52 protein-coding genes (1 of these 52 cut by a window edge) are annotated in these 57,097 nt (G+C 70.0%); 28 read left to right on the top strand and 24 right to left on the bottom strand.

Translation table 11 applies throughout. The annotated features are described in order from the left end of the window. From AMK22_RS31305 to AMK22_RS31285, 5 genes are all read left to right on the top strand, one after another. A protein-coding gene (locus AMK22_RS31305) for a 3-keto-5-aminohexanoate cleavage protein (protein WP_073790575.1) crosses the window boundary here: on the top strand, positions 1 to 40 show its final stretch. Its footprint begins 1,019 nt before the window's first position; the window shows 40 of its 1,059 coding nt (coding positions 1,020-1,059); the start codon falls outside the window, past its left edge; the stop codon is at positions 38 to 40. Positions 41 to 146: 106 nt separating this feature from the next. After that, complete coding sequence (locus AMK22_RS31300; RefSeq protein WP_073790573.1) at positions 147 to 1,118, top strand: quinone oxidoreductase family protein; 972 nt, start codon at positions 147 to 149, stop codon at positions 1,116 to 1,118. A gap of 36 nt (positions 1,119 to 1,154) precedes the next feature. Then, on the top strand, positions 1,155 to 2,072 hold the full coding sequence (locus AMK22_RS31295; protein WP_079186505.1) for a TauD/TfdA dioxygenase family protein: 918 nt from the start codon (positions 1,155 to 1,157) through the stop codon (positions 2,070 to 2,072). Between the two features lie 30 nt (positions 2,073 to 2,102). Then, entirely contained in the window at positions 2,103 to 3,434 is a 1,332-nt protein-coding gene (locus AMK22_RS31290) for an MFS transporter (protein ID WP_073790571.1), read from the top strand. Next, positions 3,431 to 4,015 (top strand): RBBP9/YdeN family alpha/beta hydrolase, encoded by a 585-nt coding sequence (locus AMK22_RS31285; RefSeq protein ID WP_073790570.1) that lies wholly within the window; start codon positions 3,431 to 3,433, stop codon positions 4,013 to 4,015. Before AMK22_RS31290 ends, AMK22_RS31285 begins: the two co-directional genes overlap by 4 nt. A gap of 342 nt (positions 4,016 to 4,357) precedes the next feature. On the opposite strand, the gene AMK22_RS31280 is transcribed toward AMK22_RS31285, so the two are convergent. Further along, positions 4,358 to 5,650 carry an erythromycin esterase family protein gene (locus AMK22_RS31280; protein WP_079186504.1) on the bottom strand — a complete coding sequence of 431 codons (1,293 nt, stop codon included), beginning with the start codon at positions 5,648 to 5,650 and terminating at the stop codon, positions 4,358 to 4,360. Positions 5,651 to 6,579: 929 nt separating this feature from the next. On the opposite strand from AMK22_RS31280, the gene AMK22_RS39705 reads away from it, so the two are divergent. From AMK22_RS39705 to AMK22_RS41340, 7 genes are all read left to right on the top strand, one after another. Then, a complete protein-coding gene (locus AMK22_RS39705; RefSeq protein WP_158072099.1) occupies positions 6,580 to 6,981 on the top strand; it encodes a hypothetical protein in 402 nt (133 codons plus the stop codon). Next, the gene (locus AMK22_RS31265) at positions 6,978 to 7,553 is read left to right on the top strand and encodes a TetR/AcrR family transcriptional regulator (RefSeq protein ID WP_158072098.1); all 576 of its coding nucleotides are present in this window, start codon (positions 6,978 to 6,980) and stop codon (positions 7,551 to 7,553) included. Before AMK22_RS39705 ends, AMK22_RS31265 begins: the two co-directional genes overlap by 4 nt. 586 nt (positions 7,554 to 8,139) lie before the next feature. Beyond that, positions 8,140 to 8,763, top strand: coding sequence for a hypothetical protein (locus AMK22_RS31260; protein ID WP_242434220.1), 624 nt, complete (start codon positions 8,140 to 8,142; stop codon positions 8,761 to 8,763). Between the two features lie 313 nt (positions 8,764 to 9,076). After that, complete coding sequence (locus tag AMK22_RS31255; protein ID WP_107430684.1) at positions 9,077 to 10,531, top strand: hypothetical protein; 1,455 nt, start codon at positions 9,077 to 9,079, stop codon at positions 10,529 to 10,531. Between the two features lie 224 nt (positions 10,532 to 10,755). After that, positions 10,756 to 10,959, top strand: a complete 204-nt coding sequence (locus AMK22_RS40260; protein ID WP_073790565.1) for a hypothetical protein — start codon at positions 10,756 to 10,758, stop codon at positions 10,957 to 10,959. A 316-nt stretch (positions 10,960 to 11,275) separates the two neighbouring features. Then, positions 11,276 to 11,812: a relaxase domain-containing protein gene (locus AMK22_RS41345; protein WP_338014201.1), complete on the top strand. Its 537-nt coding sequence runs from the start codon at positions 11,276 to 11,278 to the stop codon at positions 11,810 to 11,812. Between the two features lie 21 nt (positions 11,813 to 11,833). Then, entirely contained in the window at positions 11,834 to 12,070 is a 237-nt protein-coding gene (locus AMK22_RS41340; RefSeq protein ID WP_073790559.1) for a relaxase domain-containing protein, read from the top strand. 490 nt (positions 12,071 to 12,560) lie between these two features. On the opposite strand, the gene AMK22_RS31230 is transcribed toward AMK22_RS41340, so the two are convergent. Continuing rightward, entirely contained in the window at positions 12,561 to 13,418 is an 858-nt protein-coding gene (locus tag AMK22_RS31230) for an alpha/beta fold hydrolase (protein ID WP_073790557.1), read from the bottom strand. Between the two features lie 334 nt (positions 13,419 to 13,752). Here AMK22_RS31230 and AMK22_RS39255 point away from each other — a divergent pair, with 334 nt between their 5' ends. From AMK22_RS39255 to AMK22_RS31215, 3 genes are all read left to right on the top strand, one after another. Next, entirely contained in the window at positions 13,753 to 13,938 is a 186-nt protein-coding gene (locus tag AMK22_RS39255) for a hypothetical protein (protein ID WP_073790555.1), read from the top strand. Positions 13,939 to 14,836: 898 nt separating this feature from the next. Then, positions 14,837 to 16,063, top strand: coding sequence for a radical SAM protein (locus tag AMK22_RS31220; protein ID WP_079186501.1), 1,227 nt, complete (start codon positions 14,837 to 14,839; stop codon positions 16,061 to 16,063). Between the two features lie 176 nt (positions 16,064 to 16,239). Next, entirely contained in the window at positions 16,240 to 17,211 is a 972-nt protein-coding gene (locus tag AMK22_RS31215; RefSeq protein WP_107430683.1) for an alpha/beta hydrolase, read from the top strand. A 629-nt stretch (positions 17,212 to 17,840) separates the two neighbouring features. On the opposite strand, the gene AMK22_RS31210 is transcribed toward AMK22_RS31215, so the two are convergent. Next, complete coding sequence (locus AMK22_RS31210) at positions 17,841 to 18,824, bottom strand: GlxA family transcriptional regulator (RefSeq protein ID WP_073790551.1); 984 nt, start codon at positions 18,822 to 18,824, stop codon at positions 17,841 to 17,843. A gap of 101 nt (positions 18,825 to 18,925) precedes the next feature. On the opposite strand from AMK22_RS31210, the gene AMK22_RS31205 reads away from it, so the two are divergent. Next, positions 18,926 to 19,750 carry a dienelactone hydrolase family protein gene (locus AMK22_RS31205; RefSeq protein ID WP_073790549.1) on the top strand — a complete coding sequence of 275 codons (825 nt, stop codon included), beginning with the start codon at positions 18,926 to 18,928 and terminating at the stop codon, positions 19,748 to 19,750. A 411-nt stretch (positions 19,751 to 20,161) separates the two neighbouring features. On the opposite strand, the gene AMK22_RS31200 is transcribed toward AMK22_RS31205, so the two are convergent. Beyond that, positions 20,162 to 20,455, bottom strand: a complete 294-nt coding sequence (locus AMK22_RS31200; RefSeq protein WP_073790547.1) for a hypothetical protein — start codon at positions 20,453 to 20,455, stop codon at positions 20,162 to 20,164. Positions 20,456 to 20,974: 519 nt separating this feature from the next. On the opposite strand from AMK22_RS31200, the gene AMK22_RS31195 reads away from it, so the two are divergent. Then, positions 20,975 to 22,789, top strand: coding sequence for an enoyl-CoA hydratase-related protein (locus AMK22_RS31195; protein WP_079186500.1), 1,815 nt, complete (start codon positions 20,975 to 20,977; stop codon positions 22,787 to 22,789). Between the two features lie 87 nt (positions 22,790 to 22,876). On the opposite strand, the gene AMK22_RS31190 is transcribed toward AMK22_RS31195, so the two are convergent. Both AMK22_RS31190 and AMK22_RS31185 read right to left on the bottom strand, forming a co-directional pair. Beyond that, the gene (locus tag AMK22_RS31190; RefSeq protein WP_073790545.1) at positions 22,877 to 23,563 is read right to left on the bottom strand and encodes an NUDIX domain-containing protein; all 687 of its coding nucleotides are present in this window, start codon (positions 23,561 to 23,563) and stop codon (positions 22,877 to 22,879) included. Continuing rightward, on the bottom strand, positions 23,560 to 23,943 hold the full coding sequence (locus tag AMK22_RS31185) for a DUF4406 domain-containing protein (protein ID WP_073790543.1): 384 nt from the start codon (positions 23,941 to 23,943) through the stop codon (positions 23,560 to 23,562). The genes AMK22_RS31190 and AMK22_RS31185 overlap by 4 nt, the downstream gene beginning before the upstream one ends. 49 nt (positions 23,944 to 23,992) lie before the next feature. Here AMK22_RS31185 and AMK22_RS31180 point away from each other — a divergent pair, with 49 nt between their 5' ends. Further along, complete coding sequence (locus AMK22_RS31180) at positions 23,993 to 24,751, top strand: DeoR/GlpR family DNA-binding transcription regulator (protein WP_073790541.1); 759 nt, start codon at positions 23,993 to 23,995, stop codon at positions 24,749 to 24,751. 198 nt (positions 24,752 to 24,949) lie between these two features. Here the strand turns inward: AMK22_RS31180 and AMK22_RS31175 are convergent, their stop codons facing one another. Beyond that, entirely contained in the window at positions 24,950 to 25,372 is a 423-nt protein-coding gene (locus AMK22_RS31175) for a DUF6223 family protein (RefSeq protein ID WP_073790539.1), read from the bottom strand. Between the two features lie 220 nt (positions 25,373 to 25,592). On the opposite strand from AMK22_RS31175, the gene AMK22_RS31170 reads away from it, so the two are divergent. Both AMK22_RS31170 and AMK22_RS31165 read left to right on the top strand, forming a co-directional pair. Next, positions 25,593 to 26,720 (top strand): sensor histidine kinase, encoded by a 1,128-nt coding sequence (locus AMK22_RS31170; RefSeq protein WP_073790537.1) that lies wholly within the window; start codon positions 25,593 to 25,595, stop codon positions 26,718 to 26,720. Continuing rightward, positions 26,717 to 27,379, top strand: a complete 663-nt coding sequence (locus AMK22_RS31165; RefSeq protein ID WP_073790535.1) for a response regulator — start codon at positions 26,717 to 26,719, stop codon at positions 27,377 to 27,379. Before AMK22_RS31170 ends, AMK22_RS31165 begins: the two co-directional genes overlap by 4 nt. Before the next feature lie 408 nt (positions 27,380 to 27,787). On the opposite strand, the gene AMK22_RS31160 is transcribed toward AMK22_RS31165, so the two are convergent. Next, positions 27,788 to 28,933 (bottom strand): alanine racemase, encoded by a 1,146-nt coding sequence (locus AMK22_RS31160; protein ID WP_073790605.1) that lies wholly within the window; start codon positions 28,931 to 28,933, stop codon positions 27,788 to 27,790. 145 nt (positions 28,934 to 29,078) lie between these two features. Here AMK22_RS31160 and AMK22_RS31155 point away from each other — a divergent pair, with 145 nt between their 5' ends. Continuing rightward, positions 29,079 to 29,672 carry a helix-turn-helix domain-containing protein gene (locus AMK22_RS31155; protein WP_158072097.1) on the top strand — a complete coding sequence of 198 codons (594 nt, stop codon included), beginning with the start codon at positions 29,079 to 29,081 and terminating at the stop codon, positions 29,670 to 29,672. A 14-nt stretch (positions 29,673 to 29,686) separates the two neighbouring features. Here AMK22_RS31155 and AMK22_RS41890 read toward each other — a convergent pair whose 3' ends face one another. Beyond that, complete coding sequence (locus AMK22_RS41890) at positions 29,687 to 29,821, bottom strand: hypothetical protein (protein WP_274535454.1); 135 nt, start codon at positions 29,819 to 29,821, stop codon at positions 29,687 to 29,689. Positions 29,822 to 30,031: 210 nt separating this feature from the next. Between AMK22_RS41890 and AMK22_RS31150 the strand changes: the two genes are divergently transcribed. After that, positions 30,032 to 30,355 (top strand): serine hydrolase, encoded by a 324-nt coding sequence (locus tag AMK22_RS31150; protein WP_242434229.1) that lies wholly within the window; start codon positions 30,032 to 30,034, stop codon positions 30,353 to 30,355. Here AMK22_RS31150 and AMK22_RS31145 read toward each other — a convergent pair. Beyond that, entirely contained in the window at positions 30,336 to 31,874 is a 1,539-nt protein-coding gene (locus AMK22_RS31145) for an alpha/beta fold hydrolase (RefSeq protein ID WP_242434219.1), read from the bottom strand. The genes AMK22_RS31150 and AMK22_RS31145 overlap by 20 nt on opposite strands. Before the next feature lie 127 nt (positions 31,875 to 32,001). Further along, complete coding sequence (locus AMK22_RS31140) at positions 32,002 to 32,232, bottom strand: hypothetical protein (RefSeq protein WP_338014200.1); 231 nt, start codon at positions 32,230 to 32,232, stop codon at positions 32,002 to 32,004. A 58-nt stretch (positions 32,233 to 32,290) separates the two neighbouring features. On the opposite strand from AMK22_RS31140, the gene AMK22_RS31135 reads away from it, so the two are divergent. After that, positions 32,291 to 33,055 carry a GNAT family N-acetyltransferase gene (locus tag AMK22_RS31135; protein WP_073790527.1) on the top strand — a complete coding sequence of 255 codons (765 nt, stop codon included), beginning with the start codon at positions 32,291 to 32,293 and terminating at the stop codon, positions 33,053 to 33,055. Here the strand turns inward: AMK22_RS31135 and AMK22_RS42455 are convergent. Both AMK22_RS42455 and AMK22_RS31125 read right to left on the bottom strand, forming a co-directional pair. Continuing rightward, on the bottom strand, positions 33,045 to 33,752 hold the full coding sequence (locus tag AMK22_RS42455) for a GNAT family N-acetyltransferase (RefSeq protein WP_199883360.1): 708 nt from the start codon (positions 33,750 to 33,752) through the stop codon (positions 33,045 to 33,047). The two genes, AMK22_RS31135 and AMK22_RS42455, sit on opposite strands and share 11 nt — an antisense overlap. 18 nt (positions 33,753 to 33,770) lie before the next feature. Further along, entirely contained in the window at positions 33,771 to 34,322 is a 552-nt protein-coding gene (locus tag AMK22_RS31125) for a GNAT family N-acetyltransferase (protein WP_073790525.1), read from the bottom strand. A 48-nt stretch (positions 34,323 to 34,370) separates the two neighbouring features. On the opposite strand from AMK22_RS31125, the gene AMK22_RS31120 reads away from it, so the two are divergent. Then, positions 34,371 to 34,991, top strand: a complete 621-nt coding sequence (locus AMK22_RS31120; RefSeq protein ID WP_199883359.1) for a TetR/AcrR family transcriptional regulator — start codon at positions 34,371 to 34,373, stop codon at positions 34,989 to 34,991. Between the two features lie 491 nt (positions 34,992 to 35,482). Here the strand turns inward: AMK22_RS31120 and AMK22_RS31115 are convergent, their stop codons facing one another. After that, the gene (locus AMK22_RS31115; RefSeq protein WP_073790521.1) at positions 35,483 to 36,166 is read right to left on the bottom strand and encodes an ABC transporter ATP-binding protein; all 684 of its coding nucleotides are present in this window, start codon (positions 36,164 to 36,166) and stop codon (positions 35,483 to 35,485) included. Continuing rightward, positions 36,163 to 37,251: an ABC transporter permease gene (locus AMK22_RS31110; RefSeq protein WP_073790519.1), complete on the bottom strand. Its 1,089-nt coding sequence runs from the start codon at positions 37,249 to 37,251 to the stop codon at positions 36,163 to 36,165. The genes AMK22_RS31115 and AMK22_RS31110 overlap by 4 nt, the downstream gene beginning before the upstream one ends. A gap of 169 nt (positions 37,252 to 37,420) precedes the next feature. Between AMK22_RS31110 and AMK22_RS31105 the strand changes: the two genes are divergently transcribed. Together AMK22_RS31105 and AMK22_RS31100 are read left to right on the top strand one after the other, a co-directional pair. Next, the gene (locus AMK22_RS31105) at positions 37,421 to 38,659 is read left to right on the top strand and encodes a sensor histidine kinase (RefSeq protein WP_073790517.1); all 1,239 of its coding nucleotides are present in this window, start codon (positions 37,421 to 37,423) and stop codon (positions 38,657 to 38,659) included. Beyond that, complete coding sequence (locus AMK22_RS31100) at positions 38,656 to 39,291, top strand: response regulator (protein ID WP_073790515.1); 636 nt, start codon at positions 38,656 to 38,658, stop codon at positions 39,289 to 39,291. The genes AMK22_RS31105 and AMK22_RS31100 overlap by 4 nt, the downstream gene beginning before the upstream one ends. Before the next feature lie 62 nt (positions 39,292 to 39,353). On the opposite strand, the gene AMK22_RS31095 is transcribed toward AMK22_RS31100, so the two are convergent. The 8 genes from AMK22_RS31095 to AMK22_RS31060 form a co-directional block, all read right to left on the bottom strand. Beyond that, positions 39,354 to 40,013, bottom strand: a complete 660-nt coding sequence (locus AMK22_RS31095; protein ID WP_242434217.1) for an HAD family hydrolase — start codon at positions 40,011 to 40,013, stop codon at positions 39,354 to 39,356. A gap of 53 nt (positions 40,014 to 40,066) precedes the next feature. Next, a complete protein-coding gene (locus AMK22_RS31090) occupies positions 40,067 to 43,120 on the bottom strand; it encodes an alpha-mannosidase (protein ID WP_073790513.1) in 3,054 nt (1,017 codons plus the stop codon). A 25-nt stretch (positions 43,121 to 43,145) separates the two neighbouring features. Next, a complete protein-coding gene (locus AMK22_RS31085) occupies positions 43,146 to 44,900 on the bottom strand; it encodes a glycoside hydrolase family 35 protein (protein ID WP_073790511.1) in 1,755 nt (584 codons plus the stop codon). Positions 44,901 to 44,937: 37 nt separating this feature from the next. Continuing rightward, complete coding sequence (locus AMK22_RS31080; RefSeq protein WP_073790509.1) at positions 44,938 to 46,878, bottom strand: glycoside hydrolase family 5 protein; 1,941 nt, start codon at positions 46,876 to 46,878, stop codon at positions 44,938 to 44,940. Positions 46,879 to 46,948: 70 nt separating this feature from the next. After that, positions 46,949 to 47,794 (bottom strand): carbohydrate ABC transporter permease, encoded by an 846-nt coding sequence (locus AMK22_RS31075; RefSeq protein WP_073790507.1) that lies wholly within the window; start codon positions 47,792 to 47,794, stop codon positions 46,949 to 46,951. 7 nt (positions 47,795 to 47,801) lie between these two features. Next, positions 47,802 to 48,806, bottom strand: a complete 1,005-nt coding sequence (locus AMK22_RS31070; RefSeq protein ID WP_073790505.1) for a carbohydrate ABC transporter permease — start codon at positions 48,804 to 48,806, stop codon at positions 47,802 to 47,804. 5 nt (positions 48,807 to 48,811) lie between these two features. Further along, positions 48,812 to 50,095 carry an ABC transporter substrate-binding protein gene (locus AMK22_RS31065; protein ID WP_073790503.1) on the bottom strand — a complete coding sequence of 428 codons (1,284 nt, stop codon included), beginning with the start codon at positions 50,093 to 50,095 and terminating at the stop codon, positions 48,812 to 48,814. Positions 50,096 to 50,234: 139 nt separating this feature from the next. Then, positions 50,235 to 51,425 carry an ROK family transcriptional regulator gene (locus AMK22_RS31060; RefSeq protein WP_199883358.1) on the bottom strand — a complete coding sequence of 397 codons (1,191 nt, stop codon included), beginning with the start codon at positions 51,423 to 51,425 and terminating at the stop codon, positions 50,235 to 50,237. 180 nt (positions 51,426 to 51,605) lie between these two features. On the opposite strand from AMK22_RS31060, the gene AMK22_RS31055 reads away from it, so the two are divergent. Together AMK22_RS31055 and AMK22_RS31050 are read left to right on the top strand one after the other, a co-directional pair. After that, positions 51,606 to 53,732, top strand: coding sequence for an alpha-galactosidase (locus AMK22_RS31055; protein WP_079186498.1), 2,127 nt, complete (start codon positions 51,606 to 51,608; stop codon positions 53,730 to 53,732). Between the two features lie 67 nt (positions 53,733 to 53,799). After that, positions 53,800 to 54,666 (top strand): alkaline phosphatase family protein, encoded by an 867-nt coding sequence (locus tag AMK22_RS31050; RefSeq protein WP_073790501.1) that lies wholly within the window; start codon positions 53,800 to 53,802, stop codon positions 54,664 to 54,666. Positions 54,667 to 55,254: 588 nt separating this feature from the next. On the opposite strand, the gene AMK22_RS31040 is transcribed toward AMK22_RS31050, so the two are convergent. Continuing rightward, complete coding sequence (locus tag AMK22_RS31040) at positions 55,255 to 56,622, bottom strand: N,N-dimethylformamidase beta subunit family domain-containing protein (RefSeq protein WP_443333331.1); 1,368 nt, start codon at positions 56,620 to 56,622, stop codon at positions 55,255 to 55,257. Between the last annotated feature and the right edge of the window lie 475 nt (positions 56,623 to 57,097).

The raw sequence follows: 57,097 nt of genomic DNA, 5'->3' as shown, positions 1-57,097 counted from the left end.
CGGCCGGCGCGGCCCCATGCTGCGCGACGTCAAGAGCTGACCCGGTCCACGAGCAGCGGTCGCGGGGCGACAAGGCATCCACCTCAGCCGGCCCAAGGCGGCCCGCAACCGCCCATGCCCACACACGAGCAAACGGAGCAACTCTCATGGCACACGCCATTCGCTTCCACGAAACCGGCGGCCCTGACGTCCTGCGGTGGGAGGAGTCCACCGTCGGCGACCCGGGCCCGGGCGAGGTACGGATCCGGCACGTCGCCGTCGGACTCAACTTCGCCGACGCCTACTTCCGCACCGGCCTGTACCCGGCCCCGCTGCCCGCAGGCCTCGGCGTCGAGGCTTCCGGTGTCATCGAGGCCGTGGGAGAGGGCGTGCGTCACGTCGCCGAGGGCGACCGGGTGACCTACACCGGCAGCCCACTGGGCGCTTACAGCACGGAGCGGGTCATGCCCGCGGACTCGCTGATGAAGCTGCCGGAGGAGATCAGCTGCGAGACCGCCGCTGCGATGACCATGCGAGGACTCACCTCGGCCTACCTTTTGCGTCAAATCCACCCACTGAAGTCCGGCGACACTGTGCTGCTTCACGCAGCGGCCGGCGGCGTCGGCCTCATCTTCTCCCAATGGGCGAAGCTGCTCGGCCTCACCGTGATCGGCACGGTCTCCAGCGAGGAGAAGGCACACATCGCCCGGGCCCATGGCTGCGATCACATCATCTACTACCGGCGCCAGAACGTGGCCGAGCGGGTGCGCGAGCTGACCGACGGCAAGGGCGTTCCGGTCGTCTTCGACAGCATCGGAAGGGACACCGTCGCCGAATCCATGGCCTCGCTGCAGCGCCGCGGCCTGCTGGTGTGCTTCGGAACCGCCTCCGGTGTCCCACCGCTCGACGCCATGCAACTGGCCATCCATGGCTCGCTGTTCGTCACCCGGCCCGCGCTGGCCGACTACATCGCCGAACCCGCCGAACGGGATGCCCTGGCGGGCGAACTGTTCGGACACGTCTCGTCCGGCCGCATCACGATCGAGATCAACCAGCGCTACGCCCTCCAGGACGCAGTACAGGCACACCGCGATCTGGAAGCCGGACGGACCACGGGATCTTCCGTCTTCGTCCTCTGAACGCCGTGCCCCGCACGTCAACCCAGGAGTGAGCACATGTCCCAGACCGTCCGCCCGAGGGAACACACGCCTGCCCTGGTGCGCCCGGGTGTCCTTCGCACCTCGATCAGGGTTGAGCCGCTGACCTGCACCATCGGCGCCGAGCTCGTCGGCGTGAACCTCGGCGACGCCGGCCGTGACGACGACCTGTTCGCCGAGATCAAGAATCTGCTCCTGCAGTACAAGGTCCTTTTCCTGCGCGACCAGGACATCACCCGCGCCGAGCACGTCGCCTTCGCCTCCCGCCTCGGCCCGTTGGAGAACCACCCGGTGCTCGGCAGCGACCCGGACCACCCGGGGCTGGTGCGCATCTACAAGGATCTGAACAGCAAACCCGAGCACTACGAGAACGCGCTCCACTGCGACGCGACCTGGCGTGAATGCCCTCCCATGGGAGCGGTGCTGCGCTGCGTGGAGACGCCCGAGGTGGGCGGTGACACGATCTGGGTCAACATGGCCGAGGCCTTCCGCAGGCTGCCCGAGCACATCAAGACGCAGATCGCCGGCCTGCGCGCACGGCACAGCATCGAGGCGACCTTCGGCGCCTGCATGCCGATGGAGCGGCGCCACCAGTTGAAGGCCCAGTTCCCCGATCCGGAACACCCGGTGGTCCGTACCCACCCGGCGACCGCCGAGAAGATCCTCTTCGTCAACGCCTTCACCACGCACTTCGTCAACTACCACACGCCCGAGAACGTCCGCTTCGGCCAGGACTACGCCCCCGGGGCGGGCAACCTGCTGACCTACCTGATCAGCCAGGCGGCCGTCCCCGAGTACCAGGTGCGCTGGCGCTGGCAGAAGAACAGCGTCGCCATCTGGGACAACCGCTCCACACAGCACTACGCCGTCCAGGACTACTGGCCCGCCGTCCGCAAGATGGAGCGTGCCGGAATCGTCGGCGACACACCCTTCTGAGCCCTGAGCAGCGACGGAAAGGTAACGCCCATGGGACTGCACACGACCGGCACGACAGTGCCGGACACGTGTCCCGCCGAACCAGCCGTAGCCCGCGGCTACGCCTGGCTGGTGTTCGCCCTGAGTTTCGGGCTCCTGCTGTCCGACTACATGTCGCGGCAGGTCCTCAACGTGGTCTTTCCCCTGCTGAAGGCGCAATGGCTGCTCTCCGACGCCCAGTTGGGGTCGCTCAGTGGCATCGTGGCCCTGATGGTCGGTGTGCTCGCCTTTCCTCTGTCGCTGCTGGCGGACCGCTGGGGCAGGGTCAAGAGCCTGGTCATCGCCGCACTGGTGTGGAGCCTGGCGACGCTGGGCTGTGCCGTTTCCGCCGGCTACGGCCAGATGTTCCTGGGCCGGTTCATCGTGGGCGTCGGAGAGGCGGCCTACGGCAGCGTCGGTATCGCGGTGGTCCTCAGCGTCTTCCCCATCCGTCTGCGGGCCACACTCGCCGGCGCGTTCATGGCGGGAGGGTCGTTCGGTTCTGTGCTGGCTGTGTCGGCCGGCGGTGCCCTGGCGCAGGCATACGGCTGGCGCTGGGCGTTCGGCGTCATGGGAATCTTCGGCCTGGTCCTGACCGTCCTCTACGGCCTCGTGGTCACCGAGAAGAGGCTCGGGCCGGCCTCCGGCAAGCACGGCAGCACGTCCGGGCAACACGCCTCCGTCCGGACCCTGCTCCCGCGGCTGTTCTCCTCGGTCTCCGTCATCTGCGCCTACATCGGCAGCGGAATGCAGTTGTTCATCGCGATGGCCCTGCTGGCCTGGATGCCCAGCTTCCTCAACCGCTACTACTCCATGGCCTCCGCGAAGGCCGGCCTGGTTGCCGGTGTCTTTGCGCTGATCAGCGGCACCGGCATGGTCCTGTGCGGGGTCGTCGCGGACCGCCTCAGCCGACGGACCGGGAGCCGGAAGTGGACCGTCGCGATCGCCTGCAGTCTCGGGTCGCTCGTGCTGCTGATGACCGGATTCCACCTGCCGACCGGCTCGCTGCAACTCGTGCTGATCGCCGCCGGGACCCTGGTGGCCGCCGGTACCTCCGGCCCGGCGGCCGCCATGGTGGCGAATCTGACCCCTGCCGCCATCGCGGCGACGGCCATGGCCACGCTCACCCTGGCCAACAGCCTCCTCGGGCTTGCCCCGGGGCCCGCAGTGACAGGCGTACTCGCGGACCATATCGGTCTGCTCGGTGCCCTGCAGGTGGTCCCGCTCGTCTCGCTCGCGGGCTGCGCGGCTTTCGTCATCGGCAAGTCCTTCTACGAAAGAGATCTGCGCCGCCTGGGGCTGCTCCCGGACCTCGCCCTCAGGACCCCGGCGTTGCAGTCATGAACCTCACCGCATCGCCGACGGTCGTGATCGTCCCCGGACTACGTGACCACGTGTCGGACCACTGGCAGACCATCCTCGGCAACAAGATCGAAAACACCCGTACGGTTCCTCCGCTGGAGAGGGACAGGCTGAGCTGCGACGCTCAGGTCGCAGCCCTGGACGAGGTGCTGTTGGACATCTCCGGCCCGGTTGTGCTGGTCGCCCACAGCGCCGGGGTGATGAGCACCGTGCACTGGGCGCAACGACACCAGCGTTCTGTCAAAGGGGCGCTGTTGGCTGCGCCGCCGGACTTCGACACCCTGCTGCCGGAGGGTTACCCAAGTCCGGAAGCCTTGCGCGAAAACGGCTGGACGCCAACACCGCGAACCCCCCTGCCCTTCCCCAGCATCGTCGCGGCCAGCACGAACGACCCCCTGGCCGATGCCGATCGCGTCGCCGGTCTCGCCCGGGCATGGGGGAGCCGCCTCGTGGTCCTCGGCCCCGTCGGGCACCTCAACCCTGCCTCCGGTTACGGCGAATGGCCTCGGGCGGAGGAGCTCGTCCGCGAGCTCGTCCGAACCTCGTCCGGCCTGCCCACCTGACCCGCGGCGGCTTCCTCGCACTCCCTCTTGCCCGTCCTCGGACAGGAGGGAGGCGTTGGCCGGTCGAGCACGCATCTTCAGACACGTATGAGCGGGCCGTCCCGTAGGCGCCGGCTCTGCACCGGTCCCACTCGCACGACCTCAAGCCCAGGTCCCGGGGCTCGCAGACCGCTCTGTAGTAAGGGGTTGAAGTTTTCAGTGACGTTCTGGTGGGCCCGGTCGACTGCACCCGCGCGAGTTGCGCATCCCGTGTCTAGTGCGGGCGGCACCGAATCCGCTTCCTTGAGCCGTAGGCAGGTGGGGTCTCCGGACGGAGGCCCCACCTGCTCGGGTTCAGGCTGGTCAGAAGCGCACTGTGCGATCCCGGGTAACCGTCGGGACGGCGAGCACGGCATCGAACGCCTCAGGGACCGGGGTGCTCAGGTGGGAGCTCTGGAACCGGATCCCGTTGAGCGGTGGCGCCCCCTGTTCGTCGCGCGGTGCGTGGCGCAGGTCGGTCAAGGTGATCCGGTCGGCGAGTCCGGCGTCGGTGAGAGCGGCCTCGACGCTGCCGGGCACGGCAGGCTCGAGGTGTGCTTCGGCGAGGGTGAAGCCCACTGCGGCTTCTGGGTCGGGGTGCATCTCCGGCACGTGGTCGGCGGTGTGGACGAGCGCCACGGCGCGGTAGTCCTGGCCGAAGGTCCGCTGCAGGTGCTGACCCATGGGCAGTGTGGTGAGACAGCTGCCGCCGAACTCCAGAGAAAACGCCGTCCTGTGGATGTGGTTGTTGTGCGCTGCGAGGACGATCCGGGTCCCCGGTTCGGCGTGGTCCAGGTGCCAGCGCAGGGACTCGGCCAGGTAGATCTCTCGCACCGACAGGTCCGCGGCCAGGCCCCGCCCGGACATCAGGGCGTCGCTTGCCCGGAACATGTAGTCGGTGTGGCAGGCCGCTTCCACCCGGCGCCGGGCGATGTCGAAGCGGCTCTGGCTGCTGCGGGAGACGTAGAGCGGTTCGACGGCGCGCAGCCGCAACGACAGTCGCGCCAGCGTGGCGGTCAGTTTGTTCTGCTCGGCGGTCTCCAGGCCGGCCCATGCGGGCGCGGCCGCAGCGCCGGAACCGCGGCCACTGAGGAACCGGTCGCTGATCTCCAGGACCGTATCGACGAGGGGGAGTGCGTCGGGGTCGACTTCGCGCAGGTATTCGACCACCGGCTCCAGGGCAGGTCGTAGCGCCCCGCCGGCCTCGGGGATGTCGAGGCCGGCGAAGCGCAAGGGGTGTCCGCTGGTGCGGTTGTGGTGGCGCAGCCAGTGCATGAGATCTGCGGCGGCCCGGCTCACCTTCGCGAGGTCACCGTCGTCTCCCTCGCCCTGCAGCCACTGGTCGAGCGGGAAGGCTTCGCTGAAGCCGAACTCCATCGCGAAGACGGTGAATCCACATCGTTCGGCGAGAAAGCGCAGCACCCGTTGGCGTGCGCGCGAGAACTCTTCGACGAAGTGGGCGCCCTCACCGACTGCCACGACCCGGGCATCGCCGACGATCTCCCGGAGCCCTTCGAGGTCGTCGAGGGACTGTTCGGGATCAAGGGTGGTCAGAGTGCTGGAGTGCTCGCGGAACCAATCGGCAAGCACGGTGCGGGAAGAAGGCTGAACAGGCACAAGTAGAGCTCATTTCTCGGCTCGGAGGTTCAGGACACAGTCACTCATTCGCACACGGGCGGACGAGCGACGCGACGACGCACAGACGCGACCGACGCCGGGCCACTGGGCCAACGGCGCGCCACGTCTGCCGACGAACCTCGTCAGAGAAAATTGCTGAAGATTGCCATGTCGGTGGGCGGCGGCCGGTGGCGCCGCCGACGTGGTGGGCACCGAGGTAGCCGGGGTGTCGGGGCCGGGGCTGCTCGGGCCGCGTCGCCGGGTTGGGATACGTGGCCGCGGCGGGATGGTGCGGCGGCCCCCGTCGGCCGGTCCCGGGTCTCCCGCAGGTTGGCGCGTGGTGTGCGTGACGACGTGCGGGCCAGCAGTTCGCAGGCCGGCTCGACCACGTCCTGCCAGGCGAGGCGGTCCTCGCGAAGTCCGAGGTGGACGCGCGAGTTCGTCGAGGACGAGGGCGGCACGGGCGATGGCGGCGCGGGTGATGGCGCCGATGCGGTCGGGGCTGAGGGCGACGTGCTGCAGGGTGCGCCGGCGTTGCTGGAGTTCGGCGGCGGCGCGTTCGCCGAGGGCGCGGGCGCTGCGATGCGCGGCGTTGGTGGTGCGGACAGACACGCGCGGGAGACGCCCACCTCGGCCACCACCACCGGCTTGGCTTCTGTGCTTCCAGCGTTGCTCGCCGTTCCCCGCGCGGAAGAGTCACGAACGGCCTTGGCATACAGGCCGGGCCCGCCCCGAACAGGTTGGACGGGCTCGGCCGCGGGGGCTCGGACGGCGACGCGAGTGCCCTGACGGGCGACGGCGGCCACACTCCCGCTCCGGCGGATCTGCGCGCACAGCAACGCCCACCCATCCCGTGCCGACTTGTCCGCGCGTTTGTTTGGACGACCGTCCTGGACTATCGTCCAAACAGGTGGATGAAACTATTGGAGGTGAACAGCACGATGAGCCAGTCCTTCTTGGCGACGCTGATTGCGGCACTGCTGGTATGGGAGGCCCTTCTACTGATTCCTATGGTCCCGGGCAAACTGATCGACACGCGTGACTTCGCGCCGTTGCCCCGGTGGCAGTACAACTGCTTCAACGTGTTCCTGACCACACTCGGACTGGCCAGCTTTGTCGTGGCCGGTTTCGCGTTGGCGAACCAGGGCTGGGCGTTCGTGGCAGCACTGGTACTGGGCCTGCTGTACGTCGGGGTCTTCGCGGCCGACCTCGGCGAGGTCTTCCCTGTTGTGCCCGACCCCATTCCGGTTCAGCTGCTCGTCCTGGAGGCGATCGCGCTGGCTTCGGCCGGGGTGATCGTGGTGATCGGCATCCAGGGGATGCGGCTGTGAGCGCCGACGACCGGCGCGTGTCCCGCCCGGCGGAGACACGCGAGAAGCTCATCGACGCCGCGGCCTCCCTGATCCCTGAGCTCGGGTGGGACAACGTGAGCAGCCGCCGGGTCGCGGACCGCGCAGGCGTGAACCTGGGCGTCGTCCACTATCACGTCAACAGCATCGCCGAACTCCGGCGTATCGCCGCCATCCGGAGGATTCGGGCGTTCTTCGAGGGCCCCGCCCGTGAAGCCCTGCTGGAGACGGACCCGCGAACAGCCATCGGCAACCTGCTGAACAGTCTGTCCGCCAGCGGCCCGCGAGACCCGGAGTTGCTGCTCCTCTTCGAGTCGCTCGTCGCCGCCGGCCGGGATGACCGGTTGCGGGAGGAGATCGCCGGTTCTCTCGCCGAACTGCGGACCCGGCTGCTCGAATGGCTCACCGAACAGGGCGCAGCCGCTCCTGCGGCGGCTGCAGTCACCATCACCGCGGCCATCGACGGATATCTCCTCCAGCGAGCGCTCGACCCGTCGCTCGAACCGGACCTCCTGATCGAGGCACTGGCCAGCCTCGTACGACCGCCGACCTAGTGCTGTGGCCGGAGAGGTTTGCCGGGAAGCTCGCGGCGTCCGGTGCGGTGCATCGCAAGGCGGAGGACCGCCCTCGTACGGGACGTACTCGGCTGATGCGACAACGCGGCGAGGTGCCGTGCCGGGCGTCGCGAGCCGGTGAACCTTTCCGGTCGCAGCACTCTAGTGCCGTGACCGGCAAGGTTTGCCCGGAAGGAGCGGCGTCCGGTGCGTGCGATCGCAAGGCGGCCGAAAGCCCTCGTAGCGGGCTACGTGGGCTTTCGGCCAACGCCGCGAGCGTGCGTGCCGGGCGGTGCGACGGGGCAAACGTTGTCGGGAGCGGCACTAGCCAGGGCCTGAGCCTGGAGCGCGTGGCCCAGGTGGTGGGCCGCCCCGGACACCACCTGGGACGCCTGATCTCGTTCCCGTTCCCGTTCCCGTTCCGGGCTCCGGCCCCGTATCGGGAACGGGACGGGCGCCGACCGCTCCCGTACCCCGGCTGCGTCGGCGTCCCGCCTTGTCATCGGGTCGGGCGTATTGCCTGCTCCTGTGCCCGCAGTCTTCGGCTCAGAGGTCGTGCATAGGCGCGCGGAGGCCGGTGTTGGTCATGCACGACAACGGCACAACAACGGTACGGTCCGCCGCCCGGGCAGTTGATAGCGTGATCGTCGTGACAGAATTGGAAGAGCTGGTCCTGACCCCCGGCGAGCGGGCCCACGGGGTTCACGTCGACAGTGTGATGTTCACGATGGACTGGACCGGTGAGGATTACCCCGGCCAGCTGGCGGCGTTCGTGGCTGGTCGGGTACGGGCCTTCGGGGCGGAGCCGACAGACGTCGACACCAACGTCGTCCAGCACGCGGCCGAGACCGACCCGACTCTGCGTCGCGGTGATTTGCCGGTCCGTCAGCTCGATCATCTGTCCGGTGTGCTGGCAGATCTCGGCTGCACGCTCATGGTGTGGGAGAACGGCACCGACACCTACGAGATACTGGTCGCGCTGACCGACGGGCGTGAGCCGACCGGGTTGACGCACCAGGGCCTCCCGGTGCGGGCCTGGGGCTCGGAACCCGAAGAGACCCTGGTCAGCCTGAACTGCCCGAACTGCTCGCAGATGCTGGTCTGGCAATTGCCGGCGGACCAGACCCTGGCCGACGAGCGCTGCGATTGTGGAGCCGCGCTGTTCGACGCTACTGGCCGCCCGCTGCCCAACGTCACTCTCCACGACTGAGCCGCTCAGCGCCCTCTGGCCCCGACTCGTCCCCACCGATGTACTGCTCATCGAACGCGGCGCCCACTGATCCGCACGAACCGCACCTGCCCGTCTTCACGTGACAGCGATCTACCACCCAGCACTTCATGCTCGTCAGGTGCGGATCCCGCGCAGAGACATCGGTGGTCAAGGCCGTGGCCCGCTGGTGGGACCCGGCAGCAGGCGGCTACCGGGACCGCGTCGGCGGCCGCCGCCCCTTGCGGCAGAATCTGCTTGTCGCCATGGGGAAACCCCGCCGGAATCACCATTGTTGATGAGTACGGTGCAGTACATGCAAACCACCACCGGGGCGGGTCAGGAACAGCGAGGGCACGTCCTCCTCATCGCGGGTGACACCGCCATACGACGGCGCGCCGTGCAGGTCGAGCCCAGCGCCAACCTCGCAGCCCTGTCGATGGTGCCCGTGCCTGTGCTGCTCGCCAGCAACGTGCCCGCCGACACTACGTACCTCGACGGCGTCAAGGACCAGCAGGCCCTGCTGATGAAACTGCGCAGCGCCGCCGCCACGCCGGGCCCGCTGCTCGTCTACCTCTCCGGCCGCCTCACCCTCGCCCGCCGCGACCACCAGCTCTACCTCGCACTGACGCACACCACGGCATCCACCATCCGCTACACCGCACTGCCCTGGGAATGGCTGGGGACCGAGCTGCGCCACCGCCCCGCAGGACTGACGACCGTCCTGGTCGACCTCGCCGCGGACAAGCACGCATGGCCCCACCTACAGGAGCCCGGCGCACTCGCCACTCCCCCGGCCGCCGAGGTCTATGGGGTGATCACCCCTCCCGGCTACGCCGGCAGCAACGGCGTGAGCACCTACACACGAGCGTTCGTCGAGCAACTGCGCCTCACCCCCGACCGGCCCACGAACGCCCGGCTGCACGCACAGACCGTCGGCTCCGTGGCGCTCCCACCCGGTGCCCTGGTCCTCCCGCACATCCCGGAGATCAACGCCCCGCAGACCGAACCCCAGCATCCGAGGACGAACCTGCTGCTACTCGCAGACGATCAGCAGCAGGAGGAGCCGGGTGAGGCGATGCCCGGCCTCGACCGGCGCCCGGCCCCGCCCGCGCCCGGCTCCTCATTCCTGTTCCAAAGCTCGCCGCCGCAGCCAACTGCGCTCGGCCCCTGCCCCATGCCACAGTCGCCCGTGCCCCCGGCGCCCCGGCCTGGTCGTCACGACGTCGACCAGCAGCGGCAGCGTACGGAACCCGCTGCCCCGGTAGGGGCTCCGCACCCGGTCCCCGTGGCGGCCTCGACTCCCACGGCCCAGCACGTTCCGGCGGTCCAGCAGCCGGTTGCGGCGCCCCAGACCGACCCGCGCCCGTACATCCACGCACTGGCCGAGCAGCACCGGTACCCCGAGGCGATGCAACTGGCCCAGCTGTGGGAGCAGCATGCCCTGACCACCTACGGTGTCACCTCTCCTCAGGCCACCCAGTGGACCGAGATCCGCGCGGACCTCGCGAAGATGCAGGGCAATTGGGTACTGGCCACCCACTTGTGGATCGCTGCCTGCCGGACCCGCCTTGCCCACCAGTCGCCCGACGCCCCACAGGTCATCGCCGCAGTGAAGAGCGCCCACTACTGCTGGACGCAGATCGGCGACCCGCGGCAGGCCCGCGGGTGCGGCCCCGAGCTGATCAGCCTGCTGCGCACCCTGCCCACGCTCGACCACCGACACCTGAACGTGGCACGACAGCGACTGGAGATCCTGCACAACTGCTGACGCACGCCTACGAGGGGCAGACAACGTCATGGCGTCGAACCGAGCCTGCAGGACTTCTACGGGCCCCCACACCCGTGAAGCCGGGCCCGAGTCCCCGCCGTCGACGGTGTGGCACGGTGGTCGACCGGGAGGTGAGCACGGCCACTACGGCTCGTGCGGACTGCGGGGTGAGCCCGGCGCCGGGCTGTCCGGAGGTCAGGACTCGTGCGTACGCCCCTGCCCCCGTGGGCGCGGAGGACATCGGCGAGCCCGGCTGCTGCGGTCTCGGCCGGTCGTTCGCCCCACCGGTCATGAGAACGCTGCGCTCGGCGGGTAACTCGGTCGTGCCGAGCGAGCAGCCCGGCCGAGGCCTGGGCTTCGGGCGGACCCAGGGTCACGGTGACCAGCGCGGCACCGAGCTGGCGGGCACGGTGAACAAATCCGGCTGACACGCCACGCCCGAATCGCCGGCCGCCCACCACCTTCTCGGCGGTGGGCCGCCGGCACGCGAGCCGTTCAGCTCTGGAACCCGACCGAGCGCTTCGATTGAAGCGCTCCCCTTCGAATGGATTCGAACACTCACGTGCGAATTCGCACGCCGCACCGGCTGCTCAGGACTCGGTGAGGATCGAGTGTTTGCCGAGTGCGTGCCGATGCGGCGCCAGATGATGTGCCGCTCGCCGCGGACTCGGCTCCGGGCCGTACTGCCACGTCGCCCGACCGTTGCCGTCCCAGGTGAGCTCGAAGACGCCGGGCGGGCGCCGCATGCCCTTGATGCGGAGGCCGGAGCGAAACGGCCCACCCGTACACAAGTCGTCGACGCAGAACGCCCGGAAGGAAGCCGGATTCCCGCCCGGGCCGTGGATGGGGCGCGGCCTGCCCGCGCTCGGGCTCACCGGGGGCTCGGTGGTGACGGAGCGCCAGGCGGAGCTTCTGTTCGGGCAGGGCCGGCATCCGGATGCCGACCGTATCGAGCGCGAGCTCTTGGACGACGGCGCCGCCCCGGAGACGGCCCGCTCGGCCACTGTCCTCGGCCGGCCCATCGAAGAGATCGAGAAGCGGAAGCAGATCCCGCTGGTCGCCCTCGACCAGACGTCCCTCATCGTGCTGCGAGCTCCGGGAGAAGAGAAGACGCGACGGGTCATCGAGCGGGCGCACGAGCGGGCCATCGCCACCGAGCTGCGCTGGCCGGAGGACGAGGCAACGGAATCCTGGTGGGCTTCCGGGCTACAAGCCCGCGAAGACAACGCCTTGGTCGTCGCGCCCTTCCGGCGATCGCCACGGCCTCCCCCTGCTCCATGACCACATCCTTTTCCTCAACCGGTGCAACGCCCGGACGACGAGGGGAAGCTGGTGTGGGGCGCCCTCGGCACCCTCCGCCTCCACCAGCACGTCGTGGCGGCCGGGACGCTCTGCACCCTGACGATGGCGACGGCGATGTGTGAGGAGCTGGGCCTGGCGACTGTGCCCCGCGAGGTGACGCCGGGCCTCCGCCCCGTGATGGAGACAGCCGGGACGAACACGGAGCTGATCGGCTGGTCGTCCACCCGTCGCCGGTAGATCGAGCAGGCGCTGGAGGGCATCACCGACCAGTACGCGGAGGAGCATGGGCGGCTGCCCGGCGAGCGCGGCCACGACGGTCTCGGATGGTGGACGGCGCAGGACACTCGTCCGGAGAAGAAGGCCGCCCGCCTGCTGAACCTCGATCCACCGGCTGATGCCTGTGGATGACGTTTGGGAAAATGAAGAAGTGCCTTGTGAGCTCCGATGACGGGAGTTCTTCACGCTTCCAGCACGCACAATCAGCAAGGCACTTCCGAGATGCAGGTTTCCCATACGTCGGCGGCGGTCTCCGCTGCGTTCGATGACCCGAATCCGATCACGCCGGCCGGGCTGGTCCCGGTGATGCGGCTGGTCGAGCGGTGTGGTCTGCCGCGACTGGTGGCGAAGAAGGCCAAGTTGACCGGGGGTGCAGGCGGTTTGCACCTGATGAGACGGACCGCCAGGCAGGGGTCGGCCGCGCGGGACTGGCAGCCGATGCGGAACTGGGTCAGCCCCAGAACTCCCGCAGGACGGCGTTGACGACGGCGGGCTCCTGGGTGTGCGGATAGTACCCGGGCACCCGCAGGAGGCGGCCCCCGAGGGAGGCCGTGAGGGACTCGGCCACGGCCATGAGGGGGAGCCCCACGTGCTCGCGATACGCGGCCGGCGCGCGCTCCCAGGTTCCGCAGATCACCAGAATCGGCAGGGCGGCGCCCCGGATCACCTCCAGCGGGATTTCCGCCTCCCAGATGGGCCGCTCTCTCATGGAGGTGGCAACGGCACGGAGCCGGCGTGACGTGGGCTCGGGCATAGCCATCCCCAACCCCTCGGTGGACGCACGCAGATACTGCTCCGGCGTGACGCCGTCCGGGATGCCCGGGGCGCCGTCGCGCACCCGGTCGAGGAGGTCGGCGACGACTGGATGGTGCGCGGCGGCGGTGAAGGCGGAGGGCTGGATGAGGGCCAGGGAGCGGACGAGGTCGGGTCGGCGCGCGGCGGCGATGAGCGCGGCGACGGCGCCGTTCCCGTGCCCCACGAGGTGGGCGCCGCCGAGCCTCATGGCGGAGGCCCTGTCGTCGAGAACCTCCACGACGTCCTCGGCGTCGACGTCGAAGTCGCTGCGCGCGGTGTCCGGGCTGTCGCCGTATCCCCGGCGATCCATCAGGAGGAGCTGCCGGCTGTCCGCGAGGGGCCGCTGCCCGGCAAACCCGTACGTGGAGTCGCTGCCCCAGGTGAAGATGTTGTGGACGAAGAGGGCGGGGACAGCAGCGGCCGCCGGGGGCACCGGGGCCCTCGAAGCTGTCGGGGCCCGGCATCCTCCGACCCGATCGCGGTCATCCCACACGGTCACGTGCACGGCTGCCATAGGTCATCCTCCCGAAGCTGAGGAACATCAACTCCTTTGAGGCTAAACCTCGATCCACGGCTGATGCCTGTGGATGACGTTTGGGAAAATGAAGAAGTGCCTTGTGACCTGCGATGACGGGAGTTCTTCACGCTTCCAGCACGCACAATCAGCAAGGCACTTCCGAGATGCAGGTTTCCCATACGTCGGCGGCGGTCTCTGCTGCGTTCGATGACCCGAATCCGATCACGCCGGCCGGGCTGGTCCCGGTGATGCGGCTGGTCGAGCGGTGTGGTCTGCCGCGACTGGTGGCGAAGAAGGCCAAGTTGACCGGGGGTGCACAAGAGGTTCCTGGGTGCGCTGGCCGCGCATACCCCCGCTGCTGCCCGGGGCCGATCAGATGGCGTTCATCGATGTCGACCCCACCCACAAACGCGTCTACGGCCCGACCAAGCAGGGCGCCGAGTACGGCCGGTTCAAAGGCATCCGCACCCTGCCCCGCTGCCGGCCACGGTCTGCGCTCCACAGTCCCGGCCGCTGATCGCCGGGGTGCGGATGCGTCGCGGCAAGGCAGCCGACTCCCGCGGCGCCCCGAAGTTCGTCAATGAAGCTCTGGCCACCGCCGCGAAGGCCATGCACTGGCACCCGCATCCTGCGGGCGGACTCCCAGCCCCCGCATCCACCGGGCCGGGAACCAGACCGAACTCGCACTACCAGCACACCAACTGCCACCGAAACGGCAACCAGGGGCGGATTCTCTGGTCGGTGGGCCCGCTCGCCGGACACACATCCGCGCGAGGGACCTCTTGTGAGCAGTGTCGGAGCCGTTCTGGACAGCCCCGTTCACCGGGCCGATCCTTACCGGATCGACAACTCGTCGGTTTGACAGGCTGATCACCGCACTGGGGCTGGAGTGCGCGGACCCCGTGTGCAGAGGCCGACCCTGGAGCCCCGGGATATGCGCCGGACCAAGTCTTCTTTCGTGGTAAAGTACCGGCATGCTTATCGAGGTTGACAGACCGTAGCCGCCGAGCGTCGACGACGCTATCGGCCCGTGCCACTGACTCCGGTCCGCAATGGCCATAATGTGGGCGGCTACGCGCATGGCTGCACACTTCCGTTCCTGGATGTGCACACCCTGGCTTTGACCAGCGCGCCTCGCATTCTCTTTTGCCTCCTGCCGGAGTTCTAGAATCAGCCTCTCTTCGTGGCGTGTTCACAGCATGCACTGAATCCTTGCAGAGACGTAGAAGTTCTTTTCAAGCCGTAATTCCCTCGGCCTGGAACAGCTGACGTCATTCGAGGAATGCAGTGTGCGGCCCTTCCTGTGTTCCCGTCATGCGTCGGACGGCGCCCATTCCTTTCGAGAACTGTCTCTCGTCAGCACCGCGCCTGTTCCACGGGAGAGATTTCACGTGGAAGATTGCGAGTATCACCTCATGACGAACCAGCACCATGCGAACACATCGAGTGACCGGGCTCGACGGTCCCGGGTCGCACTCGCCAACCCTCCCCCTGGTACCCGGCTCGCGCGCATCCGAGAGCATCTCGAATCGTTGGGCGCGCCCGATTTCCGCTACCGGCAGTTCGTGAGCGCCCTTCGCCGTGCGGAAGCCGAGACCTTCGACACCGTTCGCGAGTTGCCCGCCGAACTCAGGGCGGAACTCACCGAGAAGTTCGGCCCGCGTCTCCTTCCCATCGTGCCGGTCGCCCGCCAGTCGGAGGACCAGGTCGAAAAGGTCGTCTTCGAGTCCGACCCGGGAACCCGTTTCGAAACTGTTCTCTCCCGCTACAGGGCCGGATGGACTTCTCTCTGTGTCTCGTCACAGGCAGGGTGCGGATTGGGCTGCACTTTCTGCGCCACGGCTGCCGTCGGCCTCGCCAGAAATCTGACGGCCGACGAGATCTACGCGCAGGTCATGCATCCGCATTGGCGGCTTCCGAACAGATCCCTGCCGGAGAGCGTGGCGTTCATGGGCATGGGCGAGGCACTGGCCAACCCACATGTTTTCGATGCACTTTGCCTGCTTTCGGGAACCGGTTACGGGGAACTGTCGCAACGCCGTATCACCGTTTCCACTGTGGGCTTCGCACCCAATCTGTCCAGGCTCACCAAAGAATACCCGCAGGTCACGATCACGCTGTCCGTGCATTCACCGTTCGCGGACGAACGTGCGCAACTGATTCCGCTGGAGAAGAGATTCCCCCTCACTGATAACCTGGCGATTCTGGATGAGCATGCGGGCACGGCACGCCGCAAGATCTACCTCGCTTATCTGCTGATCGCCGGCGTCAACGACACCGAAGAACACTTGCATCAGCTTGCCCGACTAGTGGCGTCGCGATCCCGGCCGGAACTTTTCCACGTGAGCGTCATCCGGTACAACCGTGCTCTAGGAGCACATCCCGCCTACCGGGCGCCCTCGGAAACACATGTCAACCGGTTCGTCGCAGGCTTGCGCGAACGTGGCATCCACGCCACCAGACGGCGCCAGCTCGGCTCGTCCATCGATGCCGCCTGCGGCCAACTGCACGCCCGCTACGCCGCCTCTGCCCCTACCGGCGGCCTCCTCACTGCTCCTTCGCCGACGAGTCCCACCGAGGACCGACTGCTGCAGATCGGACGGCCGGGGCGGTCGGAGTCTCGTCGGACGGCAACCGGCTGAAGCACGGAACGGGGCATCGGCACGACGACCGGAGGCGCGCTTCCCTCCCGGCATCGGCCGTCCACATCATGCACAGCACAACGGTCCGTCGGTGGTCCATGCCCTGCCCCGGCACCGTGATATCCGCCCGCAGTCCTGGAGGACATATGAACAACCAGCGTGACCGGCGCCGGCACATGGTCCCGCCCGTGCCCTTTGCTCCGGAACTGAACCCCACCCTGGAAAAACTGGGCCCCCCGCACAAGAACGCGCCCGCTTCGGCCGACCAGATTCCCCGATGGCGCGCACACCTCGCGAAAGCGGACCCGACACTCGACGAGCTGCGCGACCGGGGCAGGTTCGAAATCCACGAACGATTGGTGCCCGGCCCGGCCGGGGCGCCGGACGTGTCACTGCTCGTCGCACGTCCCGCCGGGTTGTACGAAGGCGCACCGGTCATTTACCACATGCACGGCGGAGGCATGATCGGCGGAACCAGCAGGACGGGGATGGAGACGATACTGCGGGAGTGGGCCGAACCCCTCGAACTCGTCGTGGTTTCCGTCGACTACCGACTGGCCCCGGAGTTCCCGTACCCGGCCTCGATCGAGGACTGTTACGCCGGGCTGATGTGGCTCTCCCGCCATGCCACGGCCCTGGGCGGGGATCCGCAGCGCATTGTGATCGCGGGTGGTAGTGCCGGCGGGGGTCTTGTCGCAGCGCTCGCGTTGATGGCGCGAGATCGTCAAGGTCCGCCAGTCATAGGTCAGTTGATGATGTGTCCGATGCTCGACGACCGTAACGACAGCCTTTCGGCCCATCAGATGGCGGGCCGCGGGGTGTGGGATCGGCACGCCAACGATCTGGGCTGGAGCTCTCTCCTCGGTGAGGCCCGGGGGAGCTCGCGCCTCTCCATGTACGCCGCTGCGGCCCGCGCGACGGACCTCTCGGGGCTGCCCCCCGCCTATGTCGATGTCGGTGCCGCGGAGACCTTCCGCGACGAGAACGTCCTGTACGCGACGCGTATCTGGCAAGCGGGCGGTGACGCCGAACTGCACGTCTGGGCCGGCGGATTCCACGGCTTCGATCAGCTGGCACCTCACACCGACATCGCGCGGGATGCCCGTCACACCCGGTTCCGCTGGCTGTGCCGCCTTCTGAACCGCTGAGCGCACGGCGGTGCGGGTGAGCCGCACGGGGGCCGCCCGTAGGTGCCCCGGGCGGCCGCTCGGTCGTGCGGGCTGGTTCGGGTCGCCGGCCCGCCCGCTGCTCGACGATCCGGGCGAGTTCGTCGCGGGTGGCGTTGAGCCTCAGACGTCCGGCGGGATCCCCCGTGGACGTGAACCGCGAGATCCCGCCGTCGAAGTCGAGCGCGAGAGGCCTGGAGTGTCTTCGTGCACCGGGTGCAGAACGAGGGACACGACCAGCAGCAGTGTCGCCGGATGCCCCCTCGCCGATGATGTCGAGGAAGCCGCGGACCGCAGGGGCAGAGGCACGCAGGCGCATTGTGTTGGTGTTGCCGGCATCGACGTCGAACGCCTCCAGCCGGCCGACGTGCTGGAGGACAGCAGCGGGCGACTGCGGTGGGAAGCCGGGCCGTGACCGGCCCGCTGCTGGCACGCGACGGCACGGCGGGATGCTGTTCCTCGACGGCCAGGACGTCTGGCTGTCCGCCGTGGGCGGTCCCGCCCTCCTCGCCCGGTCCGGACTACGGCCTTGCACGGCGAGAACGGGCGCGTCCATCAGGGTGGAGGCCAAGTCTGCGTGGGTGGGCCCGCGGCGCAGCGGTGCGGGTGCTCTACCCGTCGCGGCGACGACGGAACATCGCGCGGTACTCCCCCGGCCGCCGGCCCGTGTGTCTGGCGAAGATGCCGCCGAACGCCCCGGGGTCGAGATACCCGACGTCGGCGGCGATGCTCGCGACGGTCTTGTCGGTCGTCTCCAGCAGGTGTCTGGCTCGACGCACCCGGGCTGTCTGCAGATACGCGAGTGGTGTCTCGCCGGCTTCGGCGCCGAAGCGACGGAGCATGGTTCTCGTGCTCACGTGGAACTCCTGGGCGAGGGCGGACAGGTCGTAGCGAGCACTGAGGTTCTGGTCGAGCCACCGCTTGACGCTGAGGGAGAACTCCCCGCCCGCCGTGGGTACGAGCCGCGAGTCGACATAGGGAGCCTGCGTGGAACGTGCGTCGTCGACAAGCGCGATGCGCGCGGTGCTGCGGGCGACGCGGGGGCCGTCGTGCTCGCGGACGAACTGCAGCGCGAAGTCGTACATGGCGCTGAAGGCCGCTGTGGTCGTCACCCCCCGGTCCGTCACGACCAACTTCTCCGCGCGGAGGCGTACGTCGGCGTACCGGCGGGCGAACCGATCCGCGAACAACCAGGACGTGGTCGCTTCGCGCCCGCCGAGCAGCCCGGCCTCAGCGAGCAGGAAGGCGCCCACGCAGATCGATACGACAGCGGTCCCGGAGGCCGCCTGCGCTCGAATCGATGCTACTTCCGGTCCCAGGTCTGCGAGTGTGGCATCGAGATCGAGCATGGGCGAAAGCTCGAAGCCCGGCACGATCAGGACGTCCACCGGGCGGACCGCCGAGACGCCGATGACCGAGCCACCCGACGCGGTCACCCGCCGCCGGGGCGAGATGACCGACGTCTCGTAACCCGACTGAACCGACCCGTGCGCCGCGGCGACGTGAGCGGCCATCCTCAGGAGGTCGGGGACTCCGAACACCTCCGACGCGAAGCAGCCGGGGTAGGCCAGCACACCGACTCGCAGCGGGCTCATGTTGCCCCTCCGGCACCTTGGGAACAGGTGGCGATATTACCGGGATACATGGCGATGCCGCCGCTTCTCAGAGGGGGCGGCCACTCGCCATCATCTCGGTCATGACAATCATGCGAGGGCAGAACGACCCCTTGGACGACTTCTCGCGAAGAGTCGTCGGCGTCGATGACGTCGACAAGACCGTGTACGTTGCCGGGTCGGGACCGGCAGTCGTCCTCATGCCCGAGATGCCGGGCATCAGCCCCGACGTCGCTCGGTTCGCGCGTTGGGTGCGTGATGCCGGTTTCTCCGTGTACCTGCCCTCTCTCTTCGGCGTCGACGGCGCCTATCCGCTCGCCGAGGCACAGGAAACCATCGTTCGACGCGCGTGTGTCAGCGCCGAGTTCCGAGCGTTCGCCGGTGGAGGTACCAGCCCCGTCGTCACATGGCTGCGCGGCCTCGCTCGCCTGGCGCACGCCGAGTGCGGCGGGCCCGGCGTCGGCGCCGTCGGTCTGTGTTTTACCGGCAACTTCGCCTTGACCATGGCACTTGAACCCGCTGTCATCGCACCAGTGGTGAACCATCCGTCGCTTCCGCTCGACGATGCCGGCGGTCTGGAGATCAGTGACGAAGACGCTGCTGCTGTGGCTGAACGCGTGGCGCGAGACGGGTTGAAGGTTCTCGCCTACCGCTTCGACAACGACAGGTGGTGCACTGGCCGGCGGTTCGCGGCCTACCGAGCGCTGCTCGGGGACGCATTCGACGGACGCGTACTCGAGGCCGAGACGGCGAACACGAATCCGCCGCCCTTCTTCCGCGATGTCGTCGGTTGCGCCCACAGCGTCGTCACGGCGCACCTCGTCGATCGGGACGGTCACCCCACCATGCAGGCCCGGAACGAAATCATCGCCTTCCTTGCCGAGCGGCTCGGAACACGGCAGGAATGAGCCCCTGGCGCTCCGGCGCCCGGTGATGCGGCGGGGCAACCGCCACTCCCCCGATGCGCCCCGGTCGTCGACCGGTATCACGCGCGTTGAGAGGGAAGGACGAGCAGACGGGAGAGTCCGGCCGGGTCCTGCCGGGCGGCCGGTCGGGGATCCCCCCGAACGTACGCAATTGCCGTAGGCGCGCCGCCATCAGTGCCATGGCCCCGGCCGGTGGGTGACCGCGCAGCGGCACGGGTGGGAGCAGTTGGGGCGCGCGGTGCCGATCGGGCGCGTCCGCCCGCCGTCTTCGCGGCCGCGCGGGGGCGGAACGTCGGTTCGCAAGCTCACGATCCGGACCGTCCGGGGCGCCACAATCGGCGGAGGCCGATCCCGCTCTGCGGCGGGATCGGCCTGTGAGCTCCGGCGGGTCGGTCAGGCGACGAACACGCTGGAGCCGAACTCCTGGATCGTCCTGCCACCCGGCGGGACGACCGCCAGTACTTGCCCCGTGCAGTTCGGACCGCCGTAGACGAGGGCGTACTCGTTGGTGTGGTTGGAGAGGATGAGCGGCCTGATCTCGGCGTTGACACAGCCGCTCGGGTTCTGGACCACCTGGCCGCCGCCGAACACGAGAGTTCCGTGGGCCGCGAAGGCCGAGGTGGGTGAGGCGATGGCGACCATCCCCGCCGCAGCGAGGGATCCGAACAAGGTGACGACACGGCGCATGGCTGACTCCTGACGATGACGAGGATGGAGGAAACCCATCCGTCCGCTACGCAAAGTGCCCATCACTTGCCATGTGTAACGTCTTGTCCGCTGACGTTCACTCCTCCGCCGCGCCGCGCTGCCGGGCCGCTCCATGCCCCGGGGCCGGGGGCGGTCGGCGCTCCTCGCCGTCCTTGAGGACCCGCTGCGCGGATCAGGAACGGCCGCTCCGCGCCCCATCTTCTACCGAGCCAAAAGCCCATCGGCTCCGTCGGCCGGCCTCGGATCCGGGGCCGTGCCCTGTTCCGCGCGGCTGCGCACCATGCGCCGGTCGAAGCACCCATGAGCGAGCGGACCCTGTGAGGTCGGCGGGTGAGCGGGAGCAGTCCGATGCCCGGGTTCCCCTGAGTGGTCGCCACTGCGTTCGCTTTCGGGTGACTTGCCCGCCGGTTGCTGCCCGTGCTCCGTCGGCGGTGCCCCAGCATCGCAACCGTCCGGATCCGTCCAGACCGGGACGGGACGGGGCGTTGGGAGATCGTTGTGCGCATCCTGCTCGTGGCGAGCGTGTTCAACAGCCTCACTCAGCGTATTCATGCCGAGCTGAGGGACCGCGGCCATATCGTAGCGGTGGAAATCGCGTTGCCGGACGACTCGGTGCGTGACGCGTCGTTGCGGCAGGCCCTTCGGGAGTTCGCGCCGGACCTCGTTGTCGCCCCCATGCTGAAGACCGCCATCCCGCGGGACGTGTGGGCGGCGCGCACCTGCCTCGTCGTCCATCCCGGCCCACCGGGCGACCGCGGGCCCTCCTCCCTCGACCGGGCCGTCCAAGACGGCGCGGACAGCTGGGGGGTGACCGTCCTGCAGGCCGAGGAGGAGATGGACGCCGGGGCCATCTGGGCGTCGGCCACTTTTCCGGTGCCCTCGGTGGGCAAGAGTGATCTGTACCGCAACGAGGTCTCGGACGCCGCGTCGCGGGCCGTGCACCTCGCCGTCGAACGCTTCTCCTCCGGTGCGTACGTTCCTCGTCCGCAGAGCGGCGCAGGCGCGGAGTTGCTCATCCGTACGCGACCGTACCTGCGTCAGGAGCACCGGCGCATCGACTGGGCATCCGACTCCACGGAAACGGTTCTTCGCAAGCTGCGTGCCGCCGACTCCTCCCCCGGCGTACGTGACGAGCTGCTGGGGGAGGAGTGGTTTCTGCACGGGGGACATCCGGAACCCGAACTGCGCGGGAATCCGGGCGAGTTGGTAGCCGTTCGGGCGGGGGCCGTCTGCCGGGCGACGGCCGACGGCGCGGTATGGATCCCCGAGCTCCGGGCCTGTCGTCGACCGGATGGTCCCGCCACGTTCAAACTGCCCGCGACGACGGCACTCGGCGGGCGTCTGCCCGCGCTTCCGCGACGTCCCGCGCCGCCGCACGAGCAGGGGCACCGAAGCGGCTGGAGTGACATCAGCTATCGCGAGGAGGGACAGGCCGGATTCCTCGCGTTCTCCTTCCCCGGCGGCGCGATGAGCACCACCCGGTGCCGACGCCTGCTCGACGCCTACCGGATGGCGTGCCGACGGCCCACCTCGGTGCTGGTGCTCGGGGGTGGCCGGGACTTCTTCTCCAACGGCATCCACCTCAATGTCATCGAGGCCGCCGCCGATCCGGGCGAGGAGTCCTGGGCCAACATCAATGCCATGAACGACCTCGTGGAGGCAGTACTCACCACGAGCGACCGGCTGGTGGTCTCCGCCGTGGCCGGCAACGCCGCCGCAGGCGGGGTGATGCTCGCCCTCGCCGCCGACGAGGTCTGGTGCAGGCAGGCGACGGTGCTGAACCCGCACTACCGCCTCATGGGGCTGTACGGATCCGAGTACTGGACGTACACACTGCCGCGCCGGGTGGGGGCCGCTGTCGCGGAACGCCTCACGGGCACTGCGCTGCCGGTGAGCGCCGAGGCCGCAGTGCGGCTCGGCCTGGTCGACCGGACGGTCGACTGCGATGCGCAGTCGTTCTCGGACGAAGTCGCCCGACTGGCCGCCCAGTTCGCCGCGTCGCCCGCGACTCGATTGCGTATCGCCGCCAAGAAGGCCGAACGGGACGGGGACGAAGCCCGCAAGCCTCTGGCCGCCTACCGGGCGGAGGAGCTGACAGTGATGCGGCGGATCTTCTTCGATCCGCGATCGTCGTACCACGCTCTGCGGCGCGCGTTCGTGCACAAGGATCCCCCGGCGGGCCGACCGCCGCACCTCGCCCCGTCCCCGGCCGCCAGATCCACAGGGGAGCGGCGGGACCGGGATCTCGGCGTCGCAGCTCCGGAGGAACACCATGCCGCACTCCCACCGAGCGCTTGCCACCAGGAACAGTGAAACCGGAAGCCCGAGCTCGTCACCGCCCGAGGGCGTGCCCCAGCCGGCCCGTGCTGCCGAAGCGGGGCCGGCCGGGGTACGGCGGTGTCAGCCGGTGCCCCCGGTGGGGGCGAAGAGGCCGTTCAGAGCGGCCCATTGCAGGAGAATGATGGTCTTGCCGTCGGCGATGCGTCCGTCGTGGGCCATGGAGAGGGCTTCGGAGAAGGGTAGTTCGAGCACTTCGATGTCCTCGCCGTCCTCCTCCAGTCCGCCGCCGGTTCCGGTACGGTCGGCCGACGTGTAGGGGGCCGCATAGAAGTGCAGGCGCTCGGTGACCGAGCCGGGACTCATGTAGGCGTCCAGGACGTGAGTGAGCGGACCGAGTGCGACTCCCAGTTCCTCGACGGCCTCGCGCCGGACGGCGGCGAGCGGGGCGTCACCGTCGAGCAGTCCGGCCGCTGCCTCGATGAGCAGGCCGTCCGGATGGTCGTTGACGTAGGCCGGGTAGCGGAACTGACGGGTGAGCAGCACGCAGCCACGATCGGCGTCATACGGCAGGACGACCGCACCGTTGCCGCGGTCGTAGGTCTCGCGCTGTTGGGTCTCCCAGCGCCCGTCGCGGCGCCGGTAGTCGAAGGTGGTGCGGCGCAGCACGTGCCAGCCCCGGGAGGTGAGCTCCACATCGCGGATGACGACGTCGGGGTTGCGGTCCAGGTCGCGTCCGGCACCGTCGAGGCCCGTGCGGCCGCGGTGGTCGGGGGTGTCGATGCCGGGGCGGGGCGTCGGACCGGTCACGCGGTCTCCTTCAGGGTGTGGCGAGGGATCTCGTTCACGTGATGATGGATGGGCAGGCCACGACGGCGGGCGGTGGCAATGTCCTGCTCGGCACCGATGGAGTCACCAGGAGGCCGGAGCGCGGCGTCGCAGTGGGCCGACAGGCGCTCGACAGCCGGGTGGAGAACCTGATCGCCGAGGGGATCGGCGGCACCCGCACCGGCCGAGCGCAGGGCGAACACGGCGATGCACTCGCCGATCACGGGTACGTGTCCGGCGGCGGACACCGGCCCCGCCGCTGCTTCGAGACGGGCGAGATCAGCGGCCACGGCCTGCGGGTTGCCGTCGACGCCTGAGCGGTACGGCCCGGCGATGAGGATGAGCGTCGGCCTGTCGGTCATGACGCGCTACAGTACACGCAGAAACATGCAATAACCGGAAGGAATACGGATGCTGGCGGCTGAACGACGGGACCATCTGCTGGATCTGCTCGCCCGCGAGGGAAAGATCGTGGCCAAGGTTGTCGCCGCGGACCTGGGCATCTCCGAGGACAGCGTGCGGCGTGACCTGCGCGACCTCGCCGCCGAGGGGCTCTGCCAGCGGGTCTACGGCGGTGCGCTGCCTGTTTCTCCAGCCGTGGCGGACTATGCCGCCCGGCAGACCGTCACTCCTGGCGGCAAGCGAAAGGTCGCAGCAGCGGCAGCAGCGCTGGTACAGCCGGGCAGCACCCTGATCCTGGACGGCGGCACCACGGCCCTGGCCGTAGCCCACGCCCTTCCACCGGCCCTGGACTGCACCGTGATCACCCACAGCCCGACCATCGCGACCGCGTTGCTCGACCATCCGCAGGCCGAGGTCTTCCTCCTCGGCGGCCGCATCTTCAAACACTCCGCGGTCGCCTGTGGCGCGACCGCGGTGGAGGCCGCTCAGAACATCTCCGCCGACCTCTGTCTGCTCGGTGTCACCGGCGTCCACCCGGAGGCGGGGCTGACCACCGGCGACACCGAGGAGGCCGCAATGAAGCGGGCCCTGGCCGCACGGGCCGCGGACACCTACATCCTCGCCTCGTCCGAGAAGATCGGTACCGCCTCCCGGTTCCGCGTCCTGCCCTGGGAGGAGACCAGCGGACTGATCACCGACGCCGACCCCTGCCACGCAGTCGTCGAGCAACTCACGGCACGCGGAGTGGAGGTCCTGACAGCCGGCTGAAAGCCACGCGACGGCCACGGGATCGCGGGCGGGCCGACGCAACGGCCCGCCACCGCAGGCAGGTTGTCGTGCCGGACGCCGTCGAACCGGTCCGGCAGGTGCTCGCCCTGACGAGGCATGAGCATCGGCAGTGCCGCTACTCGGCTGCACCTGATCGGTCTTCAGTCAGGCCGGCGCGCCTGTTCGTGGCGCTTGCCGTCAGGTGGTGCGGCGGGAGCGGACCAGTGCCAGGGCACCGAGGGCCGTGCCGGTCAGCCCCAGCACCAGCGCCGAGGCGCCACCGACCACCCCGTTGCCGGTACCGGGACCACCATCGGCGACGGCCAGGTTCAGCGCGCCGACGACCGCGCCGGCCGACCCGGCCACCAGGGCCACGATGGCTCTGCTTCGCCTATTGCCGGTGCCGACACGGTCGGCCGAGCGGCCCAGGGCCTGCCCACCGACGACCACGCCGACCAGCGCCACGAGCGCGGCCGTGGTGCCGACGAGACGTCCGGCGGTCAGGCTGTAGGCATCGACGGCGGCGGACTGGGCCGTCACATGCGCGGCCGCCGGTGCAGCAAGCCCGATGCCTCCGAGCACGGTGGCCGCTGTGGCAGCCAGCAAACGACGAACAGACATGCGAGGTACTCCTTCTCTTCCTGCGACAGGACGTCGCCCGAGCATGTCTGCCGGCCCCACCCGCGGTCGTCCGGCGGACGCAGACACTTCGCACTGCCGCCGATGCCGCATCCGGCTACCGCGAACGCCGCAGGAAGCACGGAAGTACTGCGTGCGCGGTAGCCGGCCGCTCGTTCATGAGGGGGACCCGCCCGCGCGGCCGGCCAGCTAGGGTGCGCGCATGAGTGCGGGGAAGTCGGGTGTTCGGGCTCGGTTCGGAGACTGGATCATCGCTGTCGGCGTGGCGGCGACGCTGCTGGTCACAGGGCTGTCCGGACAGCGTTCCGCCACGGACCTCGCCTTGCTCGGGTACGTACTGCTGACGATCGGCGGGCTGGCGTTGGGCCTGCGCCGCCGGGCCCCGGTTGCCGTCCTGGCCGTCACCGGGCTGTGCACGGTGGGATACCAGGCGGCCGGTTCCGATGTCCCCGCTGTGGCATACCTTTTCGCGGTGTACGCGGCCGTACGGGCGGGACACCGCACCGTCACAGTGGCGGCGAGCGTGGTCATGCTGGCCTTGCTCCCGCTCGCGGCCCTGGCCTCGGGACCGCACGACACGGGCGAGGCATTCGCACAGGCCCGGGGCGCCCTCGAAATCGCCTGGCTGATCGCGGCCGGCGCCGCAGGAGAGGCGCTGCGGCAGGCCGAGCGGCGGGCGGACGAGGCCGAGCGCACCCGGGAGGAGACCGCGCGACGCCGCGCCGACGAGGAACGGCTCCGTATCGCTCGGGAACTGCACGACTCGCTCACCCACCAGATCTCGGTCATCAAGGTGCAGGCGGAAGTCGCCGTGCACGTGGCTCGCAAGCAGGGTGAGGAGGTGCCGCCTTCCCTGTCGGCGATCCAGGAGGCCGGGCGCGAGGCAAGCCGGGAACTGCGTGCGACGCTGGAGGCGTTGCGCGACGACGACACGGCCCCTCCGCGCGGGCTCGACGATGTCCCAGCACTGGTGGAGTGGGCCCGTACGTTCGGCCTGGACACGACGCTGACGGTCCAGGGGCAGCGACACCACGTGCCGGCCGCTGTGGACCGGACCGTCTACCGGATCGTCCAGGAGTCGCTCACCAACGTCGCCCGGCACGCGGGCGCGGCCACGGCGTCGGTCCGGATCGACTTCCGTCAGAACGCCCTCGCGATACGCATCGACGACGACGGCAGGGCGATGCCGGACACCGCCCCGGTACCGGGCCTCGGGCTGCTCGGCATGCGCGAGCGCGTCACCGCCCTCGGCGGTCGGCTGCGTGCCGGCCCACGCGCCGAAGGCGGCTTCACCATCCAGGCCGAGCTCCCCGTGGACCGGACATCGTGATCCGTGTCCTGCTGGTCGACGACCAGCCACTCATCCGCAGCGGATTCCGCGCCCTTCTCGATCTCGAGGACGACATCGAGGTGGTGGCCGAGGCGTCTGACGGCAGCGAGGGCCTGGAGTTCGCCAGAGAGCACCTGCCCGATGTCGCTCTCGTCGACATCCGGATGCCGGTCGTCGACGGCATCGAGGCGACCCGGCGCATCGCTGCGGACCCGGCCCTGGCCGGGGTGCACGTCGTCATCCTGACCAACTACGGCTTGGACGAATACGTCTTCCACGCGCTGCGCGCCGGCGCTGCCGGATTCCTGGTCAAGGATGTCGTGCCGGAAGACTTCCTGCACGCCGTACGCGTCGCCGCTCGCGGCGACGCCCTGCTGGCGCCCTCGATCACCCGCAGGCTGATCAACCGGTACGTCGCCCAGCCGCTCCCCACCGACACCGACACGGGGCTGGAAGGGCTCACCACCCGCGAGCGCGAGGCTGTCGTCCTGGTCGCACGGGGCCTGTCCAACAACGAGATCGCCGACCGCATGGTGATCAGCCCGCTGACCGCGAAAACCCACGTCAACCGGGCCATGGCCAAACTCCGTGCCCGTGACCGGGCACAACTCGTGGTCCTCGCCTACGAATCCGGCCTGGTGGCCCCGCGCAGCCCTTGACCACGCGTTGTGCACACCGAGGTCGTCCTGGGTAACCGGAACCCGCGTGCGACTTGCCGCAGCGGCGGACCCGGACACCGTCCAGCGTGCCCGGTCCAGAGCCCTCGGGCGTTCCTCGGAAGCAGGCGAACCACCCAGCGGGTGGGCAGAGTTCGCTCCAGGGGCGGCGGAGATCCGGGTGGCGAGTCGGATGGTGGGACGTAACCGCCGACGAGAGGGCATGGGGGCAGCGGGAGGACCGCCGCGGAGCCTTCGGCGTCAAGCGGCTGTGCCGTGCTGGAGTCGTCCGTTCCAGCCTCCACCGCGAGTTTCATGCACTGCCTCAACAAGGCCCGACGGTGACGTGGCCGCCGGGCGCAGGGTGGTGTTGGGGTATGACCGGCCGCCGGAGCCGGTTGGCGGCCGTGATCAGCGGAATTGGGGATGCCACACGTCGAGCGTGTGACCTTGGCTGTCGACTACGGTGATGTCGGGCCAGCGGTCGAAGGCGGAGCAGGGGTGGGAGATCCCGAGGTCGACCTCGTCGCCGACGTGCAGATTGCGTACACCGGTGAGGACAAGGTGGTGGTCGTAGATCTGGTCCGCGGACGCTGTGGCGGCGCGCCGCCGTGCGCCGTGTGGATCGCGGGCGGCGATGAGTACGGGAAGGCCGGCGTCGTAGGGCAGCTCGCGCTTCCCGGCGCCGACGACGGCTCGCCCTGGTTCCGGGGTGGAGAGCACGACCGCGCGCACGGTCAGCGCCGCTTTCAGGCCGGGCAGGCGGGAGACATGTTCGTATGTGCCGTGATCATGCGTGACGTAGCAGCCTGACCGCAGGACGGGCACCATCGGCAGGTCACCGGGGTGGCGTGCGGCTTTGGCCAGGGCGTGGACGACCCGGTCGGGGAAGGCCGAGCCGCCCATGCTGAAGACGGGCTGCGTGGTCTCGAAGAGCGCGGTGAGGCTGCGGAACACCGTGATGGTCCGATGGCAGTGCTCGTCGACGGCCGCGAGGGTGGTGGTATCCCTCCGGTTGGGCCGGACGCCTTCGTAGCCGGCGACGCCGGCAAGGAGGAGTCCGGGCGCTGCCCGGACGGCCCTGGCCAGGTCAGCCGCCTCGGCCGGTCCCTTCACGCCGGTGCGGCCTGCGTCCGTTCCGACGTCGATCAGGACGCGCAGGGGGGTGCGTGCCCCGGCCGTGAGCGGCTGGGCGAGGCCGATACCGGCCAAGGAGTCGACGAAGCAGTACAGCTCCGGTTCTGATGCCTCGTCGAGCCACCGGCGCAGCAGGGAGAGGTCGTGGGGGTGGACCACCTGGTTCGCAATGATCACACGCCGCGCTCCCCACTCAAGGGCGATCCTGGCCTGCGTCACGGTGGCGACCGTGACGCCCCATGCCCCCGCGGCCAGCTGCCGTTCGACGATGGAGCGCGTCATGGTGGTCTTGATGTGCGGGGCCAGCTCAACGTGGTGATCGCGGCACCAGGCCGCCATGAGCCGGACGTTGTGCTCCAGCGCCTGCTGGTCGAGGCGGAGCTCCGGCAGCTGCCCGGCCGGGTGTCCGCCTGGTGGCATCCCGTGGTCCATTGACTCCTCCGAGCGCGGCGCATGAGGCCGCAGGGCGATGAAGGACGTGTATATGCGACGGAGCGTAGAGTATTTACGACGAGTTGCAAATACTGTGCTGGATGGTGCGTTGTGTTCAGTGGAGGAGGGGCCTGTGCCGATCGATGAGAGCGCGCCCGACGCATCCGAGTCCTCAGCCGGCGAGGGGATCGGTAGGTTCCTGCGGCGTGAGCGGCTGGAGCGAGGCTTCACCCTGGAGAAACTGGCGGAGAAGACGGGTCTTTCCCGCAGCTACCTCAGCAATGTCGAGCGGGACGTGAACAGCCCGACGATCAACACGTTGCGTACGATCGTCGACGCCCTCGGTACGACACTCAGCCGACTGTTCCACACGATCGACCGGGAGCGCCGGGTGCTCACCCGCCCCGAGGAGCGCGTCGAACTCACCCGGGCGGGAGTAGAAGGGGTGACGTACACCCTCCTCAATCCCAAACACGGCGGCAAGCTCGAAATGATGATGCTGGAGGTTGCCCCGGGAGCCTCCTCCGGCACCGATCCGCACACCCACGGGGGAGAAGAAGTCGGCCTGCTGCTGAGCGGGGAACTGGACTACTGGGTCGGCGGAGTCCACCACCGCCTCCAGCCCGGCGACTGCGTCAGCTTCGATTCCTCCCTGCCGCACCGCTACAGCAACCCGGGCAACGTACCCGCGGTCTGCGTCTGGTCGGAGACACCGCCGGGCTTCTGAGCAGCGCAGCAGAGTCAAAGGATGCACGGCCGAGAGGTCTCGCTCTCGTTCAGCGACTTCTTCCACTCCAGCCGTGGGACGGGGAACTCGGGAACGCCCGGCGGCGGACGCACGTCGACGACTTCCAGGCCCAGGAACGTGCTCGACAAAGGGATACTCCTGAAGGTAGGAGGCACATGGGCATGTCCGTTCGGCCAATGTTGGGCGAGCAGACTTTGCCGATTAGGACAATCCTTCTGAGCAGTTGGGGCTGAGAGCCTGTGCCGCATGGACATCTCAACGAAATTGTCCGAGCTCGTGGGCTTTGCGGTGCGCCCGGGAGACCCGGGACTGGCCGTCGGGATCTACACCGACGGGAGCTGATCCACCAGGCATCGGCCGGGCTGGCGAGCGTGGAGTTCGAGGCGCGGATCGACACCCGGACACGGTTCGACATCGCTTCCATGAGCAAGCAGTTCACTGCCACGGCGGCGTTGCTGCTGTGCCGGGACGGGCGACTCTCGCTGGACGACGACATCCGGACCCACCTGCCCCGCGCGCCGCGCACGCCCTGGTCGGCGACCGCGAACTCGACCAGTCGTGCTCGGCCCTGGGACGATTCTGGCAGGCGGGGCGCGGGACGGCCCCTGGCCCTCCCCCGCCCCGCCCCCGCGCTCCTCCGGGTCAGCCCTTCGGGTCTGTGAGGTAGGCGTCGATCACCCGCATCGCCTCCTCCGTCCCGCCTCTGCGGTACAGCCAGTGGCCCACGACGTCCATCGTGAACAGGGTCGCCTTCGGGAAGGAGCGTGCCATGCGGCGTGCACCGGGCAGAGGTGTCGCCAGATCATGGGTGGCATTGACCACGAGAACGGGCGGGAGGGGGCCCTCCACCTGGGTGGGGCGGGGCTTGGGCAGCATGGTCCAGCCCTGGCAGCCGAGAATGGTGTTCAGCGCCTGGGAGCTGTATCGGACGTGCGGGGCGGCCTTGGCAGCCCGCTTGAGGATGGCCCGGTACTCGGCGTAGTCGCGGATCCGGAAGTCGTAGTCCCGGCACAGCACGAGCCGCGAGGCCATGTCGGTGACGTGGGGGATCCACTGGACCTCGCCCTTGCCGGTGTACAGGGCGGCCAGTTGCTTCGCCGTTTCCTCCCGGCCCCCCTTGCCGACGGCGAAGGTCAGGAAGTCGGCAAGCCTGTCGGCGTCGACCTTGGTGCGCGTCGGCCCGTTCGGGCCCGGCTCGCGGAGCGTGCCCGCGTCGGCACGGGCGAACAGTTCGTCGGTGACGGCGATCAGGTCCTTGCCGTTGAGTGCGCAGGACGTGTCCTTCTCGCACCAGGCCGCGAGCCGTTTCAGGGTGTCGTCGACGGTGACGCCCGCGTCGGTGAGGTAGCGCTCGGCGTCCGGCCGGTCCGGGTCCATCGCGCTGTCGAGGGCCAGCGCGCGGAGCCTGCCGGGGAACAGGCGTGCGTAGCGCTCGCCGAGGGAGGTGCCGTAGGAGTGGCCGATGAAACTGATCCGGCTTTCGCCGAGGGCGGCGCGGATCGCGTCCACGTCGCGGGCCACGCTCTCCGTGTCCATGTGGGCGGCGAGTGGCCCCGTCCACTGCAGGCAGCTGTCCGCCAGCCGGCCGTTCAGGGTGCGCAGCCGCCCGAACTCGGCCGCGTCGCGGGGGCGGGCCGGGATCGATTCGCTGATCGTCTCGTCGCAGACGGCAGTCCGGCTGCGGCCGATGCCGCGCGGGTCGAAACCGATCATGTCGAAGCGCCGGAGCATGTCCGGGGAGTAGCCGGTGACGGGGTCGTCCGCGTACAGCGCCTCATCGACCCCGGGTGTCCCGGGGCCGCCCGGGTTCGACATCAGGACACCGATCCGCCGCGCGGGGTCGGTGGCGCGGTGGCGGGCGACGAAGATACCGATCTTCGGGCCCTCCGGCTTCGACCAGTCCAACGGCACCTTCACCGTCGCGCACTGCGCCCGCGGGCTGGGGTCGGGGTAGGGCGGTTCGGCCGCGGGACAGGCGCCCCAACTGATCGGCGGGACGGAGGTGGTGGCGCCGGACGGCTCCTGGGCGACCGCCGTGCCGGGGACGATCAGAGCGGTGGCGGCGAAGGAGGAGGCGGACAGGGCGAAGAGAAGGAGTGCGGAGAGGGCTCGCCGTCTCGGTGAAGGGGGTGGTACCGAGGCCGGGTTCGGAATCGGGTTCACATGCAGGCTCGTGTTCACGCATGTGACTGTTCCGGTCCCGTATGACGGTGCCTCCATGAGCACATGGTGGGAACGTAACAAGGGGTTCCGGCCGCCTACGTGCCCACACACCCGCACCCGTCCAGCCGTGCTCCGGCACGTCCCTCTACCAGGATAGGAAGTCGAGGATCCCCTGGCCGACGGGGGTCGGGGCGATGAGTACGCCCAGGGCCAGGACGATGATCACGGTGAACTTCTCGTCCAGTCGGCTCCGTGCCTCCGTACGGCGGCGCAGTCGAAGGACGACGACGATCGCGAGCAGTATCGAATGCGCGGGTCGCCGACGTGACACCGTCGGCGAGCGATCCAAAATCACGTGCAACCTGCGCCCAGTCATGCTGGGATCATTCGTTATGGATGTCCATTTTCTCAATGACGCCGACTTGACGGACAGGATGGAGCAGAATCTGGCGGAACATGCCTGTCACCTGCATCGGAGCATGAGCGGTGCGACCGTTGCAGAGACTGATGACCTCCTGGTAGCCGACAGCAGCCTGGACGACGACACCTTCAACATCGTTGCCGCGGCCCGCTTCACCGCCACCACCGCTGCGGCACGTATCACCGAGACCGCCCAGACACTGGCTCGCACCGGCCGCCGCTTCTCCTGGTGGGTGGGGCCCGCCTCGATGCCCCCGGACCTCACCGCCCGTCTGACAGCGGCTGGTCTGCCGGCATCCGAACGCGAGACGGCGATGTGGGCCGAGCTGGACGACACCCTCCCGCTGCCCGCCGCCCCAGGACTGGACATCCAGACGGTGGCCACGCCCGAACAGCTCGCCGACTACGCCGCGGTTCTCGCCGCGAACTGGACCCCGCCGGCTGACACCGTCCGCCGCTTCTTCGCCCAGGCCGCCCCGCAGGCCCTGGCCGCGCACTGTCCGGCCCGTTACCTGGTCGGCTACGTAGACGGCCGTCCGGTCTGCTCGGCCGAAGTGTTTCATCACGCGGGGGTTGCCGGGATCTACAACATCTGCACCCTGGCCGCCCACCGCCGACGCGGCTACGGCGGTGCCATCACGCTCGCCGCACTCCGCACGGCCCGCGACCGAGACCACCACATCGCGGTCCTGCAGGCGTCCACCGACGGCGAGCCCGTCTACCGCCGTCTGGGATTCCGCTCATGCGGCCAGTTCACCGAACACACCATCAGCCCCTGAACACCCCGAACTCCACAAGCCATCTGCCCACTTTCACAACGATCCTCGTCGCAGCCGTTCGTTGATGGCTGCGACGAGAACGGTCGCCTCGTAGCGGACCGCGAGCTTGCCATACCCCGTGGCAACCTCCCGGTTCCTCTTGGGACGTTGCATGCCGCACTCGACCACGTGGCGCTCGCGGTAGCTGTCCGTCCGTGCTGACGATCGCCATAGGCTTCTGCCCCTGCTCGACGGCCAAGTGGAGCTTGGTGGTCAGGCCGCCGCGCGCGTTCGCGAAGCCTCGCTCGTTGCGGGACACCACGAATCCGCACTTCTCCAGGACACGGATGGAGCCGCCGTTGTCCGCAGCCGCACGGGCATGCAGTGGGCGCTCCGGTAGGACGCCGAGCAGCTCTCGCAACGCGGCGGTCGCCGCTCCGCAGCCCCAGTACTCACGCCCGATCCAGTACGTGGCCTCGCGCTCCTCAGGCGGGCCGAACACCGCGACATGGCCGACGACCTCGCCGTTCTCGCCAACGGCAGTGCGCACGACGACCCCCGGATCGTGGCGGATCCGCGCCCAGCGTGCATCGAACCAGGCACGGTCCGACGGATCCTCGGCAGTGAACGCCGCCATCCGCAACCCCTCGGGATCGTTCATCTGGGCGAAGAAGATCGCCAGGTCGCCGTCCTGCACTTCCCGCAGCGTGACGTCCATCAGAACCCCCATGACGGATCAGCGGCGACGGGCGTGCCATTCGGGGGCCAGAATCGCCCAGAGCTCCTTGTCGTGACGGGTGCCGCCGTACGGCCAGTACTCGCGCCGCACACCCTCGCGTGTCATGCCGAGCCGCTCGGCCACGGCGGAGCTGCGCTCGTTGTCGGCTCGGCAGTGCCACTCGGCGCGGTGTACTCCCCGGGAGGTGAACGCCCACTCCAGCAAAGTGCGACATGCCTCTGTGATCAGGCCGTGCCCCTCGGCGGAGGGTTCCAGCCAGCATCCGATCTCACACGTACCGAAGGCGGCGTCGAAGTCCACGAACATCACGCCGCCGACCAGCGTGCCGTCGAGCCAGATGCCGTAGAGGCGGGCGCCGTCCGCGGCCTGACGCTCGGCATACCGGCGCAAGGTGGCCCGCGCACCGTCGAGATCGTCGGTGACGAACGCCTCCCCGACCCACGGCCGGATGTGTTCGCGGGCCCGGTCCATGTGGGCGGCGAACTCCTCGGCGTGCCATATCTCTAGCGGCCGGAGACAGGCTTTGTCCCGTAGCGGGAGGGAGAACATGATGGCCTCATTCACACAACAAACGTTATGACTATGTACGGTAGCAGCATGCCACGTACCAAGGGGGACCACGAAGCCCGTCGGCGCGACGTCTCCGAGGCGGTCTGGCGGGTGCTGGCCGCGCACGGCTTCGGCGGGCTGACCATGCGCGCCGTCGCCGCCGAACTCGGCGCGACCACCGGCCTGCTCACCCACTACTTCCCCGCCAAGCGCGACCTGGTCGCACACGCCCTCGACCTGCTCGAACTGCGTACTGCCTCCCGCCCCCGGCGTACCGCCGGGCAAGGCATGTCCGCCGTGAGGGCCGCCCTGCTGGACATCCTGCCGCTGACGGGCGAGGCCACCGTCAGCAACCGGATCTGGGTGTCCTCCTGGGACGCCGCGCTCGCCGATCCCGAGCTGAGCGACGACTATGCCCGCAAGTACGCCCGAAGCCGCGACCAGCTGCGCGACCTGGTGGCCGCAGCCCAACAACTGGGTGAACTGCCCGCCGGAGACCCGGCCCGCATCGCAGCCGGCGCCCAGTCCTTCGTGCTGGGCCTGGTGGTGCAGGCCCTGTTCAGCCCCGAGGCGTTCCCGCCTCACCACCAGACCGAGCTCCTTGACGACTACCTGGCCGCGCTGGCCTCCCCGCCTCTGTCCGGTGAAGATCGCGCGGCCTCGTCCTGACGACCGAGCTGGATCGCGTTCGGGCTTTCACTCCCCGGGCAGCTCAGCACCTGCATGGCCTCGCGCTCGATGCGTGCAAGGTCGCAGAGGACGGTGCCTGCATGGACACGGTGCCTGCATGGACGAGGCACTGCTCATCGCCCGATGCGCTTCTTGTGATCGGTGAACAGGTCGCCGCCGGTGCCGCGACCTGCGCCGCCTCGCCCGACGGGGCACCGAGATCGTCGACGTGCGCGGGGGCGACCGCGATGAGCGGCGTCCAGGACGGCCATGTGCACCCGCTCTCCACGGGCGAGCCTTCACTTCGTCCCCCGTCACAACAGCGCAGCGGAAGGGAGCGGGCACTCGGAAGAGGCGCGGACACTCACAAGGAGTGTCCGCGCCTACGGCACGCGGCCACCGACGGCGCCGGCCCGCCGCCGGAACAACCGGCCCGCCGCTAAAACGAGTTGAGCAACGGCAGGTCGTGGAGCGCCCGCAGTGCTACGCCATCAGCGGGTGAGGGCCATGGGGCGGAGGCGTCCGTCGTGGACTTCAGCGATCTGGTCGACGGCGGTGAGGTGGGTGCGGTCGTGGGTGACCAGGACGGTGGCGGTGGCCTGCTGGTGGGTGAGGCGGGTGATCAGGTCGAGGACGGCGGCGCCGCGTTCGTGGTCGAGGGCGCTGGTGGGCTCGTCGACCAGGAGGACGGTGGGGTCGTTCATCAGGGCGCGGGCGATATTGACTCGTTGGCGCTGGCCGCCGGACAGCTGGTGGGGACGGCGGCGGGCTTGGTCGGCCAGGCCGACCGCGTCGAGGAGTTCGAGGGCGCGGGTGCGGGCCCTGGCGGGGCTGCGGCCGTCGAGCTGGGCCATGACCTGGAGCTGTTCGGCGGCGGTGAGGGAGGGCAGCAGGTTGGGCTGCTGGAAGACGATGCCGATCTTGTGACGGCGCAGGTCGGTGAGCTCACCGCGGCTCATGCCGGTGGTGGAGGTGCCGTCGATGGTGACCGTGCCGACGTCGGGAGTGATCAGGGTGGCGGCGACGGCCAGAAGACTGGACTTTCCGGAGCCGGAGGGGCCGACCACGGCGGTGAGGCTGCCCTTGGGCACGTCCAGGGCGACCTTGTCGAGGGCGGTCAGGCGGGTGTCGCCGTCGGGGTAGGTGAGGGTGATGTCGGTCAGGTTCAGGCTCATCGGGCGCTCCCCAGGGCGGTCAGCGGGTCGACGGAAGTGATGCGGCGAACGGACAGGGCCGCCCCGAGGACGCCGAGGAGAATCATCACGGCGGCGGGGACGAGAACGGTGGCGGGGGTGAGTAGGAAGGGCACCGCGCTGCCCACCACGAGGGCGCCGACGGCGGCGGCGATGCCGGTACCGACCAGGGTGCCGCCGACGAGGAGGACGACGGCCTGGCCGAGGGCGTCCTTGAGGAGGGTGGCGGTGGAGGCCCCGAGTGCCTTCAGGACGGCGATGTCGCCGCTGCGCTGGATGGTCCACACGGTGAAGAAGGCGCCGATGACCAGGGCGGAGATGGCGAACAGGAAGCCGCGCATCATCTGCAGGGAGCCGTTTTCGGACGTGTAGGACCCGATCGCGGACAGCGAGTCGCCGGTGGAGACGGTCTTGGTGCCGGCCCGCTTGTCGGTGGCCGCCACATCGGCCCCGGAGGTGGTGTTCAGCGCGATCACGGTAGCGGTCGGACGGTCGCCGTTGTCGGCGGGCGGCGCGATCTTCTGCCAGGTGTTCAGGCTGGTCCAGATCACCGGGGTGTGGCTGAAGGAGGCATCGCCCCGTACGGCGGCCGCCGTCAGCCGCTGCCCGGCCACGATGAAGGAGTCCCCGGGGGCAAGGCCGAGATCGTCGGCGGCCGCGGTGGACAGCACCACCGATCGGTCGTCGATCCTGCCCCCGTCCGGGGCCAGGTGGGAGCCGGGCGCCACGCCGAAGGCGGAAACCCCGGTGCTCCTGTCCCCGGCGGTGGCCTTGGTGGTGGTGATCCCCAGCGGTTCGGCGCTCTCGACGCCGGGCGCCTTGGACCACCGCTGCCACTGTTCGGCGGTGACGGTGGAGTTGGAGTACGACAGGTCCCCCCCGTCGGCGGGGGCCTGGAAGGCGATCTTGTCGGCGGGCAGTCCGGTGATCGCGGAGATGTTCTGCTGGCCCAGTCCGGCCGTCAGCCCGGACAGCAGCCCGACCAGCAGGGTGATCAGCACGATGACGGTCCCCATCAAGGCGAACCGCCCCTTGGCGAACTTCAGGTCTCTCCAGGCGACGAACACGGCTTGGTCTGCCCCTTCAACGTGGAATCGGTATGTCTCCACGATCGCTGCTGCCCCCTTGTCCGGGCATCTGGCGTCCGGCGGCACTTCGCGGATCGAAGGGCAGCACACCGGTTGCAACTTTCGATGGAGGCCGTCGCGGGGTCTGTTTTCGTAGGCTGTACACACTGTGACCGCCTCCGCCCCCGTTTCCGCCCCCGTTTCCGCCCTGACCCCGACCAGCCGGGTGCTGGCCTGGTGCCTGCACCTGCTGGTCTTCGGCCTGCTCGCCCTGGCCGCCGGCCGGGCCGTGGCCGACGGCCTGCCCCACGCCGGGATGACCACCGCGGTTGCCGCGGCATGCGGCCTGGTGTACGCGGCCGGGCCGCTGCTGCCCCGGGTGCGTGCCTCACGCCGTGCCGCGGCGGTGTGGCTGGCGTGCACGGGCGTCGGCTGGCTGCTGCTGCTGACCCTGTCCGCCGACGGCGTATGGGTCGCTTTCCCTCTGTACTTCCTCCAGCTCCACCTGCTGTCGCGCTGGGCGGGCCCGACCGCGGTCGCGGCCACCGCACTCGCGGCGATCACCGCCTTCGCCGCCCACCAGCACTCCTTCAGTCTCGCCATGGCGATCGGCCCGGCCCTGGGTGGCGCCGTGGCCGTCGCGGTGGTGCGGGGGTACCAGGCCCTGTACCGCGAGAGCGAACAACGCCGCCGACTGATCGAGGAACTCACCGCGACCCGCGCCGACCTGGCCCAGGCCCAGCACACCGCCGGGGTATTCGCCGAACGCGAACGCCTGGCCCGCGAGATCCATGACACCCTCGCCCAGGGGCTCTCCAGCATCCAGCTGCTGCTGCGCGCCGCCGAACGTGCCCTGCCCGCAAAACCCGAGGCCGCCACCCGTTACGTCGGTCAGGCCCGCCAGGCCGCCGTGGACAACCTCGCCGAGGCACGCCGCTTCGTCGCAGCTCTCACCCCGCCCGCCCTGGAGGACACCAGCCTGGCCGGTGCCCTGGAACGCCTCTGCACCACCACCTCCGCCCGTCACCGGATCACCGCCCGCTTCCACCTCACCGGCACTCCCCTGCCGCTGCCCACCGCCTACGAGGTCGCGCTGCTGCGGATCACCCAGTCCGCCCTGGCCAATACCGTCCGCCACGCCCGCGCCACCACCGCCGAGGTCACCCTCAGCTACCTCGGCGACCACGTCGCCGTGGACATCGTCGACGACGGCTCCGGATTCGACCCGGCCCGGCTGCCGGCCCCCGCCCAGGACGGCGGCGGCTTCGGACTCGCCTCGATGCGCGCCCGCATGCGCGCCCTCGACGGCACCCTCACCGTCGAATCCGCCGTCGGCCGGGGCACCGCCTTGGCCGCCCAGCTCCCCCTCACCCCGCCCGCCGACAGCGAACCCGAGGCCCGCCTGTGACCGACACCCCCATCCGCCTGCTCCTGGCCGACGACCACCCGGTGGTGCGAGCCGGACTCCGCGCCGTTCTGGAGACCGAACCCGGCCTCACCGTGGTGGCCGAGGCGGCCACCGCCCAGGACGCCATCAGCCGCGCCGCCGAAGGAGACATCGACGTCGTCCTGATGGATCTACAATTCGGCAAGGGCATGGGCGGCGCCGAGGCCACCGCCCGAATCACCGCACGACCGGGCGCCCCCCGCGTGGTGATCGTCACCACCTATGCCTCCGACGCCGACACCCTGCCCGCCATCGAGGCGGGCGCCACCGGCTATCTCCTCAAGGACGCCCCGCCCGAGGACCTGGCCGCAGCCGTACGCACCGCCGCCGCCGGACGCACCACGCTGGCCCCCGCCGTTGCCGTCCGCCTCATGAACCGGCTCCGCGCCCCGGCCGCCGCCCTGACCCGGCGCGAGACCGAGGTCCTCGCGCTGGTCGCCGAGGGCCTGTCCAACCAGGCGATCGGCCAGCGGCTCCACCTCACCGAGGGAACCGTCAAGTCCCATCTGGCCCGCGTCTACACCAAACTCGACGTCGACTCCCGCACCGCCGCCGTGGCGACCGCCACCGACCTCGGCCTCATCCGCCGCTGACCGAACCGGCCGCAAGCTGCGCCGTTGGGCAATGGGTGATCCTCGTCGCAGGTTCGACGACCTCATGACTCGGCGACGAGTCGTCGGAGCAGGCCGAGGTCCACGTCCCGCAGGCTGTGGGCGACGGTCCGGCGCGGTGCCGCGGGGACGGGTGTGAGCGAGGGAACGACCAGGACCGTGCAGTCGGCCGCCTCCGCGGAGGCGACGCCGGTCGGGGTGTCCTCCACGGCGACGCACGCGGTGGGGGTGGCGCCGAGGGCGGCCAGGGCCGCGCGGTAGGGGTCGGGGAACGGCTTGGTGCGCGGGGTCTCCCCCGCGGCGAAGGAAGTGGTGAACCGGTGCCGCCCGAGGACGTCGAGGACGATGTCCACGACGGGCCGGGGCGAGGCCGAGACCAGGGCCGTGGCCACGCCCGCGGTGTGGACCGCTGCGAGGAGTTCCACGGCCCCCGGCAGGGGGACGACCTGCTCGCGTACGAGCTGCGTGAAGCGTCGTTCGAGGGACACGGCGAGCCGGGCCGCCCCGGCCCGGCCGACCGCGCGGGAGGCGAGGTGGGCGGCGCCGTCCTCGATCGCGCGGCCGAGGACGAACGGGAGGTCCGCGTCCGCGAGGACCAGTCCCAGCCCGAGGGCCTCCTCCTCGACCGCCTGCCGCCAGAGCCGCTCGGTGTCGACGAGTGTGCCGTCCATGTCGAAGAGGACCGCCTGGAGTTCGGTGTGCACGGAGGCTCCCTGAGAATGGGTTCGGGTGGCCCGGCCTGCGGCCGGGCCCGGGGTCACGGACGGGCCCGGAGCCCGATCCGGAGGGTACGGATCTCGAACGGGCGCAGCGTGAGGTGGAGCGACGTGCTCCGCGGTGTGCTCGGCCGGGCGGGTGCCGCTCCGTCCAGGGGGCGTTCGAGGAGGTCGGTCTCGGTCGCGGTGTCCCACGGGACGGCTGTGTTCAGCGTGGTCCGGGCGCGTCCGCCGTGGGCTTCGTAGAGCCTGACAACGAGGTCGCCGGAGCGGTCGTCGGCAAGCTTGACGGTCTCGATGACGACGGCCTCGTCGTCCGTGGTGACGAGGGGAGTCACCCCCGTCGCCCCGGGGACGGAGCGCTCCGGAAGGTTGAAGGCGTAGCCCTCGCGTACGGCGTCGGCGATGTCGGCGCCGAGGACGAAGCCGTAGCGCAGCCGGTGTCCTCCCTGATCGGCGTCCGGGTCGGGGAAGCGGGGGGCCCGCAGCAGGGAGAGCCGGACGGTCGTGGTCGTGCCGCCGTCCTCGCGTACGTCCCGGGTGACGTCGTGGCCGTAGGTGGAGTCGTTGACCAGGGCCGCACCCCAGCATCGCTCGCCGACGTGGAGGTATCGATGGGCGCAGATCTCGAACTTCGCCGCGTCCCAGCTGGTGTTGGTGTGGGTGGGGCGCCGGACATGGCCGAAGGGGATCTCGGCGGTCGAGTGGTCGGCCCGGATGTCCAGGGGGAAGGCCGCCTTGAGAAGGCTCTCCCGCTCGTGCCAGTCGATGTCGGTGTCGATGTCGAGGCGCCGCGAGCCCTCCCGCAGCGAGAGCAGCTGCCGGATGTGCGAACCGCCGAAGCCGCGCCGGACCTCCACGCCCCCGTCGACGGCGGTCACCTCCTCGACGTCCGTGAGGTCGCGAACGGTGTTGCGGTAGAAGGCGTCGATGTCCCAGGCGTCGTACTCGTTGGGGAAGTCCTGGTGGAGTTGGAGCAGATTGGCGACGGCGCCGGGAGGCAGGGCTTCGCGGCCGGCGGCGAGGTCGACGGCCGAGACCACGAGTCCGCGGTCGTCGATCACGAAACGCACCAGGCCGTTGTCGAGCACGTGGCCGCCCTCGTACGGCGCCGGGGTGACCGCGGGTGCGGGGTCCGTGGTGCGGAGTACGGCGCCGAGGGCGTCGATGCCGCCCCGGGCGAACGGCGCGCCGTTGAAGACGACCGTGCCGGGTCCGGGGCCAGCCAGCGCCCGCTGTGCGGCGTCGACGAGCCCGTCCAGTTCGGTGCGGACCGCCGTGTAGGTCTCCTCCGCCTGCCGGTGGACCCAGGAGATGGAGGATCCGGGCAGGATGTCGTGGAACTGGTGCAGCAGCACCGTCTTCCAGAGCCGGTCGAGTGCGTCGTACGGATAGGGGAAGCCGGTGCGCACGGCCGCCGTCGCCGACCACAGTTCGGCCTCGCGCAGCAGGTGCTCGCTGCGCCGGTTGCCCTGCTTGGTCCGCAGTTGGCTGGTCAGCGTGCCCCGGTGGAACTCCAGGTAGAGCTCGCCCAGCCACACCGGGGCGTCGGGGTACTCCGCGTGGGCGCGGGCGAAGAAGTCGGCCGGCCGCTCGATGACGACCCGGGGGGAACCCTCCAGGTCGGCCAGTCGCTCGGCGCGAGCGAGCATCTCGCGGGTCGGCCCGCCACCGCCGTCGCCGTATCCGAAAGGAAGGAGGGAGTGGTTGGCCGGACCCTTGTCCTGGAAGTTGCGTACGCCGTGGGCGAGTTCGGCTCCGGTCAGCTCGCTGTTGTACGTGTCCGCCGGCGGGAAGTGCGTGAAGATGCGGGTGCCGTCGATGCCCTCCCACCAGAACGTGTGGTGGGGAAACTTGTTGGTGGTGTTCCAGGAGATCTTCTGGGTGAGGAACCAACGCACGCCCGCCAGTTTCATCAGCTGGGGCATCGCCGCGTTGTAACCGAAGGTGTCGGGCAGCCACATCTCCTCGGTCTCCACGCCGAACTCCTCTGCGTAGAACCGCTTGCCGTGGATCAGCTGGCGGGCGAAGGCCTCCCCGCCGGTGATGTTGGTGTCGGGTTCCACCCACAGGCTGCCCACGGGCAGGAACTGGCCCGCGTGCGCCTTCCGGCGCACGCGGGCGTAGACATCCGGGCACTGGTCCTTCAGCCAGGCCAGTTGCTGGGCCTGGGACATGGCGAAAAGGAATTCCGGGTGGTCGTCCATCAGATGGGTGACGTTGGAGATGGTCCTGGTGACCTTGCGCACGCTTTCGCGCAGCGGCCACAGCCAGGCGGTGTCGATGTGCGCGTGGCCGATCGCGGAGACCCGGTGGGCGCTGCCGGCGGCAGGCGCGGCCAGGGCGGGGCGCAGCACCTCGCGGGCGGCGGTCGCGGTTCCGGCGACGTCCTGCACGTCCACGGCGTCGAGGGCTCGTTCGACGGCGTGGAGGATCTGCCATCGGCGCTCGGAGCCTTCGGGCAGCTCGTGCATCAGCTGCCCCAGGACGTCCAGGTCCTGGGCGAGTTCCCACACCTCTCGGTCGAAGACGGCCAGGTCTGCTCGGCGGAGTCGGTAGAGCGGATCGCCGGTGGCATCGCCGCCCGTCAGCCAGGGGGGCCGGTCCCCCGCCCGCGTCGGTGCGTGGTGCGGTTCACCGGGAAGGGGGACGGTGGGGTTGGCGGCGGCCTCGACGTAGTAGGTGAACTCCGCGCCTCCGGTCGCCGGGTCGCCGACGGGGATCCACGCGTTGCGCGGGTTGAGCGCCTTGACCACGGTGCCGTCCTGGCGGTGGACGAGCCCCTCGGTCGAGAAGCCGGGGCCAGTGACGTCGAAGCCGAGGTCGAGTACGGCCTCGACCCGCTGCCCCGCCCATTCCGGTGGAATCCGTCCACTGATCCTGAACCAGCTGGTGGACCAGGCCGGTCCCCACCGGTGGCCGACCGTGACCGGTCGGTAGGGCGCGGTCAGTGCGTCGGGAACGGGCACGGGTTCGCCCGGGGCGTTCCAGATCTCCACCTGGAGCGGCGTGGCGCGGGCGTGGGCGGCCGGGCGGATGCGCTGGCCCAGCACGCGGTCGAGCCGCTGCTCGGTGAGGCGTCGGTTGCTGTGCATGGCGTACTCCGTGAGACGGGTGCGGTCACTCCTCGGTGGGCCCGAGGTCGGGTGTGTCACGCAGGTGGACGTGGCGGGTGGTGGTGGCATGGAGTTCGAGGACGGTGATCTCGTTGGGTCCGGTTCCGAGGACGGGCGCGGGAACATACAGGCTGCTCTGGGGTCCTCGGGACCAGTAGCGGCCCAGCGGAAAGCCGTTGATCCAGGCGACGCCCTTGGTCCAGCCGTCCAGGTGGAGGAAGGTGTCGGCGGGCTCGTCCACGGTGAAGGTGCCGCGGTGGAGCGCGGGCCCCACCGGCCGCCGCGCGGGATCGGCGGTCCGGTGGACGAAGGTGTCGGGGCGGTCGAGAGGCAGGGCGCGGCTCCGCCAGGCGGCGGGCGGGTGCCCGTTGACCGTCGTGCGGCCGAGGAGGCCTTTTCGGTCGTGGAGCCCGGGTCCGTAGTTGACGCGGCCCTGGTTCTCCACGAGTACGGCGAGCCGGGCTCCCGGGCGGGGCACGGTGAAGGCGAGGGCGTGTTCGTGGTTCTCGCGCTCCAGGACGCCGACCGGTTGGCCGTCGACGAAGACCTGGGCGCGGTCGTGGACCCGCTCGACGTGCAGGACGGCAGGTCCGGGCGTGGGCAGGTCGGTCTCGTAGAGGACGAATCCGAAGGGGTGGCCGAGTTCCTCCATGGTCAGCGGGCGGTCGGCGGCCACCGGGGTGCCGAGGGTGTCGGCCTGTTCCAGCAGGCCGGCCGTGCGGGTGAGTTCCACCGGCCCGTATGCGGCCTTGGGTGCGGCGGGCGGCAGGGGCTGCGCGGGGACGGGTGCGTGGCGGGCGATGACGTCGCGGAAGGCTTCGTACTTGGGGGTGGGGTCGCCGACTTCGTCGAGGAGGGCGTCGTAGTCGTAGGAGGTGACGGTGGGACGGTAGGTGCCCTTGTCGTTGGCTCCGTTGGTGAAGCCGAAGTTGGTGCCTCCGTGGAACATGTAGATGTTGACGGAGGCGCCCGCGGCGAGCAGGCGGTCGAGGTCCGCGGCGGCGTCGGCCGCGTCGCGGCGGGTGTGGATGCCGCCCCAGCGGTCGAACCAGCCTATCCAGAACTCCGTGCACATCAGTGGGCCGTGCGGCCGGTGCTCGCGCAGGGCGGCGAGCCCGGCGGTGACGCGGCTGCCGAAACTGGCAGTGGGCAGGACGCCGTCGAGGCTGCCCCGCGCGAGATCGGAGGGCTGGTCGCAGGTGAACAGGGGGAGGTCCACGCCGTGGCGGCGCAGCATGGCGGCGAGTTCGGCCAGGTAGTCGGTGTCGTCCCCGTGGGCGCCGTACTCGTTCTCGACCTGGACGGCGAGGATCGGCCCGCCGTTGCTTCCCAGGTAGGGGTGGAGCGGCGGCAGCAGGGCGCCGAGGTACTCGTCGACCGCTCGCAGAAAGCGGGGATCGCGGCTGCGCAGGGTGAGATCGTCCTCGGCGAGCAGCCAGGAGGGCAGGCCGCCGCCCTCCCATTCCGCGCAGATGTACGGGCCGGGTCTCAGCAGGACGTGCAGTCCTTCGGCGGCAGCGGTGTCGAGGAACCGGGGCAGGTCGAGACCTCCGTCGAGGTGGAACTCCCCGCGGCGCGGGGCGTGCAGGTTCCACGGCACGTAGGTCTCGACCGTGTTGAGGCCCAGCAGCCGTGCCTTGCGGAGTCGGTCGGCCCATTGCTCCGGATGGACGCGGAAGTAGTGCAGGGCTCCGGAGATGATGCGGAAGGGTCGGTCGTCGAGACGGAAACCGTCGTCGGCGATCTCCAGTCGGGGCATGGCTGTGGTGCTCCTCAGGGGTACGGATCCGGTTGGTTCAGCCGAGCGGGCGGCACAGCAGGGCGTCGGGCACGCCTCCGTGGTTCCACTTCCACGTGTGGGCGACGCCTGCGAGGTACTCGTCGTCGGCGCACTGGCCCTTGTAGTGGCCCGGGGCCCAGTCGCTGCCGGTCGAGCCGCCGGTGGCGGGGCGGTTGTCACCGCGGTCGAACCAGAGCACGCGGCCGGTGGTGGGCAGCGAGCCGGCTGCGGGGGCGCACAGGAGGGCCGCCATGGCGTTGTTGCGCACGCTGTAGCCGACCGCGAAGGTGTTGTCGGGGCACTGGAGCTTGTTGTATCCGGACGCCCAGTCGCCCCCGGTGACGTACCGCTCGTCGGTGACGACGGTCCAGGCGCCGTTGCCCTTCGTCGGCCCGCCGGCGTCGGTGCACAGTCCTCGGCTGTCGCTGCGGCCGAGGCCGGTCAGCCGCTGGCTGTCCGGGCAGTTGCCCTTGCGGTTGCCCGGGGACCAGTCCGGCTTCGCCAGCATGGTGGTGGAGACGTTGTAGTCGGCGTAGTCCAGGTTGAGCATGTTCCACCGCGGGGCCGGGTTGATCCGGCCGGTCCTGCCGGGGGCGTCGACGAGCTTGTTCCAGTCTGTGGCGCGCCAGTCGCCGGCGTCCATGACACCGAGCCGTGTGCCGTCCGTGCTGTAGTTGACCATGGCCCAGTTGTCCTGCGGTGTGCCGTTCGTGTCGGTCCAGCCGACCAGGGGCCAGATGGCGAAGTCGGTGTCGTTCTTCACCAGGATGTCGGTGAAGTTGGCGAACCAGGCGCGTTCCCTGGCGTCGATGTCGCCGCGGCCGGCGGCGCCGAACTCGCTGATCCACACGGGTGCGGTGAAGTGCTGGCCGGACCGGGTCACGAACAGGGCCTGGTCGTCGACGACCTGGGCGAGCTGTGTGGGGGTGAATTCCTCGTAGCGCGGGTCGTGCGTCTCGCCCGTTCCGGTGGCACCGGTGTGGTTCGGGCCGGTGTAGCCGTAGAAGTGGGCGGCGTAGACGAGTTTGTCGGAGCGGATCAGGGTGTTGGACAGGGTGGCGACCGGGGTGAGTGTCGGGCGGCCGTGGGGGGTCAGGTCGGTCGGTATGCCCTGCCAGTTGATGCCCTCCATGATGACGAGCATGTCCGGGTTGGCCTGCAGGATCTTGTTGCCGGCTTCTTCCAGGGCCTTGTTGAGGTCGTGGTCGTCGCCCCAGCCCCAGTTGGCGTCGTTCCAGGTGTCTCGGCGGACCTCGTTGCGCAGATCGGCTCCGACGACCCGCTTGTCGGCCTGGTAGCGCTTCGCCAGGAACACCCAGTCGTCGACCCACTGCTGGGTCGACTGGCCGCTGTTCCAGCGCTCGTTGCCGTCCAGGCCGCAGCAGAAGCGGTAGCTGGTGGTGTGGTTGTTGAGGATGACGGCGAAGCCGTCCGTGGTCAGGGCTCCGACGACGGCGTCGAGCACCTGCAACGGGGTCTTGCCCTTGAGCTGCGGGTTGGCGGCGACGGCCGAGTCCGGGACGGCGCTCTTGTCGTGGATGAGTGCGTTGGCGAAGGGAAGCCGGATGCTGTTCAGGCCCAGGGCGTGGAAGTCGGCCAGGATCTGGGCCATCGGCTTCCGGTCGAGGCCGAGCGGGATGTTGTGCGACATCTGCCTCGCCTGGTGGTTGGCGACGTCGCCGACGTCGCCGCTGCCCTGCCAGGTGCCCTGGGCGCCGGCCCAGTTGCCGGACTTGAGCTTGAACCGGTCGCCGTCGGCGTCGACGACGTATCGGTCCCGGGTGGACAGCGGGGCGGTCCATGAGGCGGCGAGCTGTGCGCCGGTGAGGGCCGGGGGCGGCGGTGCCGTCCCCGTGTCCGCCGCGGCGGCGGTGGGGGTGAGGGTGCAGAGGAGGAGCGCGGACGACGTGGCGAGGGCCGCGGTCGCGCGTCGGAGCAGGGTGATGCGAGGTGTCACGGGAAGCTCCTTGCGGGTGGGGGACGTGTGCCTGCCTTGTGCGTGGTACGGAACGGTGTGGTGCGGTGGGTCAGCCCTTGAGGCCGCTGGTGGCGATCCCCTCGACGATGTAGCGCTGGGCGACGAGGAACATGACGACCAGGGGCGTGATGGTGACGACGGCGCCGGCGAAGAGGCCGGGCAGGTTGATGGTCTGCGAGGTGAGAAAGGTGGACAGCGCGATCTGCGCGGTCCAGGCGGACGGGTCCTGGCCGATGACCAGCGGCCACAGGAAGGAGTTCCAGCTCTCGATGAAGGACAGCGCCCCGAGCGAGGCCAGCATCGCCCCGGAACTCGGCAGGGCGATCCGGCGGTACAGGCCGAGCCAGCCGAGGCCGTCGAGCCGTCCCGCCTCTTCGATCTCCTGCGGGAACTGGAGGTAGAAGTTGCGGAACAGCAGGACCGCGAACGGGTTGAAGAGGCCGGGCACGATGATGCCCCACAACGTGTTGACGCCTCCCATGGAGCCGACGACGACGAACGTCGGCACGAAGGTGACCGAGCCGGGGATCATCAGCGTGGCCACCACCAGGGCGAGCAGCACACCACGTCCCGGAACCGGAATCCTGGCGAGGGCGTAGCCGGCGGCGGAGGCGAGGAGCGTGGAGACGGGCGCGGTGACGGCGGCGATCAACAGCGAGTTGCCGAGGGACCGGCCCATGGCGACGGCGGGGTCGTCGAACAGCGCGGTGAAGTTCTCGAAGTGCATCGTCGAGGGCCACCACGTCCACTCCGGCGCCGTCAGGCTCTGGGAGTCCATCAGCGCGTTGCGGAGCATCAGGTAGAACGGCGCCATGAAGACCGCGGTCAGCAGTCCGATGAGGAGGCCGCGTGCCAGCAGGCGCACGGTTCGGGACAGTCCGGGCAGGGTGATCATGCGCTTCTCATTCTCCGCTCCTGCCGAATCCGGTGAACCGTCCCTGGACCAGGGTCACTCCGACGATGAGGGCGGTGAGCACGAAGGCTCCGGCCGAGCCGAGGCCGTAGTTCTGGCTGCCCATGGCGGTGTTGTAGAGGTGGACCAGCGGTGTCTGCACCGGGGCGGTGCCGGTTCCCGACAGCCCGCTGTTGAACAGGTTGTAGAACTCGTCGAAGGCCTGGAAGGCGGCGATGAACAACAGCATCAGCACGGCGACGGCGGTGTTGCGCAGCATCGGCAGGGTGATCCTGGTCAGGAGCCGTCGGCCGGTGGCGCCGTCGAGTGCGGCGGCTTCGTAGATCTCCTTGGGGATGGCCTGGAGCCCGGCGAGGAAGAGCACCATGTAGAAGCCGACCTGGAGCCAGAGACGCAGCGTGACGAGGACGATCCAGTAGAGCGGTGGCGAGGTGGACTGCAGCCAGGGCACCGGCTCCGCTCCGAACCATCCGCCGATCATGTTGGCGATGCCCGATGGCAGGCCGTTGAACAGGCACATCTTCCACAACAGTGACGCGGCGACGTACGAGACGGCCGCGGGGACGAGGAAGGTGGTGCGCAGCAGGGCCCGGCCTCGGCGGATCCGGTGCACCAGCAGGGCGAGTCCGAGGGAGGCGGCGAAGGTGACCGGCACGATGAAGGCGGTGAAGAGCAGGATCGTGAGCAGCGAGTCGCGGAACGCCTGGTCGGACAGGAGGGTCTGGTAGTTGTCGAGTCCGACCCAGTGGCCGAGGGCGATGGTGCCGCGCGCGTCGCTGAGGCTGAGCAGGAAACTCCAGCCGATCGCGACGTACTTGAAGACGCCGAGCCCGATCAGTGTCGGCGCGGTCAGCAGTATGAACGCGATCCAGCCGGACCGGCCGACGCGGGGCCGGCCCGCACGGGCCCGGCCGGTGCGGGCGGCGCCCCGCGGGGTGGCCGCGGGGCGCCCGGCCCGCTCGGGCTTCGGCGTGATGTCGGTCGCCGGGTTCATCGGCTTCATCGGCCGAGCTGCTTGTCGATCTCGCTCTGGGCCTTCTTCACCGCATCGGCCAGGAGAGCGGCCGGATCGCCCTGCCCCCCGGCGATCTTCGCCGCGGTCGCGTTGAACGCGCTGCTCACGGCGGTCTCCCAGGTTCCCGGGTTGTGCTTCCCGTACTTCGCCGCCAGTTCCACGGTCTCCTTGGCGGTGCCTGCGGAGAGCTTCTTCGCGGTCGCCGCCACGGACGTGCGTGGCGGGACGTGGAAGCCGTAGCTCTCGGCGAAGTCCTTCTGCAGGTCGGACTGCTGGACCCACAGCCACTGGACGAACTTCTTGGCCGCGGCCACCTTCTTGCCTTTGGCGTTGACGCAACTGGTCCAGCCGCCGACCCGTACGACGGGAGCGCCGTCGGCCTTGTACGCCGGCCACGGCAGCACGCCGAAGTCGTCGCCGAGCGCGGGCGAGACGGCGGGCATCGCCCACAGGCCGCACCACTGCATCGGCACGACGCCCTGGATGAAGGCGGCGGGGTCCCACCAGTCGGTGGTGAACCCGAGCAGCAGCGACTTGTCGTCGTGCAGGCGCTTCAGACCGGTCAGCGCTTCGAGCGCGCGGGCCGAGCCGAACGCCACCTTGCCGTCGGGCGCCACGAGGTCGCCGCCGTTGGAGAAGACGTTGAGGATCGCGGAGTCGCCGATGCCGTCGTTGCCGACGAACAGGCCCTTGTTCTTCTTGGTGGTCAGGGCCTTCGCCGCGTCGACGAGACCGTCGAAGGTCGTGGGCGGGGTGATCCCGGCCTTCGACAGGACACTCTTGCGGTAGTAGAGCATCATGACGTCGTCGATCATCTTGACGCCGTAGGGCTTGCCGTCGACGGTGACCGACTCGATGGCGTTGGTGTTGAAGTCGCTCTTGGCGCTGCCGTACACGTCGTCGAGCGGGGCGATCTGGCCACGGCGGGCGAGGGACTCGCTGAAGTCGCCGATCTCGAAGACGTCGGGGGCCGCGTCGGTCAGCAGGGTCGCGTAGAGCTTGCTCGAGTAGTCGCCGGGAACCCAGGTCACCTTGACGGCTATGTCCGGGTTGGCCTTGGTGAAGGCGGTGGCGTAGCGGAGCACCGCCTGCTGGGCGCCGGCCTCGCCGTAGGCGTGGTACCAGACGTTGAGCGTGGTCTTCGCCCCGGAGGAGGAGCCGCCGGTGGGGTCGGTGCTGCAGGCGGTCGTCAGGACCGTTCCGGCGGTGACGAGCAGTGATCCCGTGAGGAATCCGCGTCGGCTAAGCTCTGATCTGCGTGCGCTCATGTCGCATGTCCTTTTGTGAGGGCGTGTGCGGGGCGGATGTGCTCCCTGGCCGGCGCCCTCGTCAGTGCTTGCCGGCAGAGGAGGGCGGCGGCCAGGGAGTCGTACTCGGCGGCTGCGGGGACGACGGTTGCTGCTCCGGTCATCCGGCGCCGATCGTGGATGTGGCGGCGGGCTGTGGGAAGAGGGCCTGGATGGCCACGGCGGCGCCGCCTCGGGCCCACTCCTCCCAGGGCAGCGGGCGCAGCAACAGCGGGCATCGGGACGCCGCTCCGAAGGCGTGTGCGGCGTATGCGTCCTGGATGTGGCGGCTGAACAGGTCGTAGGCGTCGGCTCCTTCGCCGCTGACGACGACACGCTCCGGGCCGACGAGGTTGACCAGCGCGGCGATGCCGACCCCGATGGCCTGTCCGGCCCGGGCGAAGGCCTCGCGGGCCGCGGGATGCCCCTCGCGGGCCATGTCGACGGCCTCGTCGAATGTGAGATGCGGGTTCGTGGCGGCGCGGCGGACGGCCGCGAGGATCGCGTCGGTCGAGGCGATCGCCTCGACACAGCCGCGAGCGCCGCAACGGCAGAGCGGTCCGGCGGGGTCGACGCAGATGTGTCCGACCTCGCCCGCGACCCCATGGGCGCCTCTGAGCAGGTGCCCGTTGACGACGAGGGCGGAGCCGATGCCCGCGCCGATGGTGACCAGCGCGAAGTAGCCCGTGCCGATGCCTTCGCCGAACCAGTGCTCGGCGACGGTCAGGGCCCTGACGTCGTTCTCGACGGTGACCGCCAGGCCGGTGGAGGCGCTGAGCAGTTCACCGAGCGGGACGTCGCGCCAGCCGAGGAGGCCGGAGTGGCGGAGCCGGCCGCTGTCGCGGTCCACGTCGCCGTTCACCGCGACGCCGATGTGGCGCGTGCGGTCCCGGTACGCGGGTTCGGCGTCGAGCAGTTCAGCGACCAGCTCGGCGACGAGCGCTGCGACGACCTCGGGGGCGCACACGTCGAGCGGCCGGGCAGCCGTGTCCCGGATGCCGGCCCGCAGATCGCAGACGGCGCCGAAGAGCTGGTCGGCGCTGATCTTCAGTCCGACGAAGTACTCCCGGTCGGGAGCGACCGCGAGCGGGTTGACCGGTCGGCCTGCGCCGGGCGCGGTGCGTTCCGGCGGGAGTTCGTACAGGTAGCCGTCATCGATGAGGGGTCTGGCTGCCTTGGTAACAGCTGTCGAGGAGAGCCCCGTCCGCCGTGCCAGTTCCACTCTGCTGAGCGGTCCCTCCGCGAGAAGCAGGGCGAGGACCGCAGTCTCGGCGGGTGCACTGACCAGAGGCTGGGAGTGATGTCGAAGCACGGGTGCAACGTAGAGCAAATAAATAACTTCTTCCAGTATTGATTTAGGAGTTGGGACCGTCCTACGCTCAGGCCCGCCTCCGTGCCCGTCCCGGGGCCCCGGATCGCGGTGTCGGTCGTGCCCTCACCACACCGCCCTGGACAAGGCCCTGTTCCTCTCCGTACGTCAGGGGATCCATCCGTGCTCGTCACGCTCCCGCTCGTCACCTTCGATCCCGATCTCGGCCTGGCGGTGCTGCGCACACCGAACAGCCAGTACGTCCTCCGCGTCGCCCCCGACGGCAGCCCCCGGCACCTCCATTGGGGTGCCCCGCTCGACACCGCCGCCCTCGCCGCGATGCCGGAGCCCATCTCTCCCGCCGCGAGCAGCTTCGAGGCCGAGGCCGCCGCCGACGAACTCGCACCGCAGACCGGGGCGCGGTTCGGACCGGCCGGCCTTCAGGTCCGCTTCGCCGACGGCACCCGAGGCGCCCAGTGGCGCTTCGCCGGTCACACCGTCGACGGCGGGGAACTGCGACTGCGCCTCGACGACCGGCACCGCCCCCTGCGAACCGAACTGTGCTATCGCGTCCGGCCCGGCACCGATGTCGTCGAGCGCTGGACGGAGCTGACCCACACCGGGGCCACGGACGGCCCGCCGGATCCGGTCACCGTCGACCGGCTGGACTCGGCCTCCTGGACCGCTCCCCCGCTGACCGACTACCGGCTGAGCCATCTGGTCGGCGGCTGGAACAGCGAGTTCCAGCTCCAGCGCGACCGACTTCCCGTCGCCGAAACCGTGCTGACGAGCCGTCGGGGACTCACCGGCCACCATGCGAGCCCCTGGCTGGCCCTCGACGACGGCACCGCGGCGGAGGAGCGGGGCGAGGTGTGGAGCACCACGCTGGCCTGGAGCGGAAGTTGGCGCGTCACGGTCCACCGCGATCCGGTCGGCCGCACCACCTGGACCGGCGGCTTCGGCCATGAGGGCGTCAGCTGGACCCTGCGGGCGGGCGAGAGCCTTCGCACACCGGTGTACGCCGGCCTCTACACCTCGCACGGCTTCGGCGCGGCCAGCCGCGCCTGGCACGACTACGTACGCGGGCACGTCCTGCCGGAGCCCGAACGGGACCGGCCGGTCCTCTACAACTCGTGGGAGGCCACCGGATTCGACGTCGACGAGGCCGGCCAGATCCGCCTTGCACACCTGGCCGCCCGGCTCGGTGCGGAGCTCTTCGTCCTGGACGACGGATGGTTCGGCGCACGCCGCGACGACCGGTCCGGGCTCGGCGACTGGACTCCCCGCCCCGAGGCGTTCCCCCGCGGAGTGCGTCCACTCGCCGACGAGGTGCACCGCCTCGGCATGGCCTTCGGACTGTGGGTGGAACCGGAAATGGTCAACCGCGACAGCGAGTTGTTCCGCGCCCATCCGGACTGGATCGTCCACTCCCCCCGCCTCGACGCAACCGAGCTCCGCAACCAGCTGGTGCTGAACTTCGCGCGGCCCGAGGTCGAGGCCTGGGCCCTGGAGACCCTCGACCGGCTCGTGCGCGACCACGACGTCGACTGGCTCAAGTGGGACGCCAACCGGCCCTTCACCGAGGCCGGCCTGGACGGGCACCTCGACCCCGACCGGCTGTGGATCGACCACACCCGGGCCGTCCACCGGGTCATGGACCGGCTCCGCGCCGCCCATCCCGGGCTGCGCATCGAGGCGTGCGCGGGCGGTGGCGGTCGCATCGACCTCGGCGTCCTCGCCCGTACCGACCAGGCCTGGACCTCGGACAACACCGACCCGGTAGACCGGATCGGCATCCACCACGGCTTCGGTCAGCTCTTCCCCGCCCAGGCCATGGCCGCGTGGGTCACCGACAGCCCCAACCCCGCCACCGGCCGGCGCACCCCGCTGCGCTTCCGCTTCCACGTCGCCATGGCCGGGGCGCTGGGGATCGGCGGAGACCTGACGTCCTGGTCCGACGAGGAACTCGACGAGGCCGCCGAGCTCGTCGCCCAGTACAAGCGGATCCGCCCGCTCGTGCAGCGGGGGCACCAGCACCGCCTCACCCCGGCCGGCCCGGTGACCGCCGTGCACTACGCGGCGCCCGACGACAGCGAGCACGTGCTCCTCGTCTGGCGCCCCGCGACCCGGTTCGGCCACCGCCCCGCCCCCGTGCGGCTGCCCGCACTCGACGCCGGGGCCCACTACCTGGACCCGGACCTCGACCGGGTGTACAGCGGCGCCGTCCTGGTGCACCAGGGCATCGACCCGCGGCTTCCCGCCGGCGACTACGCCAGCAGCCTGATCCGGCTCAGCCGCGTCGACCCCTGAGCATCACGCCCCCTCCACGCCCACGCCCCGCCATCCTCACCCGCCCACGACACGTCTGGATCCGCCCATGGACACCGCGCAGGACACCTCCCGGAACACCGCCCGCGTACTGGTGGTCGGTATCGACGGCGTACGCCTCGACCTGCTCCCCGAACTCGCCACCCCCCACCTCGACGGGATCGCCCGCGCGGGCTTCCTGGCGCCCGTCGAGGTGGACTCCGTGACCCCCACGATGTCGGGCCCGTGCTGGACCACCATCGTCACCGGCGTCGGTGTCGCCAAGCACGGCGTGTGGGCCAACCGCTTCGACGGCAACCGCCTCGACGTCTTCCCCGACTTCACGACCCGTCTCGCCGCCGAATGCGGACGGCGGACCTTCGCCGTCGGAGGCTGGGCGCCGCTCTTCCTCGCCCAGCAGGGCGGTCCGCTCTTCGTCGCCCCGGCCCGGCTCGCCTACATCGCTCCCCGCGAGGACACCCCCGAAGGCTGGGAGGAGGTGGACGAGAAGGTGACCGCCGAGGCGGAACACCTCCTCGGCGTGGACGACGACCTCCACGCCGGCTTCGTCTACCTCGGCGCCGTCGACGAGACCGCGCACTTCCTCGGCTGCGGCCCGGAGTACCGCCGGTCGATCGAGGCCGCCGACCGTCGACTCGGCCGGCTGCTCACCGCCGTACGACAGCGTCCCGGCCATGCGACGGAGGACTGGACGGTCATCGTGGTGACGGACCACGGCCACCGCGACGAGGGCGGCCACGGCGGACGCAGCCCGCAGGAACGCACGGCCTGGATCGCCGCGTGCGGTCCCGGTCTGCCCGCCGGTACGGCTCCGTCGGCCCTCCACCACGCCGACGTCGCCGCCCATGTCTACACCGCCCTCGGCATCACCCCCGACCCCCACTGGACCTTGGACGGCACCGCCTTCACCGCTTGATCCGACCGGACGACTTCCGTGAACACCACCCCCTCTCCGCCCGGGGCCACGAGCCGTGACCGGAGGCGGGGTCGAGGTGTCCGACCGGGAGCTCCACGAGACGGCTCTCCCGTGCCGGGGCGAGGGCGTCGACGCGTTCGGCATCGGCCAAGGGGCGTTCGTACCCGCCGCGCGTCGGCCGGGGCCGGCCCACGGCCCGCATGCGTTATAGTTGATCTTGGCAGTTCGCAGCAACTCGCTGTGGCTGACGCTGCGTTGGTGGTCCAAGGAAAGACGCCCCGCTTCCTGCGGGGAGATGCAGGTGCAAGGCCTGCCCGGCGCTCACTCACGGAGCCCTTCCCCCAGCAGGGGAAGGGCTCCGTCACAATTCTCCGCACACCCCTGAAGAACTTCCGCGCGGCCCTCACCCGCGAAGGCCCCGACGGCCCCTACGGCAGCGACCGCGAGGCACACGGCACCTCATCCGGCATGCCGACATCCCCTCCGTTCCATGGGGCGGCTGTTCCGGGTCACGAAGGCACAGGGCCCGACGGGCGATGTGAAGACTGCCGGCCTGGAGCTGTTGTTGCGGGTGTATGGGCCGATCGGTCAGCGGACGGTCGCCCGGAGCGGGCCGGGAGCGGCGGGCGGGGAGTTGCTTCCTTCCCTGTCCCTGTACACCTTCGCCACGTTCGGACGCGGCGCGGGCCGGTGGTGGGCGGCGGGGCCTTGCGCGAACGCGCGCAGGAGGTTCTCCGTCGTGCGGGTGACGAAGACGCGGGTACGGGCGTCCATACGGTGGTCACGCCCACCCTCGGGGGTTCCGGCCATCAGGGCCTCCACCCACCGCATGGTGCCGGTCGCGAAGACGCCCGCTCCGCTTCGCGCGGTGTAGTACGCCGAGTCGCTGTTGCTGCGGCGCCCCTTGCACACCAGGGGCGAGTGGGCCGTGATCTCCAGGGGTTCAGGGACGGGTGCGCCCGGGGTGACCCGGTCGTACTCCACACCGACCAGATGGTCGAAGCCGTCGCCGGGGCGTACCCCCGTTCCCTCGTACACCCAGTGATCCGCCGCGTGGACGACATAGGGCGCATCCGTCGGATAGCCCTCGTAGAGCACGCCCGTCAGCGAGGACTCCGGGTCGGACGCCGGGGACCGGCGGAAGTCCGTCGTCACCAGGGAGGGGTGGGTGGTGTAGTAGGGATCGGCCGGGAAGGAGGACTTGTAGCAGACCACCGTGCGCTCGGGCCCTGTCCCGTCGTGCTCCAGGCGGACCCGGCGAAAGCAGGTGTTGGCGCCCAGGAAGGCCATGTTGGTGCCGGCGTCGCGGGCCCCGGCGACGTGCTGACGCTGTTGCGGGGTCCAGTACTCGTCGTGGCCGAGGCAGATGACGGCGACCGCCCCGTGCAGTATCTCCGGGTCGCGGTGCACGTCGACCCCGGTGGTGTACGCAAGGGGGATGCCGAGCCGTTCGGCGAGCACCACCGCCGCCCGCTCGTACACCATGAACTTCTCCGCGCCGTCGGAGTCGTAGGGCCGGTCGAAGCTCACGGCGAGGGACCGTGCGGCGTACGCCCCGGAGGGGCCCTCGTAGAGGCTGTAGCCGCCCCACCGGTTGTATGCCTGCCAGGTGGCGGGGGCGTGCATCAGCACCGTCCGGCCCGTGCCATGCGCGGAGCGCACGATCAACGGGACGTAGCGCTGGTGACCGTCCTCCGTGTCGAGCCGCAGCAGATACGCGCCCTCCGGCCAGCCTGCCGTGCCGAAGCTCAGTGTGCGCCGCCAGCCCGCGCGGACCGTGCGGGTGTCGGTCAGGAAGCGCGGCTCCGCCTGGACGCGGCCCGGTATGCGCTCGGACGACCAGACGAGCCGGGCCTCGGCCCCGCCGTACCAGCCGATACGAAAGGCCGAGACGCGGAAGGACGAGGCGCTCGTCGAGACGTACAGACCGCACTCCTCGCCCGGTGTCACACTCACCCGGTCGGCGTACCCGACGACGGCCGTCGCCGGACCCTGCGACCGGATACGCCAGTCGGGTGTCCCTGGATGTTCCCGTTCCGTCTCGGGCCGGTGCGAAGCCGCCGCACGGCTGTCGCGGCCGGGAGGGGAAGGGGCGCAGGCGCCGACCGTCGTCGAGCCGAGCCCGACGCCCGCCTTCAAGAAGGTTCTGCGGCGCAGCACCGAGCCGTGTTCCGCCCCGTGCCGCGGTGTCTCCTGCCTGTCGGGGCCCACGTCGCCTCCCGTGTGTCCGGATCGCGCGTCACTGCCCCCGCTGGTGCTGTGACCGGGAAGGTTCACCGGCTCGCGACGCCCGGCACGGCACCTCGCGGTGTTGTCGCATCACCCACGTACGTCCAGTACGCGGACGATCCTCCGCCTTGCGATGCACCGCACCGGACGCCGCGAGCCACCCGGCAAACCTTCCCGGTCACAGCACTAGTAGGGCTTTGTT

The sequence above is a fragment of the Streptomyces sp. CB01580 genome, from assembly GCF_001905795.1.
GTDB lineage: Bacteria > Actinomycetota > Actinomycetes > Streptomycetales > Streptomycetaceae > Streptomyces.
The sequence above is the reverse complement of the archived record's forward strand: the minus strand, read 5'-3'. Positions and strand labels throughout refer to the sequence as shown.

What these genes read in the sequence shown, in the direction of transcription:
- AMK22_RS31215 (WP_107430683.1), top strand. Translation starts at nt 16,240, where the DNA reads ATGGTCCCGCCCGTGCCCTTTGCTCCGGAACTGAACCCCACCCTGGAA.
- AMK22_RS31180 (WP_073790541.1), top strand. Translation starts at nt 23,993, where the DNA reads ATGCTGGCGGCTGAACGACGGGACCATCTGCTGGATCTGCTCGCCCGC.
- AMK22_RS31050 (WP_073790501.1), top strand. Translation starts at nt 53,800, where the DNA reads ATGGACACCGCGCAGGACACCTCCCGGAACACCGCCCGCGTACTGGTG.
- AMK22_RS31205 (WP_073790549.1), top strand. Translation starts at nt 18,926, where the DNA reads ATGACAATCATGCGAGGGCAGAACGACCCCTTGGACGACTTCTCGCGA.
- AMK22_RS31090 (WP_073790513.1), bottom strand. Translation starts at nt 43,120, where the DNA reads ATGCACAGCAACCGACGCCTCACCGAGCAGCGGCTCGACCGCGTGCTG.
- AMK22_RS31160 (WP_073790605.1), bottom strand. Translation starts at nt 28,933, where the DNA reads ATGCCACCAGGCGGACACCCGGCCGGGCAGCTGCCGGAGCTCCGCCTC.
- AMK22_RS31230 (WP_073790557.1), bottom strand. Translation starts at nt 13,418, where the DNA reads ATGGCAGCCGTGCACGTGACCGTGTGGGATGACCGCGATCGGGTCGGA.
- AMK22_RS31285 (WP_073790570.1), top strand. Translation starts at nt 3,431, where the DNA reads ATGAACCTCACCGCATCGCCGACGGTCGTGATCGTCCCCGGACTACGT.
- AMK22_RS31175 (WP_073790539.1), bottom strand. Translation starts at nt 25,372, where the DNA reads ATGTCTGTTCGTCGTTTGCTGGCTGCCACAGCGGCCACCGTGCTCGGA.
- AMK22_RS31085 (WP_073790511.1), bottom strand. Translation starts at nt 44,900, where the DNA reads ATGCCCCGACTGGAGATCGCCGACGACGGTTTCCGTCTCGACGACCGA.
- AMK22_RS42455 (WP_199883360.1), bottom strand. Translation starts at nt 33,752, where the DNA reads ATGGACGTCACGCTGCGGGAAGTGCAGGACGGCGACCTGGCGATCTTC.
- AMK22_RS31120 (WP_199883359.1), top strand. Translation starts at nt 34,371, where the DNA reads ATGCCACGTACCAAGGGGGACCACGAAGCCCGTCGGCGCGACGTCTCC.
- AMK22_RS31300 (WP_073790573.1), top strand. Translation starts at nt 147, where the DNA reads ATGGCACACGCCATTCGCTTCCACGAAACCGGCGGCCCTGACGTCCTG.
- AMK22_RS31200 (WP_073790547.1), bottom strand. Translation starts at nt 20,455, where the DNA reads ATGCGCCGTGTCGTCACCTTGTTCGGATCCCTCGCTGCGGCGGGGATG.
- AMK22_RS41345 (WP_338014201.1), top strand. Translation starts at nt 11,276, where the DNA reads ATGCCCTTGATGCGGAGGCCGGAGCGAAACGGCCCACCCGTACACAAG.
- AMK22_RS31210 (WP_073790551.1), bottom strand. Translation starts at nt 18,824, where the DNA reads ATGAGCCCGCTGCGAGTCGGTGTGCTGGCCTACCCCGGCTGCTTCGCG.
- AMK22_RS31075 (WP_073790507.1), bottom strand. Translation starts at nt 47,794, where the DNA reads ATGATCACCCTGCCCGGACTGTCCCGAACCGTGCGCCTGCTGGCACGC.
- AMK22_RS31290 (WP_073790571.1), top strand. Translation starts at nt 2,103, where the DNA reads ATGGGACTGCACACGACCGGCACGACAGTGCCGGACACGTGTCCCGCC.
- AMK22_RS31115 (WP_073790521.1), bottom strand. Translation starts at nt 36,166, where the DNA reads ATGAGCCTGAACCTGACCGACATCACCCTCACCTACCCCGACGGCGAC.
- AMK22_RS31295 (WP_079186505.1), top strand. Translation starts at nt 1,155, where the DNA reads ATGTCCCAGACCGTCCGCCCGAGGGAACACACGCCTGCCCTGGTGCGC.
- AMK22_RS31260 (WP_242434220.1), top strand. Translation starts at nt 8,140, where the DNA reads ATGCACGACAACGGCACAACAACGGTACGGTCCGCCGCCCGGGCAGTT.
- AMK22_RS31070 (WP_073790505.1), bottom strand. Translation starts at nt 48,806, where the DNA reads ATGAACCCGGCGACCGACATCACGCCGAAGCCCGAGCGGGCCGGGCGC.
- AMK22_RS31185 (WP_073790543.1), bottom strand. Translation starts at nt 23,943, where the DNA reads ATGACCGACAGGCCGACGCTCATCCTCATCGCCGGGCCGTACCGCTCA.
- AMK22_RS31255 (WP_107430684.1), top strand. Translation starts at nt 9,077, where the DNA reads ATGCAAACCACCACCGGGGCGGGTCAGGAACAGCGAGGGCACGTCCTC.
- AMK22_RS31170 (WP_073790537.1), top strand. Translation starts at nt 25,593, where the DNA reads ATGAGTGCGGGGAAGTCGGGTGTTCGGGCTCGGTTCGGAGACTGGATC.
- AMK22_RS31140 (WP_338014200.1), bottom strand. Translation starts at nt 32,232, where the DNA reads ATGACTGGGCGCAGGTTGCACGTGATTTTGGATCGCTCGCCGACGGTG.
- AMK22_RS31220 (WP_079186501.1), top strand. Translation starts at nt 14,837, where the DNA reads ATGACGAACCAGCACCATGCGAACACATCGAGTGACCGGGCTCGACGG.
- AMK22_RS31135 (WP_073790527.1), top strand. Translation starts at nt 32,291, where the DNA reads ATGGAGCAGAATCTGGCGGAACATGCCTGTCACCTGCATCGGAGCATG.
- AMK22_RS31065 (WP_073790503.1), bottom strand. Translation starts at nt 50,095, where the DNA reads ATGAGCGCACGCAGATCAGAGCTTAGCCGACGCGGATTCCTCACGGGA.
- AMK22_RS31125 (WP_073790525.1), bottom strand. Translation starts at nt 34,322, where the DNA reads ATGTTCTCCCTCCCGCTACGGGACAAAGCCTGTCTCCGGCCGCTAGAG.